The organism is Mycobacterium sp. 1165196.3 (assembly GCF_001673415.1).
GTDB lineage: Bacteria > Actinomycetota > Actinomycetes > Mycobacteriales > Mycobacteriaceae > Mycobacterium > Mycobacterium europaeum_A.
In genome coordinates this window covers 1-41,885 of the sequence record NZ_LZLU01000075.1, presented here as the reverse complement: position 1 = coordinate 41,885, position 41,885 = coordinate 1, and the positions used below count along the sequence as shown (strand labels likewise).

Annotated in this window: 43 protein-coding genes and 1 pseudogene; 26 read left to right on the top strand and 18 right to left on the bottom strand. The window is 64.8% G+C overall.

Annotated elements, in window-relative coordinates; all coding sequences use genetic code 11:
- The 6 genes from A5659_RS07730 to A5659_RS07705 form a co-directional block, all read left to right on the top strand.
- Positions 1 to 998 (top strand): Dyp-type peroxidase (locus A5659_RS07730; protein WP_067180224.1); only part of this gene is annotated, 998 nt, incomplete at its 5' end.
- 163 nt (positions 999 to 1,161) lie between these two features.
- Complete coding sequence (locus tag A5659_RS07725; RefSeq protein WP_066862873.1) at positions 1,162 to 1,686, top strand: OsmC family protein; 525 nt, start codon at positions 1,162 to 1,164, stop codon at positions 1,684 to 1,686.
- Positions 1,687 to 1,695: 9 nt separating this feature from the next.
- Complete coding sequence (locus tag A5659_RS07720; RefSeq protein ID WP_067180215.1) at positions 1,696 to 2,763, top strand: acyl-CoA dehydrogenase family protein; 1,068 nt, start codon at positions 1,696 to 1,698, stop codon at positions 2,761 to 2,763.
- Positions 2,764 to 2,773: 10 nt separating this feature from the next.
- Entirely contained in the window at positions 2,774 to 3,400 is a 627-nt protein-coding gene (locus tag A5659_RS07715; protein WP_066862879.1) for an RNA polymerase sigma factor, read from the top strand.
- A complete protein-coding gene (locus A5659_RS07710) occupies positions 3,397 to 3,666 on the top strand; it encodes a hypothetical protein (RefSeq protein WP_066862882.1) in 270 nt (89 codons plus the stop codon). Before A5659_RS07715 ends, A5659_RS07710 begins: the two co-directional genes overlap by 4 nt.
- Positions 3,663 to 4,577 carry a formate/nitrite transporter family protein gene (locus A5659_RS07705; RefSeq protein ID WP_067180212.1) on the top strand — a complete coding sequence of 305 codons (915 nt, stop codon included), beginning with the start codon at positions 3,663 to 3,665 and terminating at the stop codon, positions 4,575 to 4,577. The genes A5659_RS07710 and A5659_RS07705 overlap by 4 nt, the downstream gene beginning before the upstream one ends.
- Positions 4,578 to 4,595: 18 nt before the next feature.
- Here the strand turns inward: A5659_RS07705 and A5659_RS07700 are convergent, their stop codons facing one another.
- Both A5659_RS07700 and A5659_RS07695 read right to left on the bottom strand, forming a co-directional pair.
- Positions 4,596 to 5,465 (bottom strand): pyridoxamine 5'-phosphate oxidase family protein, encoded by an 870-nt coding sequence (locus tag A5659_RS07700; RefSeq protein WP_067180209.1) that lies wholly within the window; start codon positions 5,463 to 5,465, stop codon positions 4,596 to 4,598.
- A 56-nt stretch (positions 5,466 to 5,521) separates the two neighbouring features.
- On the bottom strand, positions 5,522 to 6,856 hold the full coding sequence (locus A5659_RS07695) for an acyltransferase (RefSeq protein ID WP_067180206.1): 1,335 nt from the start codon (positions 6,854 to 6,856) through the stop codon (positions 5,522 to 5,524).
- A 92-nt stretch (positions 6,857 to 6,948) separates the two neighbouring features.
- Here A5659_RS07695 and A5659_RS07690 point away from each other — a divergent pair, with 92 nt between their 5' ends.
- A complete protein-coding gene (locus A5659_RS07690) occupies positions 6,949 to 7,920 on the top strand; it encodes an aldo/keto reductase (RefSeq protein WP_067180203.1) in 972 nt (323 codons plus the stop codon).
- 35 nt (positions 7,921 to 7,955) lie between these two features.
- On the opposite strand, the gene A5659_RS07685 is transcribed toward A5659_RS07690, so the two are convergent.
- The 3 genes from A5659_RS07685 to A5659_RS07675 all read right to left on the bottom strand — a co-directional run bounded on the left by A5659_RS07685 (position 7,956) and on the right by A5659_RS07675 (position 10,451).
- Positions 7,956 to 9,056 carry an NAD(P)-dependent oxidoreductase gene (locus A5659_RS07685; RefSeq protein WP_067180200.1) on the bottom strand — a complete coding sequence of 367 codons (1,101 nt, stop codon included), beginning with the start codon at positions 9,054 to 9,056 and terminating at the stop codon, positions 7,956 to 7,958.
- 7 nt (positions 9,057 to 9,063) lie between these two features.
- A complete protein-coding gene (locus A5659_RS07680) occupies positions 9,064 to 9,582 on the bottom strand; it encodes a nuclear transport factor 2 family protein (protein ID WP_067180198.1) in 519 nt (172 codons plus the stop codon).
- 62 nt (positions 9,583 to 9,644) lie between these two features.
- Complete coding sequence (locus A5659_RS07675) at positions 9,645 to 10,451, bottom strand: acyl-CoA thioesterase II (protein WP_067180194.1); 807 nt, start codon at positions 10,449 to 10,451, stop codon at positions 9,645 to 9,647.
- A 128-nt stretch (positions 10,452 to 10,579) separates the two neighbouring features.
- On the opposite strand from A5659_RS07675, the gene A5659_RS07670 reads away from it, so the two are divergent.
- The 5 genes from A5659_RS07670 (at position 10,580) to A5659_RS07650 (ending at position 15,071) form a co-directional block, all read left to right on the top strand.
- Complete coding sequence (locus A5659_RS07670) at positions 10,580 to 10,969, top strand: DUF1801 domain-containing protein (protein ID WP_066862906.1); 390 nt, start codon at positions 10,580 to 10,582, stop codon at positions 10,967 to 10,969.
- Positions 10,970 to 11,049: 80 nt separating this feature from the next.
- The gene (locus A5659_RS07665; protein ID WP_067180191.1) at positions 11,050 to 12,276 is read left to right on the top strand and encodes an acyl-CoA dehydrogenase family protein; all 1,227 of its coding nucleotides are present in this window, start codon (positions 11,050 to 11,052) and stop codon (positions 12,274 to 12,276) included.
- A gap of 14 nt (positions 12,277 to 12,290) precedes the next feature.
- On the top strand, positions 12,291 to 13,157 hold the full coding sequence (locus A5659_RS07660) for a hypothetical protein (RefSeq protein ID WP_067180188.1): 867 nt from the start codon (positions 12,291 to 12,293) through the stop codon (positions 13,155 to 13,157).
- Between the two features lie 92 nt (positions 13,158 to 13,249).
- Positions 13,250 to 14,173 carry a TIGR03564 family F420-dependent LLM class oxidoreductase gene (locus tag A5659_RS07655; RefSeq protein WP_067180185.1) on the top strand — a complete coding sequence of 308 codons (924 nt, stop codon included), beginning with the start codon at positions 13,250 to 13,252 and terminating at the stop codon, positions 14,171 to 14,173.
- Between the two features lie 115 nt (positions 14,174 to 14,288).
- Positions 14,289 to 15,071 carry an SDR family oxidoreductase gene (locus A5659_RS07650; RefSeq protein ID WP_067022865.1) on the top strand — a complete coding sequence of 261 codons (783 nt, stop codon included), beginning with the start codon at positions 14,289 to 14,291 and terminating at the stop codon, positions 15,069 to 15,071.
- Here the strand turns inward: A5659_RS07650 and A5659_RS07645 are convergent.
- The 6 genes from A5659_RS07645 to A5659_RS07620 form a co-directional block, all read right to left on the bottom strand.
- Positions 15,064 to 17,964 (bottom strand): RND family transporter, encoded by a 2,901-nt coding sequence (locus A5659_RS07645; protein WP_067022868.1) that lies wholly within the window; start codon positions 17,962 to 17,964, stop codon positions 15,064 to 15,066. The genes A5659_RS07650 and A5659_RS07645 overlap by 8 nt on opposite strands.
- The gene (locus A5659_RS07640) at positions 17,961 to 18,395 is read right to left on the bottom strand and encodes an MmpS family transport accessory protein (RefSeq protein WP_276310495.1); all 435 of its coding nucleotides are present in this window, start codon (positions 18,393 to 18,395) and stop codon (positions 17,961 to 17,963) included. Before A5659_RS07640 ends, A5659_RS07645 begins: the two co-directional genes overlap by 4 nt.
- A 301-nt stretch (positions 18,396 to 18,696) precedes the next feature.
- The gene (locus A5659_RS07635; protein ID WP_066881838.1) at positions 18,697 to 19,305 is read right to left on the bottom strand and encodes a TetR family transcriptional regulator; all 609 of its coding nucleotides are present in this window, start codon (positions 19,303 to 19,305) and stop codon (positions 18,697 to 18,699) included.
- Positions 19,306 to 19,506: 201 nt separating this feature from the next.
- Positions 19,507 to 20,433 carry an alpha/beta hydrolase gene (locus A5659_RS07630; protein WP_067180182.1) on the bottom strand — a complete coding sequence of 309 codons (927 nt, stop codon included), beginning with the start codon at positions 20,431 to 20,433 and terminating at the stop codon, positions 19,507 to 19,509.
- Positions 20,434 to 20,506: 73 nt separating this feature from the next.
- Entirely contained in the window at positions 20,507 to 21,178 is a 672-nt protein-coding gene (locus A5659_RS07625; RefSeq protein WP_066862936.1) for an enoyl-CoA hydratase/isomerase family protein, read from the bottom strand.
- A 40-nt stretch (positions 21,179 to 21,218) separates the two neighbouring features.
- The gene (locus tag A5659_RS07620) at positions 21,219 to 21,848 is read right to left on the bottom strand and encodes a TetR/AcrR family transcriptional regulator (protein ID WP_066862938.1); all 630 of its coding nucleotides are present in this window, start codon (positions 21,846 to 21,848) and stop codon (positions 21,219 to 21,221) included.
- A gap of 130 nt (positions 21,849 to 21,978) precedes the next feature.
- Here A5659_RS07620 and A5659_RS07615 point away from each other — a divergent pair, with 130 nt between their 5' ends.
- The 11 genes from A5659_RS07615 (at position 21,979) to A5659_RS28820 (ending at position 32,660) form a co-directional block, all read left to right on the top strand.
- Positions 21,979 to 23,334 carry an aldehyde dehydrogenase gene (locus A5659_RS07615; RefSeq protein WP_156748899.1) on the top strand — a complete coding sequence of 452 codons (1,356 nt, stop codon included), beginning with the start codon at positions 21,979 to 21,981 and terminating at the stop codon, positions 23,332 to 23,334.
- A 148-nt stretch (positions 23,335 to 23,482) separates the two neighbouring features.
- A complete protein-coding gene (locus tag A5659_RS07610) occupies positions 23,483 to 24,259 on the top strand; it encodes an isocitrate lyase/phosphoenolpyruvate mutase family protein (RefSeq protein WP_067180179.1) in 777 nt (258 codons plus the stop codon).
- Positions 24,256 to 24,801, top strand: a complete 546-nt coding sequence (locus tag A5659_RS07605; RefSeq protein WP_369829364.1) for a methylated-DNA--[protein]-cysteine S-methyltransferase — start codon at positions 24,256 to 24,258, stop codon at positions 24,799 to 24,801. Before A5659_RS07610 ends, A5659_RS07605 begins: the two co-directional genes overlap by 4 nt.
- A gap of 104 nt (positions 24,802 to 24,905) precedes the next feature.
- On the top strand, positions 24,906 to 25,919 hold the full coding sequence (locus A5659_RS07600) for a GTP-binding protein (RefSeq protein ID WP_066881847.1): 1,014 nt from the start codon (positions 24,906 to 24,908) through the stop codon (positions 25,917 to 25,919).
- Between the two features lie 25 nt (positions 25,920 to 25,944).
- A complete protein-coding gene (locus A5659_RS07595) occupies positions 25,945 to 26,772 on the top strand; it encodes an acyl-CoA thioesterase II (RefSeq protein ID WP_067180174.1) in 828 nt (275 codons plus the stop codon).
- A 251-nt stretch (positions 26,773 to 27,023) separates the two neighbouring features.
- Positions 27,024 to 27,254, top strand: a complete 231-nt coding sequence (locus A5659_RS07590; RefSeq protein WP_067020551.1) for a DUF6400 family protein — start codon at positions 27,024 to 27,026, stop codon at positions 27,252 to 27,254.
- A 349-nt stretch (positions 27,255 to 27,603) separates the two neighbouring features.
- Positions 27,604 to 28,152: a MarR family winged helix-turn-helix transcriptional regulator gene (locus tag A5659_RS07585; RefSeq protein WP_231997766.1), complete on the top strand. Its 549-nt coding sequence runs from the start codon at positions 27,604 to 27,606 to the stop codon at positions 28,150 to 28,152.
- 38 nt (positions 28,153 to 28,190) lie between these two features.
- The gene (locus tag A5659_RS07580) at positions 28,191 to 28,553 is read left to right on the top strand and encodes a nuclear transport factor 2 family protein (protein WP_231997765.1); all 363 of its coding nucleotides are present in this window, start codon (positions 28,191 to 28,193) and stop codon (positions 28,551 to 28,553) included.
- 61 nt (positions 28,554 to 28,614) lie between these two features.
- A complete protein-coding gene (locus tag A5659_RS07575; protein ID WP_066862958.1) occupies positions 28,615 to 29,355 on the top strand; it encodes an SDR family oxidoreductase in 741 nt (246 codons plus the stop codon).
- 799 nt (positions 29,356 to 30,154) lie between these two features.
- Positions 30,155 to 31,873 (top strand): matrixin family metalloprotease, encoded by a 1,719-nt coding sequence (locus tag A5659_RS26835; RefSeq protein WP_082975974.1) that lies wholly within the window; start codon positions 30,155 to 30,157, stop codon positions 31,871 to 31,873.
- A 655-nt stretch (positions 31,874 to 32,528) separates the two neighbouring features.
- Positions 32,529 to 32,660: a hypothetical protein gene (locus tag A5659_RS28820; RefSeq protein WP_255364634.1), complete on the top strand. Its 132-nt coding sequence runs from the start codon at positions 32,529 to 32,531 to the stop codon at positions 32,658 to 32,660.
- A gap of 46 nt (positions 32,661 to 32,706) precedes the next feature.
- On the opposite strand, the gene A5659_RS28815 is transcribed toward A5659_RS28820, so the two are convergent.
- From A5659_RS28815 to A5659_RS07540, 7 genes are all read right to left on the bottom strand, one after another.
- Positions 32,707 to 32,838: a hypothetical protein gene (locus A5659_RS28815; RefSeq protein ID WP_255364633.1), complete on the bottom strand. Its 132-nt coding sequence runs from the start codon at positions 32,836 to 32,838 to the stop codon at positions 32,707 to 32,709.
- Positions 32,835 to 34,235 (bottom strand): OFA family MFS transporter, encoded by a 1,401-nt coding sequence (locus A5659_RS07565; protein ID WP_082975973.1) that lies wholly within the window; start codon positions 34,233 to 34,235, stop codon positions 32,835 to 32,837. The genes A5659_RS28815 and A5659_RS07565 overlap by 4 nt, the downstream gene beginning before the upstream one ends.
- A 257-nt stretch (positions 34,236 to 34,492) precedes the next feature.
- The gene (locus tag A5659_RS07560) at positions 34,493 to 35,209 is read right to left on the bottom strand and encodes a peroxiredoxin-like family protein (RefSeq protein WP_082975972.1); all 717 of its coding nucleotides are present in this window, start codon (positions 35,207 to 35,209) and stop codon (positions 34,493 to 34,495) included.
- 402 nt (positions 35,210 to 35,611) lie between these two features.
- Positions 35,612 to 35,848 (bottom strand): hypothetical protein, encoded by a 237-nt coding sequence (locus tag A5659_RS07555; RefSeq protein WP_067144241.1) that lies wholly within the window; start codon positions 35,846 to 35,848, stop codon positions 35,612 to 35,614.
- Positions 35,849 to 36,422: 574 nt separating this feature from the next.
- Positions 36,423 to 37,766, bottom strand: coding sequence for an NAD(P)/FAD-dependent oxidoreductase (locus A5659_RS07550; RefSeq protein WP_082975971.1), 1,344 nt, complete (start codon positions 37,764 to 37,766; stop codon positions 36,423 to 36,425).
- A gap of 215 nt (positions 37,767 to 37,981) precedes the next feature.
- Positions 37,982 to 38,902, bottom strand: a complete 921-nt coding sequence (locus A5659_RS07545) for a TIGR03619 family F420-dependent LLM class oxidoreductase (protein WP_067180159.1) — start codon at positions 38,900 to 38,902, stop codon at positions 37,982 to 37,984.
- Entirely contained in the window at positions 38,899 to 39,246 is a 348-nt protein-coding gene (locus A5659_RS07540; protein WP_067180156.1) for a hypothetical protein, read from the bottom strand. Before A5659_RS07540 ends, A5659_RS07545 begins: the two co-directional genes overlap by 4 nt.
- Positions 39,247 to 39,416: 170 nt before the next feature.
- Here A5659_RS07540 and A5659_RS07535 point away from each other — a divergent pair, with 170 nt between their 5' ends.
- From A5659_RS07535 to A5659_RS07525, 3 genes and pseudogenes are all read left to right on the top strand, one after another.
- On the top strand, positions 39,417 to 40,526 hold the full coding sequence (locus tag A5659_RS07535; protein WP_067023686.1) for a helix-turn-helix transcriptional regulator: 1,110 nt from the start codon (positions 39,417 to 39,419) through the stop codon (positions 40,524 to 40,526).
- Between the two features lie 258 nt (positions 40,527 to 40,784).
- Entirely contained in the window at positions 40,785 to 41,246 is a 462-nt protein-coding gene (locus A5659_RS07530) for an SRPBCC family protein (RefSeq protein ID WP_067180152.1), read from the top strand.
- Positions 41,247 to 41,283: 37 nt separating this feature from the next.
- Positions 41,284 to 41,885: pseudogene (locus A5659_RS07525) on the top strand (esterase family protein); the annotation flags it as partial.

Here is a 41,885-nt window from a genome sequence, read left to right as displayed (position 1 = left end):
CCGACCTGCAGACCCTCTTGGCGCGCTGGTCGGCCGCCGCCGCGATCCTGCAGCAGGGCAAGCCGGTCGGGACGGTGCAGCCCGGTGTCGACGTGCAGCCTCCCGTCGACACCGGGGAGGCCTACGGGCTGAGCCCGGCCAGCCTCACCGTCACGATCGGGCTGGGCCCGTCACTGTTCGGTGATCGATTCGGACTGGCCGCCCGGCGACCTGCCGTGTTCACCGACCTGCCGCCGCTGAACGGCGACAACCTGGATCCGCGCCTGCACGGCGGCGACCTGTCCGTGCAGGCGTGCGCCGACGATCCCCAGGTCTGCTACCACGCGGTGCGCAACCTGGCCCGCCTCGGCCGCAACATCGTCTCGCCGTTCTGGGCGGTGCTCGGGTTCGGTCGGGCCTCCGCCGGACCCGGCCAGCACACGCCACGAAACCTGTTGGGATTCAAGGACGGAACCCGCAACATCGCCACCGACGCCGAATACGACAAGTTTGTCTGGGTCGACAACAGCGACCAGCCCTGGATGAACGGGGGGACCTACCAAGTCGTCCGCAAGATCCGGATGTTGATGGAGACGTGGGACGTCGACCGGATCGGCAATCAGCAGAGGATCTTCGGGCGCACCAAAGAAGAAGGGGCGCCGCTGAGCGGCAAGCACGAGTTCGATACACCGGACTTCGCCGCCAAGGGCGCCGACGGCAACCCGCTCATCGATCCGATGTCCCACGTCGGCCTTGCCGCCCGGGAAAACAATGCCGGCATCATGATCCGCCGGCGGTCGTACAACTACACCGACGGCCTGGACGCCAACGGCCAACTCAACGCCGGTCTGCTGTTCGTCTCGTATCAAAAAGATCCCCAAGATTTTATTCGTCTGCAGAACCGCCTGGGTGCCCACGACCTGCTCAACGAATACATCCGCCACATCGGATCAGCTATCTTCGCGGTGCCGCCGGCGCCCGCTGAAGGCCACTACATCGGGCAAAACCTGTTCAGCTGAGCAAATCTCGTCGGCGGCCGACGGCCCGGCCGGGTCGCCACGTTTCACCCCCGTGACGTTTCGTGTCGGACCGGTAAATCAATCGCACCCGCCGTCACGCATCGGGGCCCGGCGCGCACTAACTCCGTGAACCCGCACAATCAGCGAGAAACGGAGAAGTCACATGACCGACGCGCTCGTCATCGACGCCGAAGGCCTGGACCGGCTGTCGTGTAACGCCAAAAGCAATCCCGAGACGGGCAGGAAGACGCTCAAAGCCAAGACCGTGTGCGAAGCGGGCTTTCGCAACATGACCTACGTCCGGGACCTGGCGCCGATGCTGGTGGGCGAGCCGCCCGCGCTGCTCGGCGACGACTCGGCGCCCAATCCCTCGGAGACCGCGTTGGCCGCGCTGGGTTCGTGCGTCTCGGTGGGCCTGCTGGCCAACGCGACGCACCGCGGGGTGACGCTGACCAAGATCGAGGTCGAGATGCAAGGCGACATCGACATTTCCGCGGTGTGGGGCGTGGGGGACACCCCGGAGGGCAAGTACCTGGGGTTCAGCGCCGTCCGCTGCACGGTGAGCCTGGCCGGTGACGCCGACGAAGCCACGCTGAAAGAGATCCACGACAACGCCATCGCCTGGTCGCCGGTGGTGAACACGTTTCGCAACCCGGTCACCGTCGACTCGACTCTGATCACCGGATAAGCACGCGACATGATGACGACCACGGACACAGCGGCCGGCCAGTTGGATGTCGAGCTGCTGGAAGACATTCGGGGGCACGCCGCGGCATTGGACCGCGGCGAGGGCCACTCCCGTCGCAGCTTCGCCGCGCTGGGGGAGGCGGGCCTGCTGGGCATTGGCGCCCCGGGCAACGTCGACGGCCGGCTTCCGGTGATGGCCGAGGTGATCCGATCGGTTTCCGGGGCCTGCATGAGCACGGGGTTCTCGTTGTGGGCGCATCGCATGACGGTCGAGTATCTGCTCACCGCCGCAACCGAATTCAGCAGTGCGGCGGTCGAGCCGCTCCTAGCGGGAGCGGTGCCGGGCGTCACCGGCATGGCCGCGGCGTTCAAGGAGGCGGCGGGCTGCGGCAGCGTGGAGTTGACCGCCACATCCGTGGCCGGCGGTTACCGGGTCTCCGGTCCGATCAGGTGGGCCAGCAACCTGTATCCCGACTCCACGATGGTGACCGCGGTGCGCACCGATACCGGCGAGAAGCTCATCGTCGCGCTGCCGCTGAACACGCCCGGGGTGAACGTGGGTGAGCATTTCGATCTGCTGGCCATGGGCAGTACCGCCTCGTCGTACCTGAACCTGGACGGCGCGCACGTTCCTGCCGGGCAGGTGCTGTCGCGCGACTTCGAGGGCTTCCTGCAGTCGGTGCGCCCGACATTCCTTGTCCTGCAATCCGCGATATGCCTGGGCCTGACCCGGACCGCCCTGGGCCAGGCTCGCCTGGGACTCGGCGGTGTCAACGCCGTGTTCAGCGACGACGTCGACCGCGTCGCGGACCAGCTGGTTACCGCCGAGGCCACCCTGGCGAAGCTGGCCGCGGCCGTCGGAGGGGCCGAGCCGCCCACCAAGAAGGAGTTGCTGTCGCTGCGCCTCGCCGCCGCCGAATTGTCCAGCGCCAGCGCCGACTTGGAGGTGCGGACCGCCGGCGGCAAAGGCTACGCGAGCCGAACACCGGCAAGCCGGCGCTATCGCGAGGCGGCGTTCATCCCCGTCCAGTCGCCGTCCGAAGGGCAGCTGCGCTGGGAACTGGCCAGATGCGTCTGAGCGCGGGTCGATGGTGACTCCGGTGGCGGTGCCGCCGGAGGGCACCGAGTCCGAATACCTGGTCGGCGGGGTTCCGCTGGCCAGCTTGGTGCGCGACTTTCACCGGCCGATGGTGAATTTCGCTCGCACCATGGTGGATTCGGCAACGGTCGCCGAAGAAGCCGTGCAGGAGGCGTGGGTGCAGGTGCTGCAGTCCTCGGACTCGTTTCAGGGGCGTTCGTCGGTGAGCACCTGGTTGTTCGGGATCGTCAAACACACCGCCTCCCGGCACCGGCGCAGGGAATCGCGGATCCGCCACCACGAGGTGCTGGCCGCCGACGGCGAGGGCGACGACCCGCTGTCGGGTCGCATGCATCCCGCCGGTCACCCCGACGCCGGCCACTGGAGCCTCCCGCCGTCGCGCCGCTTTCTCCCCGAAGACCGGACCGTCGAGAGCGAACTGCTCGGCTACGTGCGGTCGGCACTGGATGCGTTGCCCGAACGCCAACGGCAGCTGGTCATCCTGCGCGACATCGTCGGAACATCAGCCGACGAGGCGGCCGCGCTTCTCGAACTGACCGCCGAGGCGCAGCGGGCACTGCTTTACCGCGCCCGGGGAAATCTCAGAGCCGAATTGGAAAAGCGGTATCAGCGATGACCGTTCATGACAACGCAGTCCCCGCCATCGATTGCGTCGACTTCGTCCGCCTCGTCGACGATCTCGTCGACTCCGACCCCCAGCAGTGGGGACCGATCGTGGCCAAACACCTCGACGAATGCCCACCGTGCCTGGTTTATCTGCAACAGATGCTCGACCTCAAGATCCTGCTCAGCCACGTCTTCGACGGCGAGCAGCTCAGCGAGGATCACATTGCCGGTGTCATCAACGCGATCAACACCTTTAGGAAAGGCGAACCCCGATGACGATCAACGCTGAAGCGCCGCAGCTTCGAAGCGATGCTGTGGTTGCGGACAACGTGACCGTGTTGCCCTCTGGCGTCCGGGCCGACGCCGTGCCCGAGGATCCGTTCGAGCCACTGTCGGTGGGCGCCATGGTGGATCGGGTCGCGGCCATGGCAGTGGAAAAAGCCGCGCATCCCTGGGCATTCCTGATGCGCTCGCTGGTGGGCGGTGTGATGGTGGCCTTCGGAGCGCTGCTGGCCCTGGTGGTGAGCACCGGCGTCAAAACACCCGGTGTGGCAAGCCTTTTGATGGGGCTGGCCTTCGGCATGTCCTTCGTCTTGATCCTGGTGTCGGGCATGTCGCTGATCACCGCGGACATGGCCGCGGGCTTTCTCGCCGTGCTCAAGCGCACGCTGAGCCTGCGCGGCTATGTCGCGTTGGTGACCGTCGGACTCATCGGCAACATCGTCGGCGCGCTGGTGTTCGTCACGGTGTGCGCCGCGGCGGGCGGGCCTTACCTCGGCGCGTTCGCCGAACGAGCGGCCACCGTCGGCACGCTGAAGGCGGGCCAGCCCTTTTGGACGGCTCTGCTGCTGGCCGTGGTGTGCACGTGGTTCCTGCAGACCTCGATGTGCATGTACTTCAAGGCCCGCAGCGACGTCGCACGGATGGCGTTCGCGTTCTACGGGCCGTTCGCGTTCGTCATCGGCGGCACCCAGCACGTGATCGCCAATGTCGGATTCCTGGGTCTTCCCTTGCTGCTCAACCTCTTTCACCCGGTCGCGCCGCGCGGCGCGATCGGCTGGGGCTTCGGCCCGCACGGGCTGCTCACCAACATCGGGATCACCACCGTGGGTAATCTCATCGGCGGCACGGTATTCGTGGCGTTGCCGTTCTGGATCATCGCGCAGCTGCAGCGGCGCAAGGTCTAGGCGCGGCGCCGGGGACGGTTACCGCTGCGTCGCCAGACCGGCCACCGTTGCCACGGCGCGGACCGAGAAGGCGACATTCCTTCCCACGGCACCGTCGTCACCGGCCGCGCCGGGAGTGGTCCACCGCACCCGTGCGGTCCCGCTGACATGCAGAGCGGCGCCGGTGTCGAAATCGAGGAACAGCAAGGCGGCTTCGTCGTCGACAGCCAGATTGCCGTAGCTGTTGAACATATTGTTTCCCGGGAAATCCGGCCACCACAGCCGGTTCGGGGAGTCGATTCGGACGAATCCGGGTGGGCCGCCTCGGTGTGACGCATCGCTGCCGCGGGTGGGATGGGTGGTGCCCAGGAAGAACGTGTCGGACCTTGCAATCATTGCTTGATCCGCGGGACCGAGAAGCGTTGCGCGGCGGGGGTGTTTCGAAGGGGTAGCCAGACCGGCCACGTCGATCGCGCGGCGGTGAATGTATTTGGGGCAATTGCCATACGACTGGTCGATGCGCAGGGTCATGCTGGCGTGGTCGGCACCGACAAGTTCGCCGTTTATTCGTAGCCTGCGGCGGGTGGCGAAGTCGATGGCGATCAGCCCGACTTGTTGACCGGCCCGGATCTCGTGCAGGGGATCGCCGTCGCGGGGAGCGGACGACACATGCAAGACACCTGCTTGCCCGCGGAGAAATCCCGGTGGCGCGGCCAGCGGCGAGACCCAGAGGACGCCGTCGTGGTCGCGTCCGGTCAGTGCGGCGAACCCCTGCGACGCCAGGAAGCGTGCGGCGCCGTCAGACAGATCCGACGAGTCAAGCATGCTCTCGAGCCGCACGGCCTCGGCTTCGACACCCGCTCGGCGCTGCGTCGCGAGTTCGCCCTCGTGGAATCCCGTCGCGGCCATATCCGTCGTAACAACGGCACCGGGGCAAAGCTTCCTGGCGGTACGGGCGCCCTCGGTCAGGCCTTGCGGTCCCGCTCCACGTCTCGCGCATGGGGCGCGGACCGGGTTGCGGGTCGCAATGCCGCCAGCAGCGCTCCGGCGCCGAAGATCGCCGCGGTCAGCCACGGAAAGTGTCCGTCGGGGGCGAAGCCCGCGGCGGCGATCAGGGACAGGGCGTAGGCCGCCGCCGCGGCGCCGGCCAGCATCACCGGTTCGGTCCAGCGTTCGGTGAGCGGTACCCCGAGCGGCGGTAAGGGAGCCGCGAAAAGCCTTCGGGCCCACCACAACAGCATCATCTCGACCGCCGTCACGACGCTCAAGATGACCACCCATTCCAGCCGGGCCAGCCACCAGTGCGCGCTACCCTCGGGCGGCTGCGGCAAGAGTCCGGCCGGATAGCCGACGATCGCCACGATCACAACGGGGATCATGTGCCACAGGTAAAGCGCCATGATGTTGTTGTTGGCGACGGACAGGACGCGCTCGACACGCATGGCGCGCAGCGCACGGTTCAGCGCGGGCGTCAGTGCCATCGCAAGCCCCGTTTGGGCGCAGCCGAACGCCAACAGCGCCACGGTCGGAGGCGTCGTGTTGTCGATGGTCTGCCCGGGGACACCGATCATGCTGACCGGATAAACCTTGCGCCACACCAGCAACGCCAGGGCCACCGACGAGACGGCCGCCAGCAGAGCGGGTCTGCGGCCAGCCAATGACCCGCCGTGCCAAGCGATCCCGAGCTGATACAGGGCGCCCCAGCCCAACAGGTAGTTCACCCAATTCAGGTACGGCACATGGCCGGCGAGCCGGGCGACATCCACCGCCGCGACCGCCAAGACGAGTGCGGCCGGTACCAGCAGGCCCCAACGATGTTGTGCGGCAATGGCAATCGGCGTCAGCGACACGACAACCAGGTACACAGCCAGGAACCACAGGTGCATGGCCACCGCCCAGCCGGCGTACTCGAGCACCGAGCCCGCCACGCCGCAGAAACCCAGGGCAACGACCACCACCGACACCAGCGCCATGTACACCGCGGTCGGTCCGAGGACTCGCGCCAGCCGGTGCTGTATCCAGGTCCGCCGCGAAAGTCCCTCAGCGTCATGGCGGTGCGTCCAGGACACGGCGCCGGCATAACCGGCAACCAGGAAGAATGCCGGGACGGCCTGGAAGGGCCAGGTCAGCCACTGGGTCCAGGGCAGGTCGACGAGCGGGTTCTGCCGGCCGAACTGGCCGTCGTGATAGGTGACCGACCCTGCCAGCCAGTGTCCCAGCACGATGAGCACCACGCCGGACACGCGGTAGTAGTCGACCGCCAGATTGCGCGGCGGCCGCGTCGTGTTTGCGTGGCCCATCAGATCGGGGGAAGCTCGACGCGGTACACAGCGCCACGGTACCGTCCGGCCCCCAGCGGGGTCTGGCGCAGCCGCAGAACAGGAGACATCCCATGAAACAGGCTCAACTCGGCGGGTTGCAGGTCGGTCGCCTCGGCCTGGGTGCGATGGGCATGTCGGTGGCCTATGCGGTCGGCGGATTCGACGATGCGGAATCGGTCCGCACCGTGCATCGCGCCATCGACCTCGGTGTGACGCTGATCGACACGGCCGAGGTCTACGGCCCGTACGTCAACGAGGAACTGCTAGCCCGCGCGCTGCGGGGACGGCGCGATCAGGTGGTGCTGGCAACCAAATTCGGTCTGATCTCGCACACCGGTCGCGAGGGCCTGGACAGCAGCCCCGCCAACATCCGTATCGCCGTGGACGGTTCGCTGCGACGGTTGGCGACCGATCGCATCGACCTGTACTACCAGCACCGCCTCGACCGCCAGACGCCGATCGAAGAGACCGTCGGCGCTCTGGCCGAGCTGGTCGCCGCCGGGAAGGTCCGCCACATCGGCCTGTCGGAAGTCGGGGTGGATAGCATTCGCCGCGCGCACGCGGTGCACCCGATCACGGCGGTGCAGTCGGAGTACTCGCTGTGGACCCGCGATCAAGAGGACGAGATCTTGCCGGTGCTGCGCGAATTGGGCATCGGGTTCGTCGCCTACTCGCCCCTGGGCCGTGGCTTTCTCACCGGCGCAATCCGTTCCACGCACGAGCTGCCCGAGACAGACTACCGCAAGACCAACCCGCGGTTCTTCGACGAAAACTTCCAGCACAACCTGCGCTGCGCCGACGAGGTGCGCGATATCAGCGCGGACGTCGGCGCCACGCCGGCTCAGGTCGCCTTGGCATGGTTGTTGGCGAAAGGCCCTGATATCGTGCCCATTCCGGGCACCAAGCGGGTTACGCGTCTGGAAGAGAATGTCGGCGCCGACGCGATCGAGCTCACCGCCGATCAACTGGCCAGGCTCGATCGGCTCACCCCGCCCGCAGGGGGCCATCACGCCGAGGCGCAAATGGCGTGGATCGATCGCTAGCGGCGCCCCGTAGCCGCCGCACGGTGCGCGTCGCGTTAGTCGACGCTGGCCAATGCCGCTGGGCCGTAGGTTTTTTCGATCAGTGACCACGGGTCGGCGTAGGGGCCGCGTCCCTCCAGCCGGCGCTGCACAATCAAAACGGCCCGCAGCATCGGGCGTAGCACCGGGCCAAGCAGTCGCAGCACGATCCGCAGGTGGCCCTGCGATTCGGCCAGCCACGCTAGTGTCTGGCTCCAGTCGTGCTCTTGAAAGTCCAGCAGCGCTTGCGCTTCGGTGGTGTCGTACCAGCCGGTGAAGCTCCAGCCGCGGTCGTCGGCCGGGTCGCCCGGCAGGCCGGCCGAGGGGCCGAGCGGTCCCAGGCCGGCCGCGCGCATCAGGTCGTCCTGGAGGCCGTGCTGGAGCAGCACATACGTTTCGTTGCCGCCGATGAGCAGGGCCTTGCCGGAGATGGAGTCCTTGCGGTCGACGCCGTTGGCGAATGCCAGCGCCACGTCACGCGCATCCACCGCATGAATCCGGTTGTCGCTGGGCATCGAACGCATCAGGGTGAGGTAGTCGCCGTTGATACCGGCCTGCGTGTCCGGCGAGATGACGCCGGCAAGTCGGTAGAGCGCATACGGCAGGCCGCTGCCACGGATCGCCGCCTCGGCAAGGACTTTGTCCTGCCCGTATTGGTCGACGGGGTTCACCGGCGTGTCCGGCGTGATCCGCTCCGGCTGACGGTAGGGGTTGCGAGATCCATACACCGCGGCGCTGGACGCCATGAGGAACAGCGGCGGGCGTGGGAGCGCGGCGCAGGCGTTCAACAGGTTCTCGGTGCCACCGACATTGACGCGGCGGGCCAGTCCGGGATTGCGGTAGGACGGCGGGGACACGATAGCGGCCAGGTGAACGACGGCCCCGGGCTCATGAGTGGCGATGAGAGCGCTGACGGCCTCGGCATCCAGCAGGTCGGTGTACGCGGGTATCAACGTCCCCGGGTGCGCGCCGGCCGCGAGTTCTTTTTCGACGGCGACCGTGTTGTCGTTGCGCAGATCCATCGCGACCACGGTTCGGCCGCGATCCAGCAGGATCTGCGTGCAACGCTTACCGACTTGCCCGAAGGCGCCGGTGACCAAAACGGTGTCGACGGTCATGGGCGCGTCACCGATCCATCAGCCGTTCGGCGATCTTGCCGATCGCCGTGCGGAGTCGAGGGGAGACGTAGATCGAGAAGAACGGCGTCACGATGTCCTCGCGGAGTCGAGTTAGCTTGGAGCTCTTGATAAGCCACTGGCCGGCGATGATCTCATAGGTTTCGTGGTAGTGGCCGTAGCCGACCAAGGTTACCCCGGGCCCGAATCGTACGACGTCCTGCAGCGCCCAGATTCCACGTGCGGTCGTGGCCGAGGTGAGCTCGATTTCGGGGGTGTGCACCTGGTGAGCCGTGGGCTGTGTCGGGCGGCCGAGGGCCCGGCGGGTGAACGCCACGAACTCGTCGGCGCCCGCGATCAGCTTGCCACCGGCTTCGGAGGTGTCGCTGACGAAGTCGTCGGCGAAAATCGTCCGCCACGCCGCCCAGTCCTTGGTGTCCAGGTAGCGGCAGTAGCGCGCTTTGAGCTGCTTGATGGACTCGATCGCCGGCAGCGTCTCGACGATCAGGCCCTGCGCGCGCTCTGTCATAGCCGCTCGATCCCTTCCACAAGTGCCGACGCGTGACGTTTCACTGCCGAAGTGTAAACCCGTCAGCCCTTGAAGTAGACGATCTGATGGGTGGTCGCCAGCAGCCCGCCGTCGGCGGTCCACACGTGCGCGCTCTGGTCGAAATATCCGCGTGAAAAACGGTTGGCGTGAGCGGTGGCCAGCAGGAAGTCGCCCTTGACGGCGTCGAGTTGGGGCTGATCGGCGTGGAAATACGTCGTCAACGAGATGGTCCCGGACGGGACGAAGCCGCCGCGCCGCAGGAACACCCGCGGGTAGAAGATGTCGCACAGCGCGGCGAGTGCCGGGTAGTCGACCGGGCGTCCCGCGCCGTCGCGCACCCACAGGGTCGAGGTCGACGAGGGGCTGGCGTCCCCGCCTTTGCCGGGCATCGCGCCTTCGACGTAGCGCATGTCGTAGAGGCCGGTCCATCGGACGAGGCCCGGATCGACGGCGGGTAACTGTTCGGGTGGCGGCGCGCTCGGCGGGCGGCTCTCGGTGTCGGCCCAACTCTCTCGCCGGATCGCGAAGATCGCGGTCGCGGTCGTCTTGACCACGCCGTCCTGGCTCAGCTCGACGATCCAGTGCTGATTGGTGCGGTTGGTGCGCGGGGCCCGCAGCGCGAGGTCGAAGTCGCCGTCGGCGATGGGAGCGGCGTAGTTGACGGTCAGGGCCAGCGGTTCCCCGATGCGGTCGGGGTGTGTTTCGACCGCGCGCAGCATGGCGGCGGCCGTGATCCCGCCGAACGGCCCGACCATGTTGGCCCACTCCGGGTGCGTGCGGCCGCGCCGGAGGTCGGCCCCGATCCGGTCGAGCTGGAGGGCTTCGTCGAAGGGGTGCGTGTCGGTCATAGTGATCGACCGCAGATTACTTGCGCACAAAGCTGGTGCTGGATACGGGGTCGTGCCGGGCGGGCCGGGCGAGCACCATCCGTTGAGGTACGGTCCGGCAAGCGACAACCTCATCGAAAGGGGCCACGGTGGCGAACCCGAAGGACGGCGCCGCAGCCGCATCTCCCGCCGAGCTGATCGACGCCAGGATCAAGGATTTGGGGGATTGGCGCGGCGAAATGCTCGCTCGCATCAGGAAACTGATCAAAAAAGCCGACCCGCAAGTGGTCGAGGAGTGGAAGTGGCGGGGCGTTCCGGTCTGGTATCACGACGGGATGATCTGCACCGGCGAGACGTACAAGAACGTCGTCAAGATGACCTTCGCCAAGGGCGCGTCGCTGCCGGATCCCGCGGGTCTGTTCAATTCCAGCCTCGACGGCAACACCAGACGCGCCATCGATTTCCACGAGGGCGACGAGCTCGACGAGAAGGCGTTGACGGCGCTCATTCGCGCCGCGGTGAAGCTGAACGGTTCGTAGGACGCCGACCTATACAGCCGTGTGACGGTTGCTGTACAGTCGCCCAGCACAAGGTCGACGCTCGAATGAGAGGCCATCCGGTGACGTCCGAATCGGTCGAGGAATTCCGGAGCCGGGCCAGGGCCTGGCTGGCCGCGAACATGCCCCGACTCGATCCGGCCAAGGCCGCACAGCTGGAGCGAGATGAGCTGCCATCGTGGCGCCGGGCCCGAGAACTGCAAAAGCTGCAGTGGGACGGCGGATTCGCCGGGATCTGTTTCCCGCGCGAGTATGGCGGGCTCGGGCTGAGCTACGAGTACAAGAAGGCGTTCGACGCCGAATCCCAGGCCTACGAGACTCCGCTGCTGCTCAACGTGCCGTCCTTCGCCATCTGCTGCGCAACGATTCTCGATATGGGCAGCGAAGAGCAGAAGCGTCAGCACATTTCGGCCGCCCTGCGCGGTGACGAGGTGCTGGTGCAGCTGCTGTCCGAGCCGAGCGGGGGATCCGACCTGGCGGGCGTCATCACCCGCGCCGAGCGCCGCAACGGCCGGTGGATCATCAACGGCGCCAAGACCTGGAGCACGTGGGCCTTCGCCGCCGACTACGGCCTGTGCCTGGCACGGACCAACTGGGAGGTTCCCAAACACGACGGGCTGACGATGTTCCTGGTGCCGCTGCAGCATCCCGGAGTCACCATCAACCGCATCCGGCAGGTCAACGGCTCCATCGAAATCTGCGAGGAGTTCTTCGACGACGTCGACGTGGGCGACGACGCTGTGGTCGGAGAACCGGGCAAAGGGTGGGACGTCGCGTCGCGCCAGCTGTACCACGAGCGGCGCACGATGGGTGATGGCTCGGAGTACACCAGTGGGCCGGGAATCGCCGAGGCCCACGACGTCTCCGTCGACCTGGTCTCCCTGCTCGAAAAGACGGCCCAGGCCGGCAATCTACGACTTCAGGAGATGATCGGCCGGGCCCTGGTGCACCGGGCCGTGCACGGCCAACTCAGCGAGCACGTCTTTCACGCCGTCGCCGGCGGATCCCTGCCGCCGGCCGCGGGATCGATCATCCGGCTCTACATGGCCGAGGTGCATGACGTCGAGACCGATACCGCCTTGGCCGTCGCCGGCTCGGCGGCCGTGGTCGACGACGCCGGGCTGCTCGATATCGGGACGCGCTATCTGGGCCGTCAGACCGCCAGCATCGGCGGCGGTACCACCGAGATGGCGCGCAACGTGATCGGCGAGCGGGTGCTGAACTTCCCGCGCGAGCGCGCCGACGACCGCGGTGTGCCGTTCAATCAGGTGCGGCGCGGCAAAAGCTAGGGAGGAGAACGGAATTGAGCGGCCAACTTCGTGACATCCGGGAGTTGATGGGTGATTCCGACGCCTACCGCGAGGAACTGTACCGGCGTTGGACGGGCCTGCTGAGCTACCGCTACATCGGTCGCAAACACTCGGCGATGAATTTGGGCGAGACCGATGACACCGTCGCCATTCGCCGCGACATGCGCAACGACGCCGGCGGAATCATGGTGGCGCCGTTGGCCATATCCTCCCCGGAGGGCTGCCAGACCGACATGGTCGCGGTTCCCAATCCGGTGATTGCGTCGGTACAGATCGTCGACCCCGGATACGAGGTCACCAGGATCGAGATCGTCGGCTCGGGCATCGTGCACCAGGGCCGCACCATGGGTTACGGCCGCTGCACGATCGTCGACGCCGACAACCCCAGCCGGGTCATCGCCTTCAACGAGGGGCAGGGAGCGATCATCGGCATCCCGCCGGAAGGCCTGGACCGGATGGATGTTTCGGGCACCGAGCTGGTGGTCGAGGACTCACCCGATCTACCGCCGCTGTGGCAGGCCTTCGGCGCCAGCCGGCGCCAAGACGGCCACTGGATACTGCCCGAGCTCAGTACCGAACTCGCGTCGCCGGACGCCGCGCTGCACATCGGGCCCCAGCACGTCGTTCTCGAGACCGCGGCGATCGACCTCGCCGCGGAGGTGGCGGGAACGACAAAGCTGCAGGTGGTCAGCTGGCACGTGATGTTCATGTCCCGCGGCAAGGTGGGGCCCTTCCGGGTCGAGGGCACGGCACACCCCGGTGGATCCGGACGCGTCGGCGTGCGCATGCTGCTGCACGATGAGGGCAACGCCGACAAGGCGGTCACTTCCGCCGCGGCGGTTTTCGACATCGTCGGCTGAGCCGGGTTCGGCGCCCCTGGCCCCAGAGCTGGTTGCGAACGCCCGGGCGGATGGCGATAACCTTCCCGGAGACGCGAAGGAGCGTGTTGATCATGCAGGTTTCTATGTTCGGCCAACTGAGCGGATCGGGCGACCAATCGCCGATCGACGCGACGATCGCGAACCTCGCGATGCTGCGCGACGAGGGCTTCAAACGCGTGTGGATGAGCCAATTGCCTTATGAGCCAGACCTTCTCACCGTCGTGGCTATCGCGTTGCACGAGGTCGACACGATCGAGGTGGCCAGCGGTGTGGTGCCGATTCAGAATCAGCATCCGATGCTCATGGCGCAGCGCGCCCTCACGCTGAGCTTGGCCTCGGGTGGCCGGTTCACGCTCGGGCTCGGCATGACCCATCAGGCGGTCACCGAGGGGATGTGGGGCATCCCGTGGGACAAGCCGGTGCGCAGGCTGAACGAATACCTCGACGGCCTGTTGCCCCTGCTGGCCGGTGAACCCGCCGCCGCGGCCGGAGAAACGGTGACCACCCGCGGCGCGCTGATGATCTCGGGCGCACCCCGGCCCGACGTGTACATCGCGGCGCTGGGCCCGCAGCTGCTCAAGATCGCCGGGCGGCGCACGGCGGGCACCTGCACCTGGATGACGGGGCCCAGGACGTTGGCCGAGCATGTCGGCCCGACGCTGCGGCAGGCGGCCGCGGATGCGGGGCGCGAGGGGGAGGCGCGGGTCGCGGCGTCGCTACCCGTCAGCGTCACCGACGATGTCGACGCCGCCCGCAAGCAGGCGGCCGAACAGTTCGCCATCTACGGCCAGCTGCCGTCCTACCGCGCGATGCTCGACCGCGAGGGCTACGCGGGGCCGGAGGATGCCGCCATCATCGGCGACGAGGATACGGTCCGCGGCCGGCTCGACGAACTGCGTGCCGCGGGTGTCGACGAGTACGTCGCCGCGGCATTCGATCCGTCGCCGGAGGGCCGGGCACGCACGCGGGCGCTGCTGCGGGGGTACGACTCCTGACCCGACGGGCTCATCCGGCCTAGTTGTGGTGTGTCCGCGCCGTTTTGGCTATGGCCATACATAGCCTCCGGTACGTATGGTGCTTAGGCGAACCCACACGAGGAGGAGAAACGCAGTGGCAGAACGGTTGGCGGGAAAGGTCGCCCTGATCAGCGGCGGGGCCCGGGGGATGGGCGCATCGCACGTGCGGTCGCTGGTCGCCGAGGGAGCCAAGGTCGTCTTCGGGGACATCCTCGACGACGAGGGCAAGGCGGTCGCGTCCGAGGTCGGTGACTCCGCCCGCTACCTGCACCTCGACGTGACCAAGCCCGATGATTGGGATGCGGCGGTGGCCACCGCGCTGAGCGAGTTCGGCCGCCTCGATGTGCTGGTCAACAACGCCGGCATCATCAACATCGGCACCCTGGAGGATTACGCGCTCTCGGAGTGGCAGCGGATCCTCGACATCAATCTGACGGGCGTGTTCCTCGGCATCCGCGCCGTCGTGAAACCCATGAAGGAAGCGGGCCGCGGATCGATCATCAACATCTCTTCGATCGAAGGCATGGCCGGCACCATCGCCTGCCACGGTTACACCGCAACCAAATTCGCCGTGCGGGGCTTGACCAAGTCGGCGGCACTCGAGTTGGGTCCGAGCGGAATCCGGGTCAACTCAATTCACCCCGGACTCATCAAGACCCCGATGACCGATTGGGTTCCCGACGACATCTTCCAGACCGCGCTGGGCCGGGCGGCCCAGCCCGTCGAGGTCTCCAACCTCGTTGTCTATTTGGCCAGCGACGAGTCGAGCTACTCCACGGGCTCGGAGTTCGTCGTGGACGGCGGGACCACCGCCGGCCTGGGCCACAAGGACTTCTCCAACGTCGAGACCGACGCTCAGCCGGATTGGGTCACCTAGCGGCGGTAACCAATTCGGCGTCCTTGGCCGGCTTGGGCCAGGGCGATGGAACCGGGCGCTGGCGCACCCGTTGCGGCCACCAGAACCACTTGCCCAGCAGCGCGGCGATGGACGGTGTCATCAACGACCGCACGATCAAGGTGTCGAAGAGCAGACCCAGTCCGATCGTGGTGCCGACCTGGCCGATGACCGTCAGCTCGCTGACCGCCATGGTCATCATCGTGAAGGCGAACACCAGCCCCGCCGACGTCACCACCGAACCGGTGCCGCCCATTGACCGGATGATGCCGGTGTTCAGGCCGGCGTGAATCTCTTCCTTGAACCTCGCGACCAGCAGCAGGTTGTAGTCGGCGCCCACGGCCAGCAGGATGATTACCGACATCGCCAGCACCATCCAGTGCAGCTCGATGCCGACGAGGTGCTGCCAGATGAGCACTGAAAGCCCGAAGGACGCGCCGAGCGAGAGCAAGACGGTTCCCACGATGACCGCCGACGCCACCACCCCCCGTGTGATGAGCAACATGATGATGAAGATCAGGCACAGCGAAGCGATCCCGGCGATCAACAGGTCGTAGGTGTTGCCGTCGCTGAGATCCTTATAGATCGACGCGGTGCCCGCGAGGTAGATCTTGGAGCCCTCCAGCGGAGTGCCCTTCAGTGCTTCGTAGGCTGCCTTCTTGATCGCCCCGATGTGCGAAATGCCTTCCGGCGACATCGGATCGCCGTCATGGCTGATGATGAACCGCACGGCGTGCCCGTCAGGGGAGATGAAGTTCTTCATGCCCTTCTTGAACTCTTTGTTATTGAAGGTCTCCGGGGGCAGGTAGAACGAGTCGTCGTTCTTCGAGGCATCGAACGCCTTGCCCATGGCACTGGAGTTCTTCTGCGCCTCTTTCTGCTGGTCCTGTAGCCCCTTTTGGGTCGAATACATGGTCAGCATCGTCGTTTTCATCGCCTTCATGTTCTCGAGCATGGAAGGCATCAGCGCCACCATCTGAGGCATCAGGGTGTCGAGATGATCCATGATCGGCAGCAGGCTCTGGATGTCGTCGGTCATCGTGTCGATGCCGTCCAGGCCGTCGAAGACCGAGCGAAGCGACCAGCAGACGGGGATGTCATAGCAGTGCTTTTCCCAGTAGAGGTAGCTGCGGATCGGGCGGAAGAAGTCCTCGAAATCGGCCATGTGGTCGCGCAATTCATTGATGTCGATGGTCATGTCATGCATCTTTTTCACCATCACATGCATGTCGTTGGCCATCTGCGCGGTGATGCTCGACATCTTCTCCATGCTGTCGATGGTCGTCTGCATCATGTCGGCCTGGTGCAGCATGTCGGCCATCTGATCTTCTTGATACTTCTGGTTCATCTGCTGGCTGACGCCCTGCATGCTGATCTGGAAAGGAATCGATGTGTGCTCGATCGGCGTGCCCTGCGGACGGGTGATCGCCTGCACGCGCCCGATCCCCGGGACCCGGAAGATGGTCTTGGCGATCTTGTCGATCACCAGGAAATCCGCCGAGTTGCGCAGGTCGTGGTCACTTTCGATCATCAGCACCTCGGGATTCATCCGCGCCTGCGAGAAGTGCCGGTCCGCGGCCGCATAGCCCTCGTTGGCTGGCAGGTCCGTCGGTAAGTATTTGCGGTCGTTGTAGTTGGTGCGGTAGCCCGGCAGGGTCAGCAAGCCCACCAGCGCGACCCCGATCGTCAGCACCAGGATCGGACCGGGCCAGCGGACGACCAGCGCGCCGATCTTGCGCCATCCGCGAATCCGTTGCGTGCGTTTGGGTTCGAGGGTCTTGCCGAAACGCGTGGCCACCGCGATGACGGCCGCACCGAGCGTCAGGGCCGCTGCGACCACGACCACCATGCCGATGGCTAGCGGAATGCCCAGCGTCTGGAAATACGGCAGGTTGGTGAAGTGCAGGCAGAATGTAGCGCCGGCGATGGTCAAGCCAGACCCGAGCACCACGTGGGCGGTGCCCTTATACATGGTGTAATACGCCTCTTCGCGGGTCTCGCCGATGGCGCGGGCTTCCTGATAGCGGCCTATCAAGAAGATCGCGTAGTCGGTGGCGGCCGCGATCCCCAAGGTGACCAACAAGTTCGTGGCGAACGTGGAGAGCCCGATGAGCTTGAAATGGCCCAGGAACGCGACCATTCCGCGCGCGGCCGACAGCTCGAGCACCACCATCACCAGCGTGAGCAAAACGGTGACGACCGATCGATAGACCAACAGCAACATGCCGATGATCACGGTGAACGTGGCGGCCGTGATCAGCTGCATGCTGCGGTCGCCGGCCTCGTGCTGGTCCGCTGACAGTGCTGCGGGTCCCGTCACGTAGGCCTTCACCCCTTTGGGTGGGGGCACGCTCTTGACGATGTTTTGGACGGATTCCACCGACTCGTTGGCCAAGGCCTCGCCTTGGTTACCGGCGAGGTAGACCTGGACGTAGGCGGCCTTGCCGTCGTTGCTCTGCGCGCCCGCTCCGGTCAGTGGATCGCTCCACATATCCTGGACGTGTTCAACGTGTTTCGTGTCGGCGTCGAGCTTCTTGACGATCAAGTCGTAGTAGGCGTGCGCATCCGCCCCCAAGGGATTCTGGCCCTCGAGGACGATCATGACCGAGCTGTTTGACTTGTACTCGTTGAACACCGCGCCCATGCGCTTGGTCGCGACCACCGACTGCGCGTCGTCGGGGGCCATCGACACCGAGCGCATCTTGCCGACCTCCTCCAGCTGGGGGACGGAGACGTTGAGCACCGCGATGATCGCGATCCAGCCCAAGATGATCGGCACGGCGAGCGTCCGGATGAGCCGGGGGATCTTGTCTCGCACGGGTTCGTCGACGACGGGAATGGTGTCGGTACGGGCGTCGTTTAGCGTTGTGCTCATGCGGATTTCACCATGCAAAAGGTCAGGGCGTGCACGCCGTGGGTAAGGTTCTCGTCCTTGACTTCGTCATCGATGGTGATGCGGCAACCCAGGGAGTTGCCGTCGCTTTGCGCTGACAGGTTCGGAAAGACCGAGGGCGCGGTGGTGCTCAAGACCAGCGTCCATGGCAGCGGCGCGCCGTCGACGCGCCTGGGGTCGGCGGACAGGTCCAAGTAGTTCACGTTGGCCTGGCTGGCCGAGCCGAATACCTCGTACTTGACTACCTTGGGTTTGAACGGCTTCGAGTCATCGAGTCGCGGGCTGGTCATGATGCCCGTGTCGTGCGCGCCGAAGAACGACTTGACCCGAACGACGGCAAACCCGCCGACCAGCACGACCGCCACGATCAACAGCGGCAACCAGGCGTTGCGCACAAGTCTCGATATCTGCACCTAGGTGACCCTTCCCCGGCACGCGGTGGTGACGTGGATCAGCGTTTGCGCGACCGGAGGTCGTGGGCAGGTGAGTGCCCACAAGTCGCATCGCTCAACAACGAATTACGTCGATTGCTACGGTTCGCGCGCGCTGGAGCGTCAAACGCGGTGAATGCTGCCCACCCACACCGGTTGACGTCCCCGGCGTCGATACCCGGCTCGCCTTGTTGCTGAAGCCTCCCCGCGTACCGCCACCAGCGCATAGTACATGATGTGCATATCTTGCAGTGCATGCAACATTTGCTACTGGTGTTTCAAATCACTCCGTGAAGATGCTGTTCACCAGCGCGGCGGCCCGCTCAACATAGGGCATCGGCGTGTCGGCGGTTTCATTTGCCTCGCCGCTGGCCCACTTTTCGATACCGGACCGTACCGCGGTCAGCGCCAGCGCCGAAATCAGCGCAGCCATCTCGTCGTCGGGTCGCATCGCCTGGCGACGCACGATGATGTCGGTCAACTGGTTTTGAAAACGCTCCAGGTCGGCGAGGAACGCCGCCAGCACGGCGGGGGAGGTCTTGGCGAGTTCGAGCATGTGGGCCGCGTGCTCGCGCCGCGGGGGCACGTCGCGCAGGTGGTGGGCGGCCAAGGTGATCAGCTCCGCCAGCACGACCGAGTAGGGGGCGGGGCCGGCGGCGACGAAATCTGCCACCAACTCCGGCGGTATGTCCGAGGGGCCATAGGCGAGGGCGGATTCTTTGTTGGGGAAGTAGTTGAAAAAGGTGCGGGTGGCGATTCCGGCTTCGGCGCAGATCTCGTCGACGGTGACCTTGTCGAACCCGCGTTCCAGCGTGAGGCGCACCGCGGCGTCGCGGATGTCGGCGCTCGTCTGGCGACGACGGCGCTCTCGCAGCCCTACGGGATTGGCCATACTCATATAGTTGCACCTTGTGCACACTTTGCAGTCAAAAGGTGTCACGTCGGGGCCGGGTGGACCGGTGCTTGGGTGCCCGCAGCAAAGGTCGACTTATCAACCCTGCGGCCCGGGCCGAGACGTCACCCGGCAGGTAAAGGCCTGACCTGCAACATGGTTCGATGAGCTGTTGCGGACGATGCGCCCAAGCGATGGCGCTCATCCGCTCGGCGTGAGCGCGCCCCGCAAATAATCGCATTGACTGTCGAAGAATCTCGTCGAGATGGGTGCCTTCTCGGCGAGTTGATCGAACGCATGAAACGCGCCCGGAACGATCTCCTCCTGCACCCGCACTCCCGCCTCGCGCAGGCGCCGCGCGTATTCCAGGCTTTCCTGATAGAAGAGGTCCAGCGTGCCCACACCGATCCAGGCGGGCGGCAGCCCGGACAGATCCTTGCGACGAGCCGGTGCGGCCTCTTCGGGGTCGGCCCCGTTGAGGTACCACTTCCAGGCCAGTTGATTGTCGGATCCCGTCCACATGATGCGCCGGGCGCCGTCGCGCTTGGCGCCGGTGCGATCGTCGAGCATCGGATAGACCAGCATCTGGAAGGCGACTTGGACATCATTGCGGTCGTGCGCCCGCTGAGCCACCGCGGCCGCAAAATGCCCACCGGCGCTGGCCCCTCCGATGGCGACGTGATCCGCGTCCACCCATGGCTGACGGGCCAGCCACAGCAGCGCCGCATAGCAATCTTCGACCGGGATCGGGTAGGGGTGTTCCGGGGCCAGCCGGTGCTCCACCGCCGCGATCGCGAATCCGGTGCGCTGCGAGAGCTTACGCAGGTATTTATCGTCCTGGGCCGCGTGACCCATGATGGTGCCGCCGCCGTGGATCCACAGCAGCGCGGCCGCACGGTCGGGAAGGCCGGCCGGACGATGCAGACGAACGCTCACGTGCTGGTTGACCGCGGCGACGGGCACGGCGCGCAGGCGTCCCGCATTGCCCATCAGGTTCATGACGGCGCGCTGAACCTTCAGGCCGCGGTGCAGGGCGTAGCCGCGGGGCACGAACCGCGCCACCTTGCGAAGGCCGGGGTCCAGGACGTGAGGGGAGGTGAAGTCGTTGTCCGGGAGCCTGTTTGCCATCCAAAGCCCTCTGTTCCCTTGCGCCGGCAGACATCGCTGACCATACAGGAACGCGTGCGGTGTCCAGCAGCCGTTAATGCGAACCGTCTTGGTCATCGGTGAGCGCGCGCACCGCGCGGTCGAACATGGTCTGCTTTATCGCCCCCAGCGTGCCGGGGTCCTTGCCCTGCAGCGGTCGCAGCACGTCGAGGGCCGCGTCGGTGACCGCGCCGTCGGCGCAGCTGGCGTCGACGATGCCGAATTCCTCCGCATCGGGGCCACTGAAGCGTCGGCCGGTGGTCATCGAGGCGACCGCGGCGCGAGGAGTGAGTTTGGCCTGGATGAGCGCGGCCATGCCGGGGTTGAATGGGATGCGGATGTCGACCTCGGGAAAACAGAAGTATCCGCGGTCGGCGCGCATCACGCGAAAGTCATGCGCGATGGCCAGCATTGCGCCGGCGCCGAACGCGTGACCCACCACGGCGGCCGCGGTCGGCAGGGGCAGGGTGAGCATGCGTGCCAGCAGCCGGTGCACCCGGCCGATGTACCACTGTCCCTGGTCGGCGTGGGCGCTCAGCCAGTCCAGGTCCAGGCCGTTGGAGTAGAACTTTGCACCGGCCGTGGTGACCAGTGCCTGGGCGCCGTCTGCGACGGCCTGGTCGAGCGCTTGATCGATCTCGTCCAGAAATGTTGGCGAGAAACGGTTTTCGTCCTCGCCGAGGCGAACGATGGCGATTTTGTCGGCGTAGTCCAATGTCACGGGCATGTGTGTCTCCTTGAGTTGCGTTGATATCTCGGAAGTTCGGTCATGCGCGCCGGTGTCGCGGCGGAGAAGGCCCCACCGCGAGCACCGCGCGCACGGCTGCGTGTAGCTGCGCGCGGGTCGTGGTGCTCCCAAGCCGGTCGCGGCGCAACAGCAGCGCGGTGGGCAGATCGACGACGCAACTGGTTATCGTGTCCACCGCCGCCGCGTCCTTGCGGTCCCACACCGCGACGGCAAGGCGCACCAGCAACGCCACGAGCAGCTTGTCGAGCTGCCGCAGCTCACCGGCAACATCGTCGGGAACATCGTCGGCGAGCACATCCTCGCGGCGCACCCGCAACACGAGCGTCGACGAGCCGGGGTACTGCTCGGCGAACACCACCGCCGCTTCGGCGGCGGCCACCACGGCATCGATGGGGCCACCGGGGCCGTCACCGGCCATCGCTTGGTCGACGAGCGACGTCTGCACCGCCAAGAAGCGCCGACCCGCCCGCAGCCAAGCGTGGCCCATCAATCCGCCCCGAGACGTAAACGTATGGTACACAGCGCCATTGGACACACCCACCGCGTCACTGATGGCTCGGATGGTCACCGCGGTCGGGCCTGACCGCGCCACCAGCTCTTCGACGGCGTCGAGCACCCCGTCGGGATCATGGATGCGGGGGCGTGGCATTCGCCCACAATAACAGAGCGAGTGCTCTGTTACTCGCGCCGGGGCGCTCCCGGCCCCGGGTGCAGGCTACGTATCGGGCCGGGCCGGTTTGTCGGGCGCGGATCGGGTATCCACTGGCGTGGCCTCAACCATGACGAAGATCATCAGCGTTCTGGACCCCCGGACCGGCGACACCGCCACGCAGGTCCCCGTCACCGGGCCGGCCGAGTGCGATGAGGCAATTCGGCGCGCCGCCGACGCCGCCGACTCCTGGGCCCGCACTTCGCCCGCCGAACGGGCGGGGGCGATCGCGGCGGCGGCGGCCGATGTTCGCGACGCCGCTGATGAGCTGGCCGAACTCACCGAGCGGGAGACGGGAAAGTCGCGCGCCGACGCGCGTGGGGGCGTAGACGCCGGAGTCGACACCCTGTTGCAATACGCGCAGCTCGGGCCGTTGCACCGCGGGCGCAGTCTGCAGGGTGGATGGACGGCCACTGATCTCATGGTTCCGCAGCCTCGCGGAGTGGTGGCCGTGTTGACCCCATGGAACGATCCGATCGCAGTGGCCGCCGGCCTTCTCGGCGCGGCCCTGGTCACGGGAAACACGGTGGTGCACAAGCCAAGTGAGCGTTGCCCCCAGACAGGTAGGCGCTTCGCCGAGCTTCTGGCCGCGCGGCTACCCGAAGGCGTCTTGCAGATAGTCAATGGCGACGGCACGGTCGGCGCCCACCTGGCCGCCGCCGAGCTGGTCGACGTGGTCGCGCACCTCGGCGGCAGTGTGACTGGGCGAGAGATTGCACGGGCATGTGCGCAACGCGGCGCCAAGGCGCTGCTGGAGAACGGCGGCAACGATGCGTTGATCGTCGACGCGGACGTGGATCCGGTGTGGGCGGCCAGCCAGGCCGCACTTGGCGCCTTCGCCAACGCGGGACAGATCTGCGTGTCCGTCGAGCGGATTTACGTCGTGCAACCCATCGCCGACGCGTTCGTCAACGCGTTGATCGACGAGGCCACCTCCTGGGCCGAGCGGATCGGGCCCTTGGTCGACGAACGTCACCGCGACCACGTCCATGCCCACGTCGAAGACGCTAGGCAACGCGGCGCACATGTGGTGGTCGGCGGTGAACCGGATCTCGAGCCGGGCTCGTTCTATCCGCCGACCGTGCTGACCGGCTGCACATCCGACATGGCGGTCATGCGCGAGGAGACGTTTGGTCCGATTGCGCCGGTGCGCGTCGTGACCGATTTCGGTGCCGCGTTGGCTGAAGCGGCCGATGATCGGTACGGACTGGCCGCCACCGTGCTGACCGCCGACATGGCCCATGCGCAGGAGGCGTGGCGCGCCCTTCCGGTGGGCACCGTCAAGATCAACGCCGTGTTCGGCGGTGCCCCGGGCGGGGCCTCGGAACCGCGGCGAGCCAGCGGAACCGGATTCGGTTTCGGGCCTGAACTTCTCGACGAGATGACCGCCGTGAAGGTGGTGCATTGGTCGGCGCCGGGCAGCTGACCCGGCTCGTACGCGAAAGACGATCGCGCCGATTAGCGGCTCCCGAAATAATTCATTCGGACCTCACATCCGTCGGCTGTGCAACGTCTACTCAGTGACCGGTGAGTCGATACTTGGCCGAAGTGAGGACAGCATCCGGAGGCAAGCCATGAGTTTTCACGATCTTCATCGCCACGGCACACCTTTTGTGCTGCCGAACGCCTGGGACGTTCCGTCGGCATTGGCCTACCTGGCGGACGGCTTCACTGCTATCGGAACCACCAGTTTTGGGTTGTCTTCCACTCGCGGTCACGCCGACGGGGGGCGCGCCACCCGCGAGGCCAACGTCGCTCTGGCCGCCGAGCTGGCGTCGCTGGGCTGTTACGTCAGCGTCGACATCGAAGACGGCTACAGCGATGACCCGGATGCCGTTGCCGACTACGTCGCCCGACTGCCGGTCGACGGACTCAACATCGAAGACAGCACCGAGGGACGGCTGATCGACCCCGCCCTCGCGGCCGCAAAAGTGGCGGCCATCAAATGCCGCAGCCCCGCGGTGTTCGTCAATGCCCGCGTCGACACGTACTGGCTAGGCCAACAGGCCAACACGGCAACCACCATCGAGCGGGCGCTTCTCTACGTCGAGGCCGGCGCCGACGGCATTTTCGTCCCGCTGGCCAACGACCGCGCCGAGCTTGCCGAAATCGTTCGTAATATCCCGCGTCCCATCAACACACTGCCGGTTCCCGCAATGACGCTCGGCGAGCTCGGCGAGCTCGGGGTGGCGCGTGTGTCCACCGGTTCGATGCCCTACAGTGCGGCGCTGTTTGCCGCCGCCACGGCGGCCCGAGCCGTCCGTGACGGAGGCGCCTTGCCGCCGTCCACGCCCTACGCCGAGCTGCAGTCACGGCTGGTCGACTACGAGCGGCGTTCGGCGACAAGGTGATTGGTTCGCAATCTGAGGAGGTTGAGCAGATGCCGATACGGCACGCGGTGATCGACAGCGCGCTGGGTGAGCTGACACTCGTCGCCAGCGGCGACGCTCTGGCGGGCGTGTATTTCCGGCATCACTGGCATCCGCCCACCGCCGACACACTGGGTCTACGGGTGGAGGCGGCGGCTGATGAACTTCTAGCCAGCGCGGCCGACCAGCTGGGCGAATACCTGGTTGGCGAGCGCACGCAGTTTGATCTTCCGCTGGCGGTGGTGGGTGATGTCCGGCGGCAACGCGTGTGGGATCTGCTGTCGGGCGTCGCCTACGGGCAGACGAAAACCTACGGTGAGCTGGCCGCGGAGCTAGGTGATGGCACCACCGCGTACGAAGTCGGCCAGGTGGTCGGGCGCAACCCGCTCAGCATCGTGGTGCCGTGCCATCGGATCGTCGGGAAGGACGGATCCCTCACCGGCTATGCGGGCGGGCTGAAGCGCAAGCGGTTCCTGCTGGAGCTCGAAGAGCCGGAACCCGTGGTCGCCGGCAGGCTTTTCTAGCGCGATCGATAGATTGCGCTGCGCGACACCACAACCGGACGCAGACGGTGAATGTTGCGGCGGTTAGCATCGACTGTCCGGACTCGATGTGGAGGGTGAGACCTTTGGCTGCGATACCCGTCATCGCGCTCACTGGTCACCTCGGAGCGGGCAAGACGACGCTGCTCAACCACCTGCTGCGCCACCGAGGCACGCGAATCGGAGTGGTGGTCAACGACTTCGGTGATATCAACATCGACGCCGGTCTGGTGGCCGGTCAGGTCGACGAGCCGGCCTCGATCGCCGGAGGCTGTATCTGCTGCTTGCCCGACGGCGGCGGGCTCGATGAGGCACTGATCAAGCTCGCCGACCCCGCCCGGCGCCTCGATGCCATTGTCATCGAAGCCAGCGGCGTGGCCGACCCGGTGGCGATCGCGCGGCTCATCGGCTTCAGCGGGATACGCGGGGTCCGGCCGGGTGGGCTTGTCGACGTCGTCGATGCCGTGAATCACTTCGACACCGTCGACCGCGGCGCCCTGCCGCCGGTGCGCTACGGCGCGGCGTCGATCATCGTGGTGAACAAGCTCGACCAGGTTCCGGAAAATGAGCGGTCGACGGTGCTGCACCGCGTCACACAGCGGGCGGCACAACGCAATCCGCGCGTACCCGTCGTCGGCACCACGGGTGGCCAGATAGACCCGGCACTGCTGTTCGACGCCTCGGCCACGTCCGGTCAGGTCGGGCAACTCTCGTTTCTGGACCTGGCGGCCGATCACGAGCACGAGCACGTGCACGTCCACGCCGATGCCGTCACGGTCAGCAGCTCCGGTTGCGTGGACCCCGATGCCCTGGTCGACCTTCTCGAAGAGCCGCCGCCGCAGGTGTTCAGGCTGAAAGGCGTCGTCGCGGTGCGGCACCGCACCACCGTCCGGGAGTATGTCGTCAATCTGGTGGGGAGCGGAATCCACATCGCGAAGGCGCCGCGGGGAGCCATGGCCAATTGTCTGGTGGCCATCGGGATGCATCTCGACGTTCCCGCCGTCCGCGCCCGGCTCGACAACGCACTGCAGCCCGCGCCGGGGCCGGCGCCGGCGCAAGCCTTGCGGCGGTTGGAGCGGTACCGGCGAATCAGCGTCTGAGAAAGGTCCGGCAAGATACGGGTCGATGTCATCTTCGCTGGGCGACGTGCTCGCCACCTTGGAGCTCGAGAGGGTCGACCAGTGGCTCTTCGTCGGGCAGCAGTTGCCCGCGCCCGCCAACCACATTCTGGGTGGCCATATTTCCGCTCAGGCTTTGTTGGCCGCAAGCCACACCGCGCCGGGCCGGGCGGCGCACAGCGTCCACACGTACTTCCTGCGGCCCGGCGATTCGCGTCGGCCGGTGGACTTCGAGGTTGTCGATCTTCAAGAGGGCCGGACCTTTTCGGCGCGCCGGGTGACGGCGCGCCAGGACGGCAAGATTTTGATGGAAGCGATGTCATCGTTCAAGGTCACCGATTCCGCAAACGCGCAGGTCGTCTACCAACCGCCCATGCCGGCGGCTGCTGCCCCAGAATCCTTGCCGTGGGTTGCGCCGCATCTGGCGGAGTCCGACGAGAGCGCCCGAGGGCGGTGGGCGAGCCTGCGCTGGTTCGAGCGCCGCATCATCGACACCGAGGTCGCTCCGCCCGCACGCGCGCTGATGTGGTGGCGCCCCGACGGGCACGTTCCCGACGATCCGGTGTTGACCGCAAGCCTGGTGGCTTACCTGTCGGCGGTGACGTTGACGGAGCCGGCATATGCGGCGCGCGGTGGTGTCGGGGCGTCCGCTCAACGAGACCATTCGGTGTGGTTTCACGGCCCGGCGGCGTTGTCGGATTGGCTGCTCTACGACCGGTCCTCACCGAGTAGCGCTGGTTCCTTGGCGTTGGCCAGTGGGGCCATGTTCAACCGCAACGGCGCATTGGTATGCACCGTGAAGCAAGAGATGTATTTCCCGCCGCACACCGCCTGAGGCCGTCAATCGGCGCGTCGCCAAAACTGCTGTCCTGCAAGTATATTCGTCACCGTGATGTATTGCCGGTGAAAGGCCGGGGAACGGGGAGTCGGGGCCCGCGGGCCGGATGGGGCGCCCGGTGCGAGGGTCGTGCGCGACGCGAAGTGTGACGAAGCTCAACCAGTAACAGTGACGTGGGTCATAGCCCTGCCGACGTCAATCGGGTCATCCTGGCCGTTCGTTCGCAAATCTAACGGCTGGGAGCGTTAATGGCCGACCTCAACTTCGCCTATGACCTGACCCTCGACGAGGCGCGCCGACGCAGCGCAGTGGTCGAGGCGATGACTGACGACTGGGACCCCATTGCCGTGCTCGCCCAGGAAGAACAGGCCTACGAAATGTTGTACTCGAACCTGGACGACGAGCAGCAACGGGTCTACGACGAGTTGGTCCGCGCCGGTGTACTGCCCGAACGGACGGCCGCTCGTGCTGCCGATTGATCCGACCGCCGACCGTGCCCGCCGCGCATGGTTGCCCTGCCCGCGCTGCGATCACCGCACGATTTGTGGCGATTGCCGAAGCAGCCGTAACTGCGATACGCACTGGCAGTATCTGCTGAGCAACAGGGGCACGCTGGTGCACTTGCAGTGCTCGGATTGCGGTCACCTTTGGTCAACCGACACGCATCGCCGCACGCGCCCCATGCGGTAGCGGACCCTGGCCCTGAATGTGTAGGGCCAATGACGCTGCTGATGCAGGATTATTCGTCACAGTGACGTATTCGCCAGGGTTGACAGTGGGGAGGGGAGCGGGCTCACCACAAGCTCGACCGCACCAAAAGCACCGGGGTTGGCTTCAAATGGCGCGAAGGCCGTCATACTGACAAGCGTGACGACAAGCAAAGCGCGGGACACATCACCGAAGCAGGTGTGGCTAACGCCGAAACAGCAGCGCGCCTGGATCACCTACATGCGCGTGCAGCTGCGAATGAATTACGAGATGAACCGCCAGTTGCAGGCCGAATCGGGATTGTCGCTGGCCGACTACGACGTGCTGGTCGCACTCAGCGGTCACCGCGGCGACGGCATGCGTGTCAGCGATCTGGCGGCGCACATCGGCTGGGAGCGCAGCAGGCTGTCACATCAGTTGCGGCGCATGGAGGAACGCGGCCTGACCGAAAGGCGGCCAAGCGTTGGTGATGGCCGGACCACCAATGTCGCTCTCACCCCGCGTGGGCGGCAGGCCATCGATGAAGCCGCTCCCGGTCACGTCGACCTGGTTCGCAGGCTGTTCTTCGATCCCTTGCCGGAGAACCTGCTCGCACCCTTCACCGCTGCCCTGGAGCATATTCATGTCAACCTCAATCACAACAGCTCGCTACCGCCCGCGCTCAGCTAGAATTAGGTGAAACATCATATAATTGAGAGGGTCGCCACGTGAGCGATGTCATCAGCCATCTGATGGAAACCAACCTGCTGGCCGTATTCGACGAACGTGACGCGCAGCGCCGCGCCGAGGCGATCGCCAAGACGTATGCGGATGATGTGCAGTGGATCGACGACGAAGGTACCGCGTCCGGTCATGACGAATTGAACGCCAAAGCCGCTGCGCTGCAGGCCAAACTCCCCGGCCTCCATTTCGTGAAGGCGGGTCCGGTCCGCCAGACCCGTGGACTGGGGTTTCTGGCGTGGGAAGTACGCACCCCGGACGACAGCACTGTCGCATCGGGCTTCGATGTGGCCGAGATATCCAATGAACGGATCGTTCGGTTGTGGACGGTGTTGAACACGCCGGAATAGGTGATAAATCACCTACGTTGTATTGCGGCGACGCACACCCGCTAAAGAACGGAGTCCGATCATGGGACAGCTCGACGGCAAGACGGCACTGGTCACCGGTGGAACCTCGGGGATCGGCCTAGCTACGGCGCAGCGGTTTGTCGACGAAGGCGCATACGTCTTCATCACCGGTCGCGACCACGCCCGCCTCGACGAAGCAGCCGCCTCGATCGGCGCCCATGGGGTGCAGAGCGATATCAGCAAGCCGGGCGATCTGGATGTCTTGGCCGCCGAAATCTCCGCGCATGGGAAAGGGCTTGACGTGGTCTTCGCCAACGCGGGCGGTGGCGACTTTGCGGCCCTCGCCGATGTGACACCGGAACACTATCGGAACAACTTCGACCGCAACGTCGCCGGCACGGTGTTCACCGTCCAGAAGACGCTGCCGCTGCTCAATGAAGGCGCGTCGATCATCCTCGCCGGATCCACCGCGGCCTCCGAAGGCGTCCCGGCGTTTGGCCTCTACGCGGCTTCAAAGGCGGCCATCCGGTCCCTTGGCCGCACCTGGGCCGCGGAACTCGTCGACCGCAAGATTCGGGTGAACACCGTCGTTCCCGGCCCGATCGAAACTCCCGGACTCGCCGGGCTGGCACCTGGGGACCAGAAGCAGGATCTGCTCGACGGCATGGCCGATCAGGTGCCGATGAAGCGGTTAGGACGCCCGGAGGAGATTGCCGCCGCGGTGCTTTTCCTGGCGTCTGATCAGAGCAGCTTCATGACCGGCGCGGAGCTGGCTGTCGACGGTGGGCAGATCCAGCTCTGACTTCGACGCCGCGAGAACGTCCCGGCTTGCAATGCGGATGGATCGCCGAATAGTCCTGCGCCCCACCGCTATTCGTCACAGTGACGAATAGCGGTGGGGCGCGGTGAGGACGGGGGATGGGGATACCCGCGTTCGGTGCGGGCATTTATCGCTTCGTAGCCCACCCGTGCGGTGTTGGCTTGTCCGCCACTGGTGATTGGATCGGGAAGGCACCCCGAGTTGCCGCCGGGCCGCCGGCCAACGCGTGAGACCTTCGAAGCGCTTGCGGGACATGGGTATTCGTCACAGTGACGAATTGGTGTCTGCGGCAGGAAGGCGGGAGGGGCGAGCGAACACCCATTGCGCGCCGCAACATGCCCACTTGGCGGTCGTCGCTCGAATGGACCGTCCGCCATCGATTCGCGGCGCCCGGACTCAAGCGCCCGCTGATAACGCTTATCGCCGCGGCGGCAGGCGACGCTGCACTGAGGTGCGGTCAAAACCCCAAAACGGGTGGTCATCGCCGTGGTTGGCGTGAGCTCGCGATTGGCTTTTGCCGATAAGCGACATTATGTCAACTAAAGTACGCCGTTTCATCAGATGAATCACCGGCTGGTGCTTGCCCCTTGCGCCCTTGCGCTGCTGCTCATTTCCTCGTGTTTCCACCGACGCTTGCGCGTGGAGTTGAGCGATTTGGTGCGTGATGAAGTAGTCGACTACGCATGCGACTGGGCGATTACCGGCTCTACGCTTCGGACGACAAATCGAGAAGCGCCTGTGCAATTCCCAGCAGCCCACATCCAAGGACAAGGAGTAAACCGTGACCGGCAATCTTGATATCGATCACGTTCGTGACATCCTTATCGAAAAGGGCTTCCTCAATAAGGCTCCAGCTGATGTCGCGGCAGACGGCCAGCTATCTCCGGCGCTTGCCGAAGCGCTGAAGCGCGCTGTCGTTGCGACCGGAAACGACGGTGCTCTGAATGGTCACATCGCTATCCAAGACGGCAAACTTAGCCAATCTGCGAAGGACATCATCAAGCACATCACGGTGACGCTAAGCCAGTCCTACTGCGGTGTGAAAGATCCTGCTCCAGGCACATCCGGTATCGGGATAAAGACTTACGGTGAGCCGCAAGGGCGGTGGGGCACCACTACGCTTACCTTCCGTATCGTCAACGCCAACGCAGCCAAGGGACTCTCGCCAGCCGATGTGACAGCTGAAATAGTCGACGCCTTTGGGGCGTGGACGACGGCATCGAATGGCATCTTGACCTTCACGCAAACGGCAACTGCCGCAGATATCACTGTGACATTCGGAGGGAAGGCGCTTGATGCACAGCTCGGTGCTGCCGGCGGGGTCCTCGGGATCGGGGGTTATCCAGGAACAAATAACCAGGGGCAGCTGAATCTTGACTCTGCAGAAACATGGACAAAGTCGATGCTGTACATCGTTGCCTTGCATGAGATCGGGCATATTCTCGGGCTGCGACATGACAATTCCAAGAACTCAATCATGTATCCGTACAACAGGAGCAACCTGGGCGCCTTCCCGGCCGTTGACCGAAACAGCCAAGAGGCTTTGTTGGGTGTCTATGGTTGGCGCCCGCTTATCCGATTGAGCGACCGCGCTACGTCTGACTCTCCTGCACTGGCTGTCACTACTAACTTCTTTTTCGGCGGGCCTTCGACACACACACTTCATATGGCGTGGAAGGGGACCGAAGATGACAAGCAGATCTATATAGCCGAATTGGACGGCAACCAATGGTCACCTCAAGTCAAGGTGCCCAACGGGTTCTCGTATCTCGGGCCCGCGCTGTGTGAAGTGAGCCTGGGCGAAGCCGGACATACCACTTTGATGATGGCCTGGCGCGGAGTCCACGGCGACTTGAGCTTGTATTGGGCAACGCGCTCCGTAAACGGTGTGTGGTCTCAGCGAAGTCACTTGGCCAACTTCGGCTCCACGCACCGTCCGGCGCTCGCCTACGCGCCGTGGACTGGGCCAGTAATGGCATGGAAAGGGATCGACGGTGATGCGCGTATCTGGTTTTCCTACTTTCAAAACGGTGGCTGGACCCCACAGCAAGCACATGCGACTGCACGAACCGATCAGAGCCCAGCGATCGTTGCTTTTCAGAACCGCCTGTATCTTTTCTGGAAATCAGCAGGCGATTCCCGGAACGTAATATTTTCGAGCCTCGACAATAGCGGAGCCGGTGACGACATCTGGACGCCGCCGCAGCGCGTCGAGTTCCCGGACATCGAGGTCGCGGGCGAAGCGCGACACCCGATCGGCACGACCGAGGCACCTTCGGCCACTGTCCGCGGCGACCGGATTCTTCTGGCTTGGAAAGGAATCGACGGTGACCCTCGTGTGTTCTTCACGAGCTTCGACGGGGCGGAGTTCGGTGGGCAGATTGCCATCGCGGGAAGCAACACGTCGCGAGGTCCGGCGATCTGTCATGCGGACAGCTTCACGCATCTAGCTCACCGCGGTGACGGCGACAACCACAACCTCTGGTGGCGCGCCCTCTAGTGCGAACCCCCGGCGTGTATGCGAGTCGCGCTTTGGCGACGCAGAAATCGAAGCCGGCAAGAGGCGGGGCAGCCAAACCGGCGAAGCCTGGCGGCCGCGTCGTCTTTGTCACCAGCCATCAAGCGCACTTCCATGGGCTCAAATCGGTACCCGCAGAGTACATCCCGATCGCGGAAAGTAAGCGAGCCTGCGAAGATTCTCGTCGGGCCATGCGCGCCGACCTCGCACAGCGAGGGGTTTCGCTGAGTGTCGTCTCCGGCGACATGATCGAAGGAACCATCATTGTCCGACTGCTTGAGCGGCGAGACCCCGATGCCATCGAGACGCCGCGCATTCGGCCCACTCCCCACCCTGGACGAATTCGCGTCCGCGATCGCCAAAGAGGCCCTCAGCGCAGCACCCGCCCAAGACACGGTCTACGTCGAGGAGCAGATTACCCTTCAGCCGCCGCCACCTACCCTGGTCGAGGATCGAACCCCAAGATGAACCCACCGATTGGTCCTGGGGCTTAGGTCTGCTGCAATTGAGGAATAGGCACAGATCGAATATGGCGAGTTACCGGTAACTACGCCACGCTCATCCGATGAATCAGTCCTGCCCCGACCGCACGTCGCCTACCCCAGGCTTAGTCGCTCGGTATCGTCGCGGCGGACAAATGGCGGCTTACCGGTACGCCACCGCGGCCGGTCGCGACCTGCTCGCCGCCGACGAAGGGTACGCGGATCTGAGCAACTCGACCGCGGCCGATGACGCCACCGCCGATCAACTCAATCCGCTTGGTGCCTAGCGGAGAAGGTCGGTCCAAAATGCCACGATGTCGTCGAGTCCACCCATCAGCTGCTGAACAGTTGGGTCGCCTTTGTCAATAGCTCCGCGACGCCATACACGAAAGGGAGGCCGACCCATAGCCACGCCCACGCGACGAGGACGGGATGGATGCGCCGGTCGGTTTTCAACTTGGTCATGATTGTTTCTCGGGTTGCCGTTGAGTGAACGTCGTGGGCTCGAGTAAGGCGTCCTCGGGCAAGACAAGCTCGTGGTGTTTGCCAGCCACGGGCCTGACCAATTCGTTGCAGGCGACGCCGACAAGTAGCAGTGCAATCATCACCGCGAACGACACGATGTAAAGATCCGGGCCGTGTTTCCCAATGGTCTTCTGCGAGTCGGCGATCGCGTTGACGATCAGTGGTCCCAGCACGCCAGCAACCGACCACGCGGTGAGCAGTCTGCCGTGGATGGCACCAACCTCATAGGTGCCGAACAGATCGCGCAGGTAGGCCGGCATCGTGGAGAACCCCGCGCCGTAGAACGACAGAATCAGCAGCGTGCAGACGAGGAAGGTGACCTTGTTGGAGTTGGTCGTCAGCTCCATGGCCACGTACAACAGAGCGCCACCGCCGAGATAGATCCTGTACATGTTTTTGCGACCCAACAGATCTGACAACGACGACCAGCCGATCCGGCCTACCATATTGGCCAGCGACAGTAGTGCGACATAGCCGGCGGCCGCCGACGCCAGCGCAGCCGCTTTAGGGGCAGCAGTCGGGAAAAAGTCCTGATAGATCGGCGCAGCCTTCTCGAGGATGCCGATCCCAGCGGTCACGTTGAAGCAGAGCACCACCCACAGCAGCCAGAACTGGGGCGTTTTGATCGCGTTGGCAGCCGATATGTTGGGCGCGCTGATCAACGTTCCGGTCTTGTGCGATTTGGGTTCCCAGCCATCTGGCGTCCACCCCGGAGCCGGTACCCGCACCAGCATCGAGCCCATCGACATGAAAAGTGCGTAGGTGCAGCCCATCACGAGGAAGGTTCTGGCAACACCGGCGGTGGTGCGGCCGAACGCGTCGAGCAAGGTGCTTGTCCACGGCGACGCGATCAGCGCTCCTCCGCCGAAGCCCATGATGGCCAGGCCGGTCGCCATGCCCGGGCGATCTGGGAACCACTTGATCAGCGTGGACACCGGCGAGATGTAGCCGATGCCGAGCCCGACGCCGCCAACCACTCCGTAACCGAACACCACGAGCCAGTATTGATGCGCCGTCACGCCGAGTGCCGCGATCACCAGCCCGCTGCAGAAGCAGGCGGTGGCGATGAACATCGCCCAGCGGGGACCGCGGTGGTCGACGCGCGTACCTAACGTTGCGGCCGAAAGGCCCAGCATCACAATGCTGACCGTGAACGGCATCGCGCTCGCGGTACCGGAGATATGCAGCGTTTTCTCCAGTGGAATCTTGAAGACGCTCCAGGCGTAGACCGAGCCGATGGCCAGGTGGATGGAAAGAGCTGCCGGGGGAACCAGCCAGCGGTTCCACCCGGGCTTGGCAACGATCCGCGAACGGTCTAGCAAACCAACGGTTGTCACGAATCCCTCTTCTCGGGTCGCCGGGCAGGAGCTCCGTCCCGTCGCCACTATCGGATCTGCGAAACCGTCGGGTCAATACTGCATCATCTATCGCCTAATAGACGAAATCAATTGAGACGGAAGCGGTTTAGGCCTTGCCCGAGATGCGGCATGCGGCGACCTGTGGTATGCGGTTGCCCACGTTACCGGTGACCTCCCGAGCGGGCGCCGCGTGCAAAAATTCGCTGACGACCGCGTCGAGCCCCTGTCCAGACCGACTACGAGGAGGCGAGCTCTCTTACGGCGGCCATGACCTCGGCTGGGTCGGTCCGGTGTGTGTAGTCAGCCATAGCGTCGGCGAACCGCACAATTCCGTCTCGGTCGATCACGAAACTTGCGGGAATGGCTAGTTCCCAGTCGGCGGTGCCATTGAATGCCGGCAACGGGTGCCCTAGCTTTCGGTAGGTGTCCTGAAGGAATTCAGGAAGTGCAAATATCAGGCCATACCTACGCGACACCGTGGCGCCGACATCGCTCAGGACTTGGTAGGTGAGAGCGTTGCGCTCGGCTGTCGTGAGCGAGTCGTCAGGGGTCTGCAGCGAGATCCCGACCAACGACGACCCCATCGCGCGAAGCTCGGGCAAGTGCTGCTCGTATGCCCGCAAGGTGAGGCTGCAGAACGGACACCACACACCGCGATAAAAGATCACCACCACGGGCCCAGCGGTCAGCAAGTCATCCAACGACACCATGATGCCGGTCTGGTTGACCAGTTCGAACTTCGGTGCGGTGTCTCCGACACTCGGCATCCCGGCCAGCGGCTCGGCGGCAGCGAGCTCGGCAGTCGCCTGGTCCATCTTCGCGGCGACCTCGGCGCCGACAGCCGAATCCCTAAGATCACGAAGCTTTTGCAGGACTGCGGGCAGCTCAAATGCGTCGGTTGGGAACAGCTCGTAAGGAACGCGGTAGTTCTTCTCGGTATCGATGTTGCTCATGTGGGGTGTTCCTGCATTGGTTCGGCCTCTCTCCATCCTCTCGCCTGGTAAGACGGCCAAGCTGAACATGGGGGGCTAGATGTAGAGTTGCGGCCTTCTTTTCATGTTTCACAACAAGAATAATTGCGCGGCATCGATGACTTGGTCGTCGGCGGCAAGGCTGTCTTCGCCGGCGGGTGAATGTGTGTAGTCAGATGACGCTCGAGGGTTAAAGGTTAGGGCCGACGCGGCGAAGCTATGTGAACCACGTCAGAGCGAATCGCCCTCGACAACGAACGCGACGAAGCGGCTCCGTGGCGTCGGCAGAATCTCGGATGGTTGCGGAATGTGCCCATATGCAACCGTTGAAAGCGCCTCACCTTTGTGTGCGTGCGGGTTGACCGGATTAGTAATCTCCGGTCGCTAGCTCATTGTCAAGGCCGTGCCCACGGCGACGCTGATTACCACCATGAGGGACACCAAAATCACCGTCATCGACGCGCCCACGATCTCTTCTTCCGTGAGGCGCCAGCGCGGTTTGTCGACATGAACGGTGCCCCGCAGGGGCGCAGATGCGTTCATTGCTGCGACAGCCAAAAGAAGATCGTTCGCGTCGTCCGCATCCTCGATTGCCTCAAGCGCGGTGATTGCGGTCGTCATATGAACCCCCGGGATTTCGGTCGCCAATAGGCGTTATCTCGTATATCCACGGTAAGAGTGCGAGATCAAGATTGCGGCAACGCTCCTTAACGGTCGCAGCACAACCCGGAATCCGAGGCTCTACCCGAGCGGCGCTCGGTAACGAGGGCACCCTAGGCGCCACCTCGACCAAATCACCGGTCCGCGACTGCTCGACATGCTGACCTGGCACTCCTCTCCCCTACTGGCGTCTCGACGTTCTGCCCGTCACGTCAGACCGCTAAAGCCCTAGCGGGGAGACGGCTGTCGGGATCCGGAGATCAGCCGCGGCTGCAAGCATTTGACATCGTCTGTAACAACTGCGCGCAATGAATCGCCGGCTCGCTGTGCACCAGATCGGCGCTGCTCTGCGCAGTTCGGCTAGTTCTGTGTCCGGCAGCCTACTCGCGTAAAAGATCCGGATCAGTGAAGTCGAATCGTGGCGGCAGATTTGCGGTCGACATTCGATCCCTAACTAAGTTTCGGTAGTTTGTTCCGGTCGTCAGAGCTGCCAGGCAACTCGTCGGTAAGAGCTCCACGGTCGTGCGTTGAGCGGTCAACCAGCGCGGGCTGGTGCTGCGCGTTCTGACTGCGCCGCGTGGATCTTCCGAGCTGCCTTGACACCGGCCACGACGGCGGATTCTTGCGAGGGTAAGGCCATATAGTCGCCAGCGACTTGTACCGGTTCGTCGGCCGGATAGTTATCGAGGAATCGTTGCAGGGCCTTGTAGTAGCCCACCTCGGCCTCATTGGCGGCATATGTCCAGCAGGTGACGCGAGTGGTGACAAAGTGGTCACGAAGTTCAGGGAAAATCCGCTCGATCAGCTCCCGCGTAGTCGTCGTCAAACGATCGTCACTCCAGGTCGACAAGTCGATAGCCGGGGTGTGAGGAAAGAACGCGGTGATGAGGCTGGTACCGGCGGGTGCGCGGTCGGGTGCTTTGACGTGATCGAGATACAACGAGCTGATCTCACGGGCAGTGGCCGCGGGCACCATCACGAGGAACGGTTGCTTCTCGGTGGGCCTGGAATAAGTCAGTTGCACCGAGGAGCAACCTGTGTCCTTCCCCCTTTTCAGCATGTCGGCCCCCGGTCCTTGCAGTGGTGGATACAAGTCAGCGGCGACACCGAACGGCGTGGCGATCACACACGCGTCTGCGCGTTCCTGGCACTCGGTCCCCGAGCCGTTCTGGTACCGAACCTCCACTCCGCGGTCAGTACGGCGCACAGCGCAGACGGGTGAGTTGAGGCGCACGTCGAGTTCCGCGGCCACCTTGATGGGTAGTCGCTGCAGGCCTCCCGTGAGGGTCTGCATCTTGCCCGACGCAGTGACCGCGCCGGCAAGGAAGCCGACTACCGACGCACCGCCGGGTGTGCTGGTCACCATTGACCGTGTCACGCCCTCGAAGAACGCTTCGTTCAGCTCGCGTCCGAACACACGGTCGACGTAGGTTTCGATCGATTCGGTGTCGTACTGGACACGGTTCCTCAGGTCGTAGGGGTTCATGCCGTACAGCGGTTTGATCAGCCGCAGTCCACGTGCCAGTAGCCGCAGTTTCGTTGTCGGGGATAGCAGTTTGGTTGAAAGAAATGACCTGAGCGGTTTATGCGTGTCGATGATGTGAAGGTTATTGCCTTCCGCCACAGCGATTTCCGGCGGGCAATCGACCAACTGGTCTGACAAGGCCACGTCGGCAACCAATTTCATGTATTCGCTGTAGCCGTCGGTGACGATGGTCGGACCGAGGTCGAACAGGAAGCCATTCTCGGACTCCGACCACACCCGTCCTCCGACACGGCCCAGCGATTCAAAAACCGTGACTTCCCAACCCAACCGGTGTAGCCGGTAGCCAGCGCTGAGGCCGGCTAGTCCGCCGCCGACAACAGCCGCACGCTTCATCTCCTTCTCCGTCCGTCTGTCGGATAACCTCGCTCGCCGGTGTCCATGTGCCCCGGTGATTCATGCTCCACGCACGTCCGAGGCCCAGAGTATTGAGTGACTGACGACAAGGCCAGCACTATCTCGGTCCAGTTCCATACACCCCTAGTTTGGGACGATTTCGTTGACACCGTGCAAGACCTCTGCCTGACGCCCCACCGTGAATCCTTCTGTGGCTATTGCAGTTTCGGTTTGATGTCTTCGATGACCCATTGTGCGTAGTCGAGGTAGGCGTTGACGTCACTGACCGGTGGGACTGGGAGCCCGGTCATCGTCACGCCCAGTTCCGCGAACCAGCCGAGCTGGTCGATGATTTCCTGGGCGCTCATCCCGGGCCGCTGGGTGGGATCGTCGATGACGACGTGGCCTTCGCCGACGCGCGAGGTGCCAAGGCCGTAGACCACTTCGAAGTCGCGGCCGTCGTAGGTGGGTTGGGATTTGATGAAGTCGAGTTTGGCGGGGATGTCCTCGGGTTTGGTCAGGAACGGCGACCAACCCGAGGCGAAACGCGCGGCGCGTTTGAGCACCGCCTCTGCATCGCCGCCGATCCAGACCGGCAGATGTGGCTTTTGCACCGGCTTCGGTTCGAACGCCACGTCTTTGAAGGAGACGTAGTGGCCGTCGAAGCTGGGCGCTTCGCTGGTCCACAGTTCGAGGATGGCGGCGAGGTATTCATCGGCTATCCGGCCACGTTCACCGAAGGGCACCCCGAGTATGTCGAATTCTTCTGCGTCCCAACCGACTCCGAAGGTAACGGTGATGCGGCCGTTGCTCATCCAGTCCGCGGTTGACAGCGCTTTGGCCATGACGACGGGATGCTGCAGCGGGAGGATGGTGACGAATGAATTGACCCGAATGCGTTGGGTGGCGCCGGCGATGAAAGCCTGGGCCACCGTGGAGTGAAAGTAGTGTGGCCCGGATAGCTCGACGTGTGATTTGGGGACGATGAAGTGTTCGGGAACGACGATCATGTCGTAGCCGAGTTCATCGACGCGTTTGGCCATGACGGTTTGATCAGCGCCGGTCACACCGAGTTCCCAGGGCTGCGTGAGCGCCTTGACGCGCACTGAGTTGGGCAGGGCGAGTGAGAATTTCATGGGACTGCCGGCCTTTCGTTGCGTCGGTGCGGTGCCGGCCAATCACAGCCGGTCAGTTCGGCCAACATTTCCCACAGTCGGCGGGCCATCACCGGGTCGCACGCCTTCTCCCGCACTTTGGTCGCCTTGGGATTTCCCGACTGCTTGAACCGAGGCGCCCGATAGATTCCGGCGGGCAGGTCAGTGCTGACCGCTGCGATGTTGGCTCGTGCCGCGTTGGCCGGGATCGGCAGGCGATTATCACGCTGTGACCGGTAGCGGCCAGCGCCGCAGCCTTCGCCCGGCCGACCCCTCTGTTGCCGCCGGTGACGATGATCTTCATCAGCGGTCACCAGGCACTTCATCCCCGCTCCTCCAGATGCGGCCGGTCGACTCCTGTACCGGCCCTCCTGCTAATTAGCGCTGCCGCGATGCGGAGATGCCTCATCCAAACGGAGGAGATTTGCGTTAGGCTTTGCGGACCAATCACAGGACGGGCATATGCAGCATCAGCGGTGGTACCGGGACGCCGAAGATGGCCACACTCGATGAGTTCTCGCGGATAGTTTCGGGGGTTTACTCCGCGGTCATCACTCCCGAACGCTGGGACGTGACCATGGCTGATGTCGGCCGCGCATTTGGGGGCGGTGTGAGCGCGGCGTTAGTGGTCAGCGACGGCGCCACACGCATCATCAAACACGCCGAGATTCCAGCCGACGCAGCCAAGAGCTATGCCGAGCACTTTGCCCGACTCGACCATGTGCTGTCGGCGGTCCAGAGCGGCCCTGTGGGTGTTGTGCGCCCCGGCGCGGAACTGATGTGGCCCTATGAACGGTGCGAATTCGCAACGGATTGGGCCCGCCCCAACGGTTTCGAGGATGGAATGTTCGTCCGTCTTAGCGATTCTCCAAGCGCCACGAGTCTTGCCCTAGCGACGCCCAGACGGTCGGAACGGTTCGACACCGCTGAAAATGTGGCGTTAGCACGGCATTTGGTGCCCCACTTCGAACAAGCCCTGCGGATGCAGCTGCACGTCTCCGACATCGCCCATCGCGGTGGCGACCTCGTCTGGGCCAGCGAGAATGCCAGACAGGCTATCGTCATCCTTGCGCCCGGAAGCAGGCCCATCTATACCAACCCTGCGGCCGAGCGCGTGCTGCGCTCAGACGACGGACTGCGGATCCGCAAGGGACGCCTGGAAGCCGCAACACGACGAGCCGACGCGATGCTGCAAGAAGGCATCGCGGCTGCACTCGATTTCCACACCCAAGACATCTGGGGTGGGTCATTCATTTGCGCCAGGCCCTCCGGGCGGCGACCTTACATCGTTCACGTACTACCGATCGACCCGAGGACCGTTAGCTCCCCGCGGTACGGGCGAGTGATCGTCGTGATCATCGACCCCGAACGAGAAACCGAACCTCCCGCGATGCTTTTACGGCGCTTGTATGGTCTGACAAAGAGCGAAGCCCAAATCGCGCTGATGGTGACACGAGCCGAAGGTTTGAACCCGATCGCCGAGGAGTTGTCGGTGTCCGTAACGACGGTCAAGACCCACCTCCGACACGTCTTCGAGAAGACCGGCACACACCGCCAAGCTGAACTCGTCCGGCTTGTGCTTTCCCTTGCCCCCTTGTATGGGTGAAGTGGCCGGGCCGTGTCCCTAGCGCGTAACCAGCAACCCCCGGGGAATACGGCGCAATCGGGTATGGCGGGGTTACCAGCAACCACCGCATATTGCGCCAGCTGAACATCGCCCGTCGCCCCCGCCGACCACCGCTCCTGCCAACGGAATGTTGACCGGCGAGTTACTGGTGCTGCGGCACGCCTGAAAGCAACCCCGACGTTTCTGGCGAACCGGCGCGGGTAGTACAGCCATACGTTTGAACAACAGGGAGAAGCCGTGAGCACCACTACCGCCTCAATCGATGTCAACCAGCCGATCGGCACCGTCTACAACCAATGGACCCAGTTCGAGTCCTTCCCGGAGTTCATGGAAGGCGTCGAGCAGGTTCAGCAAACCGACGCCACCCATACACATTGGCGCATCAAGGTGGGACCGATCTCGCGCGAGTTCGACGCCACCATCACCGAGCAGCACCCCGAGGAGCGGGTGGCGTGGAAGTCTGACAGCGGTCCCGAGCACGCGGGCGTCGTCACCTTCCAGCGCCTGGACGACGACAAGACGCGTGTGACCACTCAGATGGACGTCGATCCCGAGGGTTTCCTCGAGAACGCCGCCGACAAACTCGGCATCCTCAAGGCCCGGGTCCACGGTGATTTGGAGCGCTTCAAGAAGTTCATCGAAAGCCAACCGGGCGAGACGGGCGCGTGGCGAGGTGACGTCTCGCGCCCCGATGCCTGACCGCCGTGACATCGCCGATGTCTGACCGCGGCGCGCGATGCGGGCGGTCGCGCTGAGCGCCGAGTCACTGTTGGCGCGTGCGGCGCAGGAAACCGGTGCGGGCGGCGGCGTTTCGCTGATGCACGGGGCGCTCCCCCTTGCCGTCGAAGTCATGACCGTTGCGGCGCTGGCCTACTCCATCGCCTGGCGGGGGCGGCGCTGGTGGAGCCGGCGGGTCCCGCTGGTCGCGGCGGTCGGCGCTGTCACCGGCGCCGCGACGCACTGGTACTACAGCACCCTCGGGCTGGCCAGCGAACCGCCGCCATGGCAAATGTGGCTGTGGACCACGTTGGCGGGCTCGGCCGTCGCGGTCGCAGTCGCCAGCTGGCGCCGCGCCGGGTGGTGGCGACGCAATGTGTGCGTGTTCGCGGCATCGTTCTGCCTGTTGAGCGCGGGCCTGACCATCAACGCGTGGCTGGGATATTTTCCGACCGTCTCCGCCGCCTGGGGCCAGCTGACCAATGGACCGCTGCCGGACCAGACCGACTTGCGCGCCGCCTACACCGCCAGGTCCAAAGGCGTTGCGCCGCAACGGGGCGCGGTGGTGCCCGTGGACACCGGTACGACCGCGTCGGGTTTTCGGCATCGCGGCGAGTGGGT

What these genes read in the sequence shown, in the direction of transcription:
- A5659_RS07725 (WP_066862873.1), top strand. Translation starts at nt 1,162, where the DNA reads ATGACCGACGCGCTCGTCATCGACGCCGAAGGCCTGGACCGGCTGTCG.
- A5659_RS07720 (WP_067180215.1), top strand. Translation starts at nt 1,696, where the DNA reads ATGATGACGACCACGGACACAGCGGCCGGCCAGTTGGATGTCGAGCTG.
- A5659_RS07715 (WP_066862879.1), top strand. Translation starts at nt 2,774, where the DNA reads ATGGTGACTCCGGTGGCGGTGCCGCCGGAGGGCACCGAGTCCGAATAC.
- A5659_RS07710 (WP_066862882.1), top strand. Translation starts at nt 3,397, where the DNA reads ATGACCGTTCATGACAACGCAGTCCCCGCCATCGATTGCGTCGACTTC.
- A5659_RS07705 (WP_067180212.1), top strand. Translation starts at nt 3,663, where the DNA reads ATGACGATCAACGCTGAAGCGCCGCAGCTTCGAAGCGATGCTGTGGTT.
- A5659_RS07700 (WP_067180209.1), bottom strand. Translation starts at nt 5,465, where the DNA reads ATGGCCGCGACGGGATTCCACGAGGGCGAACTCGCGACGCAGCGCCGA.
- A5659_RS07695 (WP_067180206.1), bottom strand. Translation starts at nt 6,856, where the DNA reads ATGGGCCACGCAAACACGACGCGGCCGCCGCGCAATCTGGCGGTCGAC.
- A5659_RS07690 (WP_067180203.1), top strand. Translation starts at nt 6,949, where the DNA reads ATGAAACAGGCTCAACTCGGCGGGTTGCAGGTCGGTCGCCTCGGCCTG.
- A5659_RS07685 (WP_067180200.1), bottom strand. Translation starts at nt 9,056, where the DNA reads ATGACCGTCGACACCGTTTTGGTCACCGGCGCCTTCGGGCAAGTCGGT.
- A5659_RS07680 (WP_067180198.1), bottom strand. Translation starts at nt 9,582, where the DNA reads ATGACAGAGCGCGCGCAGGGCCTGATCGTCGAGACGCTGCCGGCGATC.
- A5659_RS07675 (WP_067180194.1), bottom strand. Translation starts at nt 10,451, where the DNA reads ATGACCGACACGCACCCCTTCGACGAAGCCCTCCAGCTCGACCGGATC.
- A5659_RS07655 (WP_067180185.1), top strand. Translation starts at nt 13,250, where the DNA reads ATGCAGGTTTCTATGTTCGGCCAACTGAGCGGATCGGGCGACCAATCG.
- A5659_RS07645 (WP_067022868.1), bottom strand. Translation starts at nt 17,964, where the DNA reads ATGAGCACAACGCTAAACGACGCCCGTACCGACACCATTCCCGTCGTC.
- A5659_RS07635 (WP_066881838.1), bottom strand. Translation starts at nt 19,305, where the DNA reads ATGGCCAATCCCGTAGGGCTGCGAGAGCGCCGTCGTCGCCAGACGAGC.
- A5659_RS07630 (WP_067180182.1), bottom strand. Translation starts at nt 20,433, where the DNA reads ATGGCAAACAGGCTCCCGGACAACGACTTCACCTCCCCTCACGTCCTG.
- A5659_RS07625 (WP_066862936.1), bottom strand. Translation starts at nt 21,178, where the DNA reads ATGCCCGTGACATTGGACTACGCCGACAAAATCGCCATCGTTCGCCTC.
- A5659_RS07620 (WP_066862938.1), bottom strand. Translation starts at nt 21,848, where the DNA reads ATGCCACGCCCCCGCATCCATGATCCCGACGGGGTGCTCGACGCCGTC.
- A5659_RS07615 (WP_156748899.1), top strand. Translation starts at nt 21,979, where the DNA reads ATGACGAAGATCATCAGCGTTCTGGACCCCCGGACCGGCGACACCGCC.
- A5659_RS07610 (WP_067180179.1), top strand. Translation starts at nt 23,483, where the DNA reads ATGAGTTTTCACGATCTTCATCGCCACGGCACACCTTTTGTGCTGCCG.
- A5659_RS07595 (WP_067180174.1), top strand. Translation starts at nt 25,945, where the DNA reads ATGTCATCTTCGCTGGGCGACGTGCTCGCCACCTTGGAGCTCGAGAGG.
- A5659_RS07590 (WP_067020551.1), top strand. Translation starts at nt 27,024, where the DNA reads ATGGCCGACCTCAACTTCGCCTATGACCTGACCCTCGACGAGGCGCGC.
- A5659_RS07575 (WP_066862958.1), top strand. Translation starts at nt 28,615, where the DNA reads ATGGGACAGCTCGACGGCAAGACGGCACTGGTCACCGGTGGAACCTCG.
- A5659_RS28820 (WP_255364634.1), top strand. Translation starts at nt 32,529, where the DNA reads ATGGCGGCTTACCGGTACGCCACCGCGGCCGGTCGCGACCTGCTCGCC.
- A5659_RS28815 (WP_255364633.1), bottom strand. Translation starts at nt 32,838, where the DNA reads ATGACCAAGTTGAAAACCGACCGGCGCATCCATCCCGTCCTCGTCGCG.
- A5659_RS07560 (WP_082975972.1), bottom strand. Translation starts at nt 35,209, where the DNA reads ATGAGCAACATCGATACCGAGAAGAACTACCGCGTTCCTTACGAGCTG.
- A5659_RS07555 (WP_067144241.1), bottom strand. Translation starts at nt 35,848, where the DNA reads ATGACGACCGCAATCACCGCGCTTGAGGCAATCGAGGATGCGGACGAC.
- A5659_RS07550 (WP_082975971.1), bottom strand. Translation starts at nt 37,766, where the DNA reads ATGAAGCGTGCGGCTGTTGTCGGCGGCGGACTAGCCGGCCTCAGCGCT.
- A5659_RS07545 (WP_067180159.1), bottom strand. Translation starts at nt 38,902, where the DNA reads ATGAAATTCTCACTCGCCCTGCCCAACTCAGTGCGCGTCAAGGCGCTC.
- A5659_RS07540 (WP_067180156.1), bottom strand. Translation starts at nt 39,246, where the DNA reads ATGAAGTGCCTGGTGACCGCTGATGAAGATCATCGTCACCGGCGGCAA.
- A5659_RS07535 (WP_067023686.1), top strand. Translation starts at nt 39,417, where the DNA reads ATGGCCACACTCGATGAGTTCTCGCGGATAGTTTCGGGGGTTTACTCC.